The following is a 57671-nucleotide window of genomic DNA, read 5'->3' on the forward strand; positions in this document are numbered from 1 at the left end:
CTATTATACCTATATTTAAATGCAACAATTATAGCTATTAGTATAGGCATACCAAATATATCCACCCCATTTTTCTGTAAAATTACTTTATAACATGAAAGATTAACTTGGGTGATAAGTTATTGTGAATGTTTTTTTACAAAACAGATAAGTAATAGTGTTTGGTATTATGTAAATTATTGTAATAACATAAGAGTAAAGAAAAACATTTACATTGATTATTGATTCATTACTTATTGAAAAAGAGCAAAATGCACCTTTGTATGGAAAAGGATTATATGCATTGGGAGGTTTAAACAAATGACGAGGAAGAATACAACGACAAACCCTTGGGCCAAGTTCCACGGTCCGAACCTTGGTTATGTTATTGAGCAGTATGATCTTTACGTAACTGGAGCAGGTTCTGTTGATCCGGAATTACAAGAGCTTTTTGAAATTTTTGGAGCTCCTTCGTTTCAAGATGATGTCGTAACAGGGGACAACACAGCAACACATTTTTCTCCTCAAAACACAGGTAATATTGAAAAAATTCTTAAAGTCGTTCAACTTGTTGAGCAGATTCGTTCTTTCGGGCACACGTTGGCTCACATCAACCCGATGGAAGATGCTGCAAATGGACAATCTCTTCTTGAGAAAGCAATGAACGAACTGAGCGATGCTGACTTGAAGGCGATTCCAGCGAAAACAGTATGGCCAGATGCACCAGAAGGTATTCACACTGCACTTGATGTAATTCATAGATTAAAAGACGTTTATACAAAATCTTTAGCTTATGAATTTTCTCATATACAAGATAGTGAAGAACGCGCGTGGTTGCATCAAATGGTGGAATCAAATTCATTGCGTCAACCACTATCAAATAAAAAACGAACTGCTCTTTTAAAACGTTTAACAGCTGTTGAAGGTTTCGAGCAATTCTTGCATAAAACATTCGTTGGGCAAAAACGTTTCTCTATCGAGGGCGTTGATATGCTTGTACCTGTTTTAGATGAAATTGTTCTAGAAGGTGCTAAGAATGGCGTAGAGGATGTCATGATTGGTATGGCTCACCGCGGTCGCCTAAGCGTACTTGCTCACGTATTAGAAAAACCATATAGCCACATGTTTGCTGAGTTCAAACATGCAAAAATAGAAGGCGCAGTGGCTAATTCTGGCTGGACTGGCGACGTGAAATACCACCTAGGTAGAGAACAAGTCGTTAGTAACGAAGAAGTTAGTACTCGCGTTACATTAGCAAATAACCCGAGTCATCTTGAGTTCGTGAATCCTGTAGTAGAAGGTTTCGCACGTGCGGCTCAAGAGAATCGTAAAAAATCTGGTCTTCCAGATCAAGATACTTCAAAATCATTCGTAATTTTAGTTCATGGTGATGCTGCATTCCCTGGTCAAGGTATTGTATCTGAGACACTCAACTTAAGCAGATTGAACGCGTACCAAACAGGCGGAACGATTCATGTTATCGCAAACAATGCAGTTGGTTTTACGACTGATAGCTATGATTCTCGTTCTACGAAATATTCAAGTGACCTTGCAAAAGGTTTCGATATTCCGATTGTTCACGTGAATGCTGATGATCCGGAAGCTTGTCTTGCAGCTGCTAACCTTGCGATTCAATATCGCATGTTGTTCAAAAAAGACTTCTTAATCGATTTAATTGGTTACCGCCGCTACGGTCATAACGAAATGGATGACCCGGCAGTTACGCAACCACAAGTGTACAAAAAAATTAAAAACCATCCAACTGTAAGAGCAATTTATGCAGATCAATTACAAGCTGCTGGTGTTCTAAATGCAGATGAGGTTGAAACGATTACACAGTTTATACAAGAACAATTAAAGTCTGACTATGCACAAGTACCACCAGCTGATACGAGTGATGCAACAATTCACGTTAAAGTACCAGATGTTGTTGCAAAAGGTATTCAGTCAATTGATACTGGCGTTGAGATTGACTCACTTCGTGCAATTAATGAAGGTCTACTATCTTGGCCAGAAGGCTTTAACGTATATCCGAAAGTGAAGAAAATTCTTGAGCGCCGTAAAGATGCTCTTGAAGAGAACGGCAAAATTGAATGGGCACTTGCTGAATCATTAGCATTCGCTTCTATTTTACAAGAAGGTACGCCAATTCGTTTAACTGGTCAAGATTCACAGCGTGGTACATTCGCACACCGTCATATCGTATTACACGATACTGATACAAATGAAACATATTCACCATTACATCGCTTACCAAACATTAATGCTTCATTCTCTGTTCATAACAGTCCGTTATCAGAGGCTGCTGTTGTTGGTTACGAGTATGGTTATAACGTATTCGCTCCAGAAACTCTTGTTATGTGGGAAGCGCAATATGGTGACTTCTCAAATACTGCGCAAGCATTATTTGATCAATATGTTTCAGCAGGAAGAGCAAAATGGGGTCAAAAATCTGGCTTAGTTCTTCTATTACCACACGGTTATGAAGGTCAAGGACCAGAGCACTCTAGTGCACGTCCAGAGCGTTTCTTACAGTTAGCTGCTGAGAATAACTGGACAGTTGCAAACTTAACGAGTGCAGCTCAATACTTCCATATCCTGCGTCGTCAAGCATCTATCTTAGGAACGGAAGCTGTTCGACCATTAGTATTGATGACGCCGAAGAGTTTATTACGTCACCCACTTACGCTTTCAACTGCTAGTCAGTTAAGCGAAGGACGTTTCCAACCTGCTTTAGAACAAGAAAACCTTGGCATGAAACCAAATAAAGTAAAACGTCTTGTTTTAAGCACAGGTAAAATGGCGATTGACTTAGCAGCAGAAATCGAGTCTGGTAAACATGAGTACAACTTAGACGAAGTTCATGTCGTTCGTATTGAGCAATTGTACCCATTCCCTGCTGAGAAAGTTCAATCTATTATTAAACGCTTTAAAAACTTAGAAGAAATCATTTGGGTTCAAGAAGAACCTCGTAATATGGGCGCATGGCATTACATGGCTCCAATTCTGTTCGAACTTGCTGGAGATAAAGTGAAAACAGGCTACATTGGACGTCCTGATCGCTCTAGTCCATCTGGCGGCGATCCATTCGCTCACAAAGCTGAGCAAGAACTAATCGTTGCACATGCTTTAGATGTAAAGTATAACTTCCGTCAAGATAAACAAGAAATTGAAGTTTACAGCAACTAAAAAGTAACAATGAAGCTTTCTTGCTTGTTCCTTGGGCAGATATTCTGCCCAAGGCCAGGCTAACAAATGGAGATTACCGAAGACAAAAGAAGAAAAAACACACCGTTAGGCAAATAAGGGGAGGACATTTAAAATGATCGAAATTAAAGTACCTGAGCTTGCAGAATCTATTACTGAAGGAACTATTTCACAATGGCTTATCAACGTAGGCGACAAAGTTGAGAAAGGTGGCAGCGTTGTTGAGCTTGAAACTGATAAAGTCAATGTAGAAATCATTGCAGAAGATTCAGGTATTGTATCGAAGTTACTAGGCGAACCTGGGGATACAGTTGAAGTTGGCGCAACTATCGCAATTTTAGATGCTAATGGAGCACCAGTTGCAGTAAGTACACCTGCACCAGTGGCTGAGCAACCAAAACAAGAAACGACTGAAGCACCGAAAGCTGCGGCACCAAATGCTGAGCAAACTGCAACACTACAAGGTTTACCAAATACAAACCGTCCTATCGCATCACCAGCTGCTAGAAAAATGGCTCGTGAATTAGGAATCGACTTAAACGACGTACGTAGCACAGATCCACTTGGACGCGTGAGACCACATGATGTACAAGCTCATGCTGCAGCACCAAAAGAAGCACCAGCTGCTCCAAAGAGTCCAGCTCCTGCTCCAGTTGCAAAAACTGAATTCGAAAAACCAGTTGAGCGCGTGAAAATGTCCCGCCGCCGTCAAACAATTGCAAAACGCCTTGTAGAAGTTCAACAAACATCTGCAATGTTAACAACATTTAACGAAGTTGATATGAGTGCGATCATGGAATTACGTAAAGAACGCAAAGATGCTTTCGAGAAAAAACATGATGTACGTCTTGGCTTCATGTCATTCTTCACAAAAGCAGTTGTTGCAGCATTAAAACAATTCCCATTATTAAATGCTGAAATTCAAGGTGACGAGCTTATCATTAAAAAATTCTATGATATCGGTATTGCAGTAGCAGCTCCAGATGGATTAGTTGTTCCAGTTGTACGCGATGCTAACCAATTAAACTTCGCTGAAATTGAAAGTGAAATTCGTGAATTAGGTAAAAAAGCACGTGACAACAAACTTTCATTAAAAGAACTACAAGGTGGTACATTTACAATTACAAACGGTGGTGTGTTCGGTTCTCTAATGTCAACACCGATCCTAAATAGCCCACAAGTTGGTATTTTAGGAATGCATAAAATCCAAGTACGCCCAGTTGCAATTGATAACGAGCGTATGGAAAACCGCCCAATGATGTACATTGCTTTATCTTACGATCACCGTATTGTTGATGGTAAAGAAGCAGTTAGCTTCCTTGTTGCTGTTAAAGATATGCTTGAAGATCCAAAGTCATTATTATTAGAAGGTTGATAGATTAAAAATCTATTAAAGGCTGTAGAATGAATCATTCTACAGCCTTTTTTTATTGTGTTCATACGGGACAAATTTCATGACATAAGGTAATAATGTATGCCTAAACGTAAGGAGGATTAAAATGAATAACCTTCCAATTCATGCAAAACTTAAAGTAAATAAGGATACTTTCTTCCTCCCCGATTCAAACGGGGGTGTCTATTTTCGAAATAACGCCAGTTCATTTCGTATGGACGGTGATGGAATTTATGACTGGATTGAAAAATTAATGCCAATGTTTAACGGGAATTATTCTTTAGCCGAAATAACCGATGGCCTCCCTCTCCCCTATCAAAACCGTGTATTTGAAATTGGAGAGATTTTATATGAAAATGGTTTCGTTCGTGATGCAAATCAAGATGCACCTCATGAATTAAACAGTACATTACTCGACAGATATGCTTCACAAATTGAATTTTTAGAAGCTGATTCTCATTCAGGTGCTTTAAAATTCGAAACGTACCGCGGAGCAAATGTCCTTGTACTTGGTTCTGGGGATATGCTCACTTCCTTAGTTTCTTCTTTATTAGAATCTGGTTTACCTACATTTCATTACCTCGTTACAGATCGGGATGAAACAAACTATGACAGAATACATGAGCTAATAGAACGTGCATATGAAGTTGATAACAGTGTACTCCTTCAAGAAATCGATACTACAATTGACCGTCCCTTGCGTGAAGTATTCGAACCTTTTGATTGGATTTTATATGTTTCTCAAAACGGAGACATTGACGGTTTAAAAACAGTTCACACTATTTGTAGAGAAACGAAAAAGAATTTCATACCAGCTATTTGTTTATCAACACTCGGTATAGCTGGACCTGTCGTAACAGAAAATCGTGATGAATGCTGGGAATCCGCATGGCATCGGCTACATGAAACGACTTTACAAAATGAAAATTCATCGGATTCCTTCTCACCAATTACATCTGCCATGTTAGCAAATGTAATCGTTTTTGAATTGTTTAAACATGTCGCGGATGATTCATATCGTGAAAAAGAATCACAATTCTTTTTATTAAACTATGAAACACTTGAAGGAACGTGGCATCCTTTTATAAAACACCCTCTTGCAACTGATGAAAGTTTTACAATTGATACGATAGAAAATATTTCTGAAAAACTTGAGCATCGGTATGGCCAACATACTTCAACTGATGTATTCCGCTTTTTCGATTCATTAACTTCTAAAGAAGCCGGTATATTCCATGTATGGGATGAACAAGATTCATATCAATTACCATTATCACAATGCTATATTCAAGTAGCTACTCCACTATCAGATGGCCCAGCTCCCCTTCTGCCTCTTATGACTCGTAGTGGATTGACTCATAATGAAGCACGCCGAGAAGCTGGTTTAACAGGAATTGAAACATATGTAGCAGAAATCATTCACCGCCTTATTCCTGAACATAACAATATCGGTATCGGTGCTGGAGAAACGATGACAGAAGGATTTTACCGGGCACTACAACAACATTTAAACAATAAACTGTATGAGCGGCAGTCACATATTCTAGAGGAACTTACAACTGTTGATTTAATTGATATTCAAGATAAACATTGTAGATTTTATTACGATGCTCTCTCTACAATCCATGAAACACCTAAAATCGCAATGAGTGAAGAGATTCTCAGTTTTCCAGTCGTTTGGGTTGGTATAAATGATAGATGGTACGGTGCATCTAATATTAATATGACGTTAGCGTTACGAAACGCACTACAACTATCACTCTTTCACGTTCAAAATGAAGAAATTCCTTACAGAGCTAATATCTTGCCTGAATCCTCTATTATTTTATATGACACGGATTCTTTTAGAGTGGAAATACAAGCGGAAGAAGAAATTCCAAGTGTGCAATCTTTACAGCTTGCCTTACAGCATTTAGAAGAACATAATTTTTATCCCTTCGTGTTCGATTTAGCAATCGAACCATTTTTGAAAGAAAACCTAGACGGTGTGTATGGGGTATTAATTGCAAAGGAGGACGGTTTATGATTCAAAATATATTGCTTATAGGAGATGGCCTTCTTGCAGACTATGTACATGATCAATTATGCGAACAATATTCCATCATTCGTCAACATACCCTCACAGAAGAACTTCCTGAAAATATTCATCTCGCTCTCGTATTACATGATGGATCTCCTTCTACTATTCATCATGATGCCGAACTTATTTTTCGCTCAAATCATATTCCATGGCTTCGTGGTTTTACTTCATTTGGCGAAGGTATTATCGGTCCTTACATTCATCCTCTTACGCCTGGATGTTCCCATTGTTCTGATGGACGCCGTTTTATCGCTGGCTTTGATCAAAAAGAAATGTGGGAACTACAGCGGAAATATGCCTTTAAAGCAGATAATGTAACGAGACGTGACGTACGTGCCACCCAAAATGGAATGTTGCAAATGTGCCATCTTATTTGCGCAGAAACAGGAAAAATATTAACTCATAACCATTCTTCTTTAGAAAATGAACTTATTTTACTAAACTTACAAACATTACAATGTACGCGGCATTCTTTTCTTCCAGATCCTCTCTGTCCTGTATGTAGTAATTTACCTGATGATACTGCGGATGCGGCGGAAGTTTCTTTACAACCGAGTTTAAAAGTAAGCACCGAAACGTATCGCTGCCGTTCCATTCATGAGCTAAACACATTTTTAACGAGAGACTATTTAGATTATCGGGTCGGTATGTTGAACGGAAAAATGCAGCATTCTGTATTACCATTCGCTGACGTCATTATAAACATGCCATTAATGTTCGGAAATGAAGGTGTTGCGGGACGAACTCATTCATTTGCAGTGAGTGAAGCAACTGCTATTTTAGAAGGTTTAGAACGATATTGCGGTATGTCTCCTCGTGGGAAAAAGACAAATGTGCATGGTAATTTTCATGATTTAGAGGAACATGCACTAAATCCCCTCACACTCGGTGTCCATACAAATGAACATTACAATCGTGATAACTTTCCATTCAAGCCGTTTGATCCTGATTATGAGCAAAACTGGGTATGGGGATATTCTTTATCACAAAACAGACCGCTTTTAGTTCCTGAATCAATTGCTTATTATAGCCTTGGTCATCGAGATGCTTTCGTGTATGAAACATCAAATGGATGTGCAATTGGCGGTAGTTTAGAAGAAGCGATTTTTCACGGCATTTTAGAAATAGTAGAGCGTGATGCCTTCTTACTCACTTGGTATGCCGAATTACCTCTTCCCCGCCTTGATCTTAGTTCAGCAAATGATACAGAATTACAATTAATGATTCAGCGGTTACGTACGATTACCGGATATGAATTACACGCTTTTAACGCGACGATGGAACACGGCATTCCTAGCTTATGGGTAATTGCAAAAAATACGCGTGAAAATGGAATGAACGTTGTTTGTGCAGGAGGCGCTCATTTAGATCCTATTCGAGCCTTAAAAAGCGCCATTCAAGAAATAGCAGGCATGTTACTTATAACAGACGATGAGCTCGAGCACAAAAGAGAATACTACGAAAAATGCTTACAAGATCCTTATTTCGTTAATAAAATGGAAGACCATAGTATGCTGTATGGATTGAAAGAAACAGAAGAACGTCTTCACTTCCTTTTACGGGAAGATGCACCGGTGCAAACGTTCCAAGAAATGAATGTATCACAATCGTTTGATATGGATTTAACATCCGATCTCCACCAACTTTTAAATCGTTTGCATCAATCTAATCTTGAAATAATCGTTGTAGATCAAACCGTTCCCCTCATAGAAAAGAATGGATTACATTGTGTAAAAGTTATTATTCCAGGCATGCTACCGATGACGTTTGGTCACCATCTTACTCGAGTTACAGGACTGGACCGGGTATATACCGTACCGATGACACTTGGATATACAGACGAACCTTTAACGAATGAAAGATTAAATCCACATCCACATCCGTTTCCATAGTAAAGGAGGGATTTCATGCAGCTAGATACTTTTTTACATCATCTCCATTTCTCTATCGATGAAATTATGCCGAATCATGAGGTGGACTGGAAAGACGCACCGCTTCCTTATAAATTATATCGAAATGTACCTACCATCCCGCTCTCCTTAGAAATCCCGTTATCTTTATCGAACTCTTCTACTACACCTACTCTAAATGAAATTGGTCACTACCTTTGGTATTCATTTGGTGTAACACAATTATGTCAGCTAAATAGCGAGAGAAATGTATTACGAAGATCTATTCCTTCGGGTGGTGCTTTATATCCGAATGAATTGTATATCTATTTAAAGATTGACGATTACCCAGACGGCATTTACCATTATGACGCCGCGCATCACCGAGTTATTTTACTTCGCGAAGGAAATTTCGATTCTTATTTGGCAGACGCACTCGGTAATCGCTGTAATATACATGATTGTTTCGGTGCTGCATTCGTATCCACTATGTTTTGGAAAAATTTCTTTAAATACAATAATTTTTCATATCGTCTTCAAGGATTAGATAGCGGGGTCCTCATTGGACAATTGCTAGAATGTGCAAAGCAATTCGGTTATACAAACGGCGTATACTTTCAATTTCTAGACCGTGCACTGAACCATTTACTCGGATTGTCAGAAGGTGAAGAAAGTGTGTATGCCGTTATTCCTTTAAGTACAGAGCCAGAAACTAATTGGTTTCACAATAATTACCGTGAAAATAAAACAGTTACTTCTCATGAGTTGTTGCAACAAATTCCGCCGCTCGCACATGAACATTTCGTTCGCTCAAAACATGTAGGTGAATATCCGATGATAACAAAAATAAATGAAGCTTCTATGATCGAATCGACAGCACACTTCCAAACGCTACATCATGAAGAGCACTATCAACATAATACGTACGCTGTACAGCTACCGAAAGTAGAACGGTTATCGTATGATTTCCTACAACTTTGTAAAAAACGATATTCTCCTGATGCGGACTTTATTTTAACGAAATGGGATGCAGCTGAGCTCGCTACTTTACTACAAGAAGCGAGTCTCTCCTTCCCCTATTACAACGACCTTGACGGTAAGTATACAAATGAAAATACACGCGTCTCCTTATACGGATGTTTTTATAGCGTGAAAAATATTGAAAACGGGGCTTACGCTTATAACAGTAAAACACATTCCATACAACCAATTCGATATGGAGACCTTCGCTACCCACTTCAGTCTAGTATGACGATGGATAACGTAAACCTTTTTCAAGTACCACTTTGCTTACATGTAGTCGGACAGAAAGATTACTATACACGTGCATTAGGCTATAGAGGATATCGCATTCACCAAATGGAAGCTGGTATCCTCGTTCATAAACTCGTTTTTGCAGCGACCGCTATGGGGATGGGCGGGCATCCTTTACTTAGTTTTGATACAAATGCATGTGATCAATTGTACGGAATAGATGCTGGGAATGAAACATCTCTTATTCAAGTTCCAGTTGGGGCATATCGGGCGCGGAATTGGTTAAAAGGGGCTTTGCATAGTTAAAAGCACGCCGATGGACGGCGTGCTTTTTTACTAGATTAACTTAAAAATACTCTTAATTTGTCTAGCAAATAACCAATTTTTCGTACCGTAGTTATCATTTAAACTATCTAAATTGATAGATTGTCCGTTAGCAAACTTTAATTCTAACGTAGTATTTTTGTCATTTGTTTTTAAATTACTATTTGTAATGGCATCATACTTTAATTTTTCAATCTCAACATATTCGTCTTTTTCTTGTCCGATCACGACATGGTCTTGAAAGAAGAAAAATACTTCTACTTTTTTACCGAAACAAAATACATTTTTCGTATAAATTAATGTCGCGTTATCAAGTCCGACACATACTTCTTTCATTTCTTCCACAACGTGTCCAAAGTCTTCTTCATGTCTTGTATTTGATTCAACAATCCATTCTTCGATTGTTTTCATATTAATTGCCATACTGCGCCCCCTGGTTCGTTCATTGCTTCGTTTAAAAAATAAATACTATATGAAAATATAAGCGATACGTACTATGTTTTCAAGGGGGAACGGTATATTCAAAATAAAGTGAAACTTTATTTACTCCCTCATTGTAAAAAAATAGCACTTTAAAAAGTGCTATTCTGCTCTCCTTGCCGCTTGCTGAATTGGATCCCACACGCTGTTATATGGTGGTGCATAACTTAAATCGACATCTTCTAAATCATGAATGCTCATTTTATTGAAAAGTGCCATCGCGATCACATCAATACGTTTATCTACGCCTTCTTCTCCAATTACTTGCCCGCCCAATAATTGTTTCGTATCGGAGCGATATAGTAATTTCAAATAAAGTGGTTTTGCATTTGGATAATAGCCCGCCATATTTGTAGAATCTACTTTGACTGTTTTATACGGAATGTGTAGCCCTTTTGCTTCTTTTTCATTTAACCCTGTTCTTGCGAGTGTCAAATCCATAAATTTAATAATGCCTGTGCCTAACGTACCTTTAAAAGCTCTTCGTTTATCAAGCATATTCAGTCCAGCAAGTCGCCCTTGTTTATTGGCAGTCGTTCCGAGTGGGATATGATCATGAATTTCCTTTATAACGTGGTAATGTGTTGCGCAATCACCAGCTGCATATACGTCTTGGACATTCGTTTGCATATATGCATTTACTTCGATTGCTCCTTTATGATTCTTACGTATATTTGTCCCTTCAAGAAAATCAGTATTTGGTTTCACTCCAACCGACACTAAAACAAGATCTGCTTTATACGTACCTTTATCCGTTTCGACTGCTTCTACTCGTTCATTCCCTTTAAACGCTTTTACATTTTCATTCGTTAAAATTTCAATATGATGCTTATCTGCTTCTTTATGTATGTACTCTGCCATATCTGCATCGTAAATCGTACCGATATGATCATTTCGCTCAATCATTCTTACTTTCTTACCAAGTTCGACGAATGTTTCTGCCATTTCCAGTCCGATTGCACCACCACCAATAATGGTTACATCTTCAACTTTATTCGTTTCTAACGTTTTTAATATGCGCTCAGCATCCGGAATTGTTTTTAAAAGATGAACGCCTTGTAATTCCCGTCCTTCCCATTCCGGCATAACAGGACGTACCCCGGTCGCAATTAATAATCGATCGTACGAAAATACAAAGACATCTTTCGTCTTTGTATGCTCTGCGTACACCATTTTCTTTTCCGTATCTACTTTCGTTACTTCATGACGCACTTTCGCATCAATTCCATATTTCTCACGAAACGTCTTCACGTTGCGCGCGATTAACTTTTCAGTTGAAGCGATAGCACCACTAATGACATACGGTAATCCACACTGAGCATACGAATAAATCTCACCTTTTTCTAAAGTTACAACATTTGCATTTTCATCGTTTCTAACAATTTGCATCGCTGCACTCATACCAGCTGCATCTCCGCCAATAATGACATAGTTCACTTTACCACTCCTTCTTTTTTACATACTCTTTACGTTTTCCATATTTTATAGAAATAACACCTACTTCCATTGTAAAGAAAGAGAATTTCATCTTCAAATTTGGTGCACAAACTTATGTATGAATAGGTAACTGTCGTGTCTTATAAACAACATGTTTAATATGCTATAACAGTAACTATTGAAAGTAGGTGAAACATACATGTGCGCTGGTCTTCTCGCTCAGTTTCCAGAGGAACCGAAAGAACCGAAAGCCGCCCTCCCGCTTGAACAAGAATTTACCATTAATGCAACATTATACAGTGCTCGCGCTTGGTTATCAGACAATGACACTTTCTCTCAAACTATTTGGAAAGCTACCCGCTTCGCTTCTGCATCACACGCTCGCAAGGCCATCTTTCCAGTCGGTACTGTTAAAATTGTAAATGTTTCTGATGATACAATAACGGTTACGATATCATCAGAATCAAAAGATGCTCTTAAAATAATCGTCCCTCCACATTCTGAAGCTGCTTTAACGTCTAGTTCTTTATCTGATGTGCAAGCCAGTACATCAGGAGGGGCAAGTAAAGTCACATTTCTCTTTCATATCTTTTTCTCTAGGGAACCTGCTCCAGCCAAATAACGATAGAAAAGGTACAGCAATATACACTGTACCTTTTTCAAGCGCTCTATTCTCTTGATTTGATTAGTTCAATATTATAAGTTTCGATATCTGTTAACGTTCCTTTAAAATAAGGATTTTCTCTATACCAAGGCTGTTTTGCAAAATATGCTTGCATATCTTTCGTTTGAAAAATATGTCCATGCCTTGCATATATTTCATTTCTAGCAATTTTCAACTGCTCTTTCGATAAATATGTTAAATCTGCGCTCGTTAATTTTCGAATATCACTATCAGGAAAGATGAAACCATTATATACATACCCAGTCGCGGGCGTTGGAGTAACATTATAAACAACTGTTTTTTCTGTACTTTTCTTTTGAAATGGAAGATTATAAGACGAAAGTGCCGTTACCGTCTCTACTTTTGTCGTTTCTCGTCCACTTTCTCCATTTCGTTCTAAATAAACCGTCGCACTTCCATCAGTCGCTACAGGCCCCCATGTAATTTCTTCTCCTGCCAGCGCTGTAACCGGTTTTTGATTTACATACAATGTTGCACCAAGCGCGTTCGTTTGAACTGTAATATATTGACCTTGCAACGTTAAATCTATCGTTACGTTATTTTGGCTTTGTTTCATAAGTACAACCTTTTCCTCACGAGATAATTTTACGTAGTCATTTTTATACTCTGATTGAAACACTTGATTTCCCGGAAGAAATGGCCCATATTGCTTCTCAAACTTTTTGTCATCTGTCTTATCAATTTCTTTTCCGTTCATTTTTAACGATACGTCTTTTTCATTTGTAAGCAAAGTTGTATAGTACGTCTTTGCTTTCAATTTATATCGATCAAATATAAAGAAATACTTTCCGTCTTTCGTTAATGAAAAATCAGCTTTTTCTATTCCGTCCCGTTGTTTTTCACCTTGTCTCAAATATTGTTTTAATTCATTTACGTAAGATGGATTTTCTTTTATATATGAAAATAGAGGCGTTACACTCTCTCTCGTTATCATAACCGATGGATCATCTGCCGTAACGATCTCAGCTAATTTCTCTCCGTCCCTCTCTTGTAAAATCGTAATTATCCGGTCTACTTGTGCCACCTGCGTATAATACGACGATCCGTACAAATACAATCCAATAATTGCTATAACAAATAGCGCTAACAGTGTAATGCCAACTTTTGCACCACCGCTAATGTTCTTCTTTACTACAGAACGTCTCCTCTTCGTCCCGCAGTTTTGACAAAATTGCACACCATCTTCAAACTGAATTCCGCACTTTGTACATACATTCATCCAGTCAACCACCTTTTCATTAGAAGCCAGTTATTCCCTGTGTTAAGGCTTGAATTATCGTGCTAATGTAAGACCAAAGTACAATGAATGTTGCAATTCCAATTAAAACATTTGCAATAATAAGTGTGTAAACGAGATCTAATCCGTCATTGTCTAGCTTTAATACGGCTACAGTTATACTAATCCCTATATAAGTTGCAGCTACCGATAATAATATCGGTAAGAAAAAAATTAATAAGAAACTAAAAAGAAAAGAAAGGACTAATATGACAATAGCCGGCGTCGCTATCGTTCCCCACATACCGAATACTTCAAGAAACGAAAAAGATGATTTCATCATCTTACCACTTACAAAAATAATAAATCCGACAAATAAAGTTAAAATTAATAAAAAGAAAAAGACCGTTATAGATTCTCCAAAAAACGTGGGAGTAGATATATCTGGTGCAAATGTTCTCGTAACTGCTGATGCTGCACTCATCATTCTATAAAAAATACATGCTCCTAAAAAACAAATAAGAACAAGACTTACAATTCCATTTCGTACTTCAATAGCGCCGCTTTGCATAATCGCTGTCGGTGCTTGTAATGCATGTTTAAAAAATTGAAAATAGCCGCTCGCAAACCGCTTCACTTGCTCTACCGTTTCATTTTGCCGAGCTTCCTTTGCTTGTGCCGCACGTGCTTGTTCCGGCCCTTCTTCTTGGCCACTACTTGCCACTACTTCTTCCGTTAACGAATGTCCACAATTCCCGCAAAATTTTGCCTCCGCTGCATTTTCTGTATGACATGACGGACATTTCATTCTCTTATCCCTCCTTAAGGATATACCGTATAGGGTGTTACAAATTCAATATATGAATTTGTACATAAAACATGACTACAAGAAAAAGATTCTGAAATCCTTCTTCCGAAAGAAAATATATGTGCTAGTAATCTTGAAAAAAAATGCTATTATGAAACAGAACAAATAACATTTTTAGCAGATTGGATGAAAGACAATGGAATTGGTAAACTCAATTTTTCAAATACTCCTTACAAGCGTAATCCAATTATTTTCTTTAATTGGCGTTATCATTGTAATTGGATTTTTATTAGGATATTTAGAATCTCTCACACGCATGTATTGGTCGAGAGCTTTTGGAAGAAAAGGATTCCTATTAACGGCTTGGATTGGTGTTCCTATTCACGAACTTGGACATGCCATTATGTGCGTGCTGTTCCGTCATAAGATTGTAGCAACGCAGTTCTTCCCGACAGATACAAGCCAAGGGGCTTTAGGTTACGTACAACATCAATACAATCAAAAAAGTGTGTATCAACGGATTGGGAATTTCTTCATCGGCATTGGGCCTATTATTTCTGGTATTACTGCACTAATCCTTTTAATGCGCTATTTCGTACCAGAATCATATTTTTTATTTAATACAACTCTCGAAAAAACGATTGCTTCTACTTCTATTAATGTAGAAATGATCCAAAACATGCTCTTGTCGACGTTTGTATTATTGAAAAGCTTATTTACAATCGGCAATTTATTGAATCCTTCCTTTTGGTTATTTTTATTTATCGCCATTTGCATTTCCGCACATATCGCTTTAAGTAAACCAGACATTAAAGGATCAATAGACGGTGTTATCGTCATGTTTATCGTTTTATTTTTATTCAACATCATCGCGGGACTGTTTCAATACGACAGTAACCAGCTAATTGGACAGGTTATGAAATATAATATGTATCTCATTGCGTTTTCTAGTGTAGCACTGCTTTTCTCTTGTATTTCTACACTTGTTAGTTTTTCGTTTTATAAAATAAGAAGAGGGCGTTCTTTTTAAACGCCCTCTTCTTATTAATTATTCCCCTTATAATCACAATGCTCAACCGGAACACGAGCATGCCCCTCTTCATCGGTACACCATGACTGTGATTGGAATGCAAGAAAGATACCAATCCATTCTTCTTCCTTTTCAAAGTGAATGAGTATTCCTCCGTCTTGCCATATGCCATCATCACCTTGCCATTTTTCTACATTCCCTTGATTCATATGAATATCATGTATACCGTTTCCTGGTTTGAAATGAAAATAGGAATCTGGTGTATTTTCTTCTGGTCCCCATCTTTCGCCAAACGCGTAAATAATTGCTTTTTCTTCTATCGCTCGTTTTATATAACGTTCTATTTTTTCATTTAAATCATTATCTGCTCCTGCTTTTTCGGGAGGTAAAGGAATCATTTGATTTGAGTCAAATAGATTTCCTCTTATATAATCTAAAGCTACTTTCGGTTCATTGTTTTTTATTTCTGTAAAACCGAATGGTAATGTCGGTAAAATATGAATCGCCTCTGACTTAATATTGTTACTCGCAAAATATAAAACTTCTGATGGATAACTTTGTGACTTTACGTTAATTGCAATACGATAATCTACTCCTGTCTCGCCCTGTAAATGAACTTGATAATGAGGTGTTTTCCCTTTTCCAATCTTTGATTGTATAACTGTACCTTTTAACACACCGTAGTTTTTTAGGGGCATACATTTCATCTCCTATTCATCTAGTAGAAGCTATTCATATTTAAATCATTATCCACTCATAAAAAAAATCCTCCTATGTTAGGAGGATTTTTAATTTCTCAACATATACCAAACAATAACTTCTACCACTACAAGCAAAACCGCACCAAAGATCATTAACGTCGTCTTCTTTAATAGTTCATTTTCACGGTAAGGGATATTACATAAGTAAGCACCTAGTGTAATCCGTGATGGACAAGCGATTGTCGCTACTGATGATGCGGTGTTTTGAAGTGTTGTGACATATTGCCACGGGAGTGTTACGTTTTGTGCGGTTTGCATTTGTAGTTTTATAAACATTGCATTTGATCCTGCGTTACTACCTGTTAAAAATCCACCAATAGCGCCAATAAACGGAGCAACGAAAACGAAAAAGGTTCCAAATGTTTCACCAGCTGTCTTTGCGAGTAATGAATGCATGCCTGATGCACCCATTAGTTCTGAAATGGCGATAAACATTGTCGTCGTAATAGCAAATGGAATCCATTGTTTAATCGTTTGTGAGAGTGATTGTTTAATAATATTAGACGGGATGCGGAAGAAAATAATAGTAAATAAGCAAGTCATACCGAGCCAAAATCCTGGTGAATATAGTAACTCTAGTTTGTAAGAGTATGATTTCAAATCAAGAACCGCATATGATTTGAACAAATCATGTAATGCTGGAACGAGGCGAGAAAGTAAAATACAAACTGTTAGAAATATATAAGGGCTAATAATTTTTATAATGGATACTTCTCTCTCCGTTGCAGCCGCATGTTCTGTTATAAGATTTTGCCCACTTTTTCCTTTTAATTTAATGATAAAAAAGCCAAAGGTAATCGTAACGATAGAACTTAATATCCCGGCTAGTTCAACACTTACGTACGCATTAGAAAGATAGATTCCGAGAGAAAATAATAGAAAGAACCCTACTCCTTCTTTCCACTTTTCTATAACCGCTTGCCAGCCGTCAACAACGTGTAAAGAAAGAATAACGAAGTAAGCAAACATCGGAATACTTAATAGCGCTGTATTTGTGCCAAGTGTTGTAAGAGGCATATTTATTAGCTGCGAACCGATAATCGTACCAGTTGCCATTGCGCCCCATGAACTAGCTAGTAAGCCGATGAATGAGAGTAGTACAGCTTGAAATGGTTTATATCCTAGTGAAAGAAAAATAGGTGCTGCAACCATAAAGCCAATACCGAATCCACTTACTGATTCAATAAGCGGGCAAATGCCAAAACACATAAGCAGCATTTGTAATAAGCGATCCTGAGTAACTGCTTCTAGAAAACGTGCTACTTGATCGATGTACCCCATTTTGTTCATGAGGTGAAATAAAAAAATACCGAAAAATAAAACGTACCCGACAATAAAACAAATTAACCATCCTTTAATCGTTGCGTGCACAGTTTCACTTATCCCTAATTGAAACATTGGCGAGAGTAAAACAATTCCAACAGACACAGCATAAGAAATTAACGAGGACCTTAATGACGTTTGTTTAAATAAAAATAAACAAATGAAAATCATCATAATTGGGATAAGTGCCAACAATATGGCCATGTTATCATCTCTTTTCATTAAAAATACAATTTTTAACTATTATATAACAGATGACATAATTTTCAATTGTTTTTACAACAGATTCAAAAAAGGAACCAAACGGCTCCTTTTTATTCACTCCCATTTTCTATTATCCTGAAAAACTGTCTGCTTTCCGACTATTTCTTTCAACACAACAAACACAATGTAAGTACATATTGCTTGCAATATAATATTCCAAAATTTCATTAATGCAAATGAATGAATCCGTAGAAATAATTCGTTTAATAATACAATCGAAACGATACTAAATAATTCTATACTAATCGAAAATAGACATATTTCTAAAATAGACTGTTCTTGAATGCGATTTAAATTGGAAAAGATGAATACATACCCTAAAAATAGAGCCATTAACTCTATTTTCGTCATGCTAATGAGCCAAGCGTATAGCGGTACAGTTAAAAATAGATATAGTAGTTTACGTCTTAGCATGCCTTCTCACCCTCTGAATTATATGTATTTTCTGTATATTTTAACATTTATTACGCAAAACAAAAAGAAGAGACTACGCCTCTTCTTTTTGTTTTGTTGCATATATTAATTCACATATTTCTTCTTGCTTTTCATTTTCTAAAAGCTCAATGATCTTACTTCCAACGACAACTCCGTCGCATATTGTAATTATTTCTTCTACATGTTCCTTTGTTGAAATACCAAATCCTGCGACTACTGGTAAGTTGACGTGTGATTTTACTTTTTCTAAGTAACTATGAATCTCCTCTTTAAAGTTTTGACGTACTCCCGTTACGCCCGCTACTGTAACAGCATAAACGAACCCTTCTGATTCACTCGTGATTTTTTCAATTCTTTCAATAGGACTCGTTACGGTAACGAGTGGAATGAGCGCAATGTTTGCCTCTCGAAGTAACGGCGCAATAATATTTTGTTCTTCATACGGTAAGTCCGGAACGATGATGCCGTCTACACCTGCTTCTATACAGTTCTCGATGAATCTCTCTTTTCCGAATGCAAGTACCGGATTTAAATATGTCATAAGAACAAAGGGCATTTGTACTTCTTTCCTTACCTCTGCTAACGCTTGAAAAATGCCTTTTAATGTTACGCCGCTCTCTAGCGCTCGCTTTCCTGCTCTTTGAATCGTTGGGCCATCTGCGACTGGATCTGAAAACGGAATACCAATTTCAACGATGCTTGCTCCAGCCTCATCTAGAAAACGAATTCTTTCTTTTAATTTTTCAAGGCCACCATCTCCGCCCATTACGTACGGAATAAATGCTTTCTTGCCATTTTCAAACGCTGCTTTAATTTTTTCTACTCCCATTTTTTACACCTCTTCCATATAACGTTTTATACTCTCTACATCTTTATCCCCGCGGCCTGATAAACAAATAACAAGTCCTTCATCTTCCTTCATTTTCGGAGCTAATTTTAATGCGTATGCGACAGCATGCGAGCTTTCTAACGCCGGGATAATGCCTTCTTTTTTCGTTAATAATTGAAATGCTTCTAATGCTTCTTCGTCTGTTATCGAATGATAAGAAACGCGGCCGATATCTTTTAGCAAACTATGTTCTGGACCAACACCTGGATAATCAAGTCCTGCTGAAATAGAGTGTGCTTCTTGAATTTGCCCTTCTTCATTTTGCAGAAGATACATCATTGATCCGTGCAGGACACCGACGCTTCCTTTCGTTAAAGTTGCTGCATGCTTTTCTGTATGAACGCCTTTTCCAGCTGCTTCTACGCCGTAAAGAGCAACTTCTTCATCGTGTACGAACGGATAAAACATCCCCATTGCATTACTACCACCTCCAATACAAGCAACGACTGCTTCTGGTAACTTTCCTTCTAACGCCTCATATTGTTTTTTCGTTTCATTTCCAATTACACTTTGGAAATCACGTACAATTTGCGGGAATGGATGTGGTCCGAGAACAGATCCCATAATGTAGTGCGTATCATGCACATGTGAAACCCAGTAACGAAGCGCCTCGTTTACCGCATCTTTTAATGTACCGCTACCTGCCGCTACACTTTCTACTTTCGCTCCGAGTAATTCCATTCGGAACACATTTAATTTTTGACGTCTCACATCTTCTTCTCCCATAAAGATGACGCATTCTAATCCGAGTAGAGCACATACAGTAGCTGTTGCCACTCCGTGTTGCCCAGCTCCTGTTTCAGCGACAACTTTTTTCTTGCCCATTCGTACTGCAAGTAGTGCCTGACCGATTGTATTGTTAATTTTATGAGCTCCTGTATGGTTCAAATCTTCACGTTTTAAATAAATTTTTGCACCGCCGCAATACTTCGTCATATTATCAGCATAATATAGCGGTGTTTCTCTTCCGACGTACGTTTTTAAATAATGATTTAATTCCTTTTGAAACGCCTCATCTTGCATCGCTTCTTTATATGCTTCTTCTAGTTCTAGTACAGATTGCATTAACGTTTCTGGAACGTATCGTCCTCCGTATATACCGTAATGTCCTTTTTCATCTGGATATGCGTAGTTCATTTGGAACACTCCTTCGCTTTTATAATAAATTGTTTTATTTTCTCTACATCTTTCTTTCCTTCTGTCTCTACTCCGCTGCTCACATCGACCATATATGGCCGAACAGTTCGAATTGCTTCTTCTATATTAAGAGCGTTTAATCCACCAGCTAATATCGTTTTCTCTCGCAACTCTTTTGGCATATGTGTGAGTAGTTCCCATGAAAAATTCTTTCCATTTCCACCGTGAAACTTTTCTTTTGGGCTATCAAACAATATATAATCCGTTTCATATGCTTGAGCGTTTTTCATATCGGCCTCTGAAGTTACTCCGAGAGCTTTTATAGACCGAATATTCAATCTCTTAATTTGATGATTATCTTCATCCCCATGTAGTTGCACATGCGTTAACCCGCATTCATCTGCAATTTTCTGGATTACCTCTACTGATTCATTTACGAAAACACCAACCTTTAACACGTGTGCCGGAAGTTCCGTAATAATTTCTTTCGCCTGCTCCAGAGTAATTTTCCGTTTACTTTCTGCAAAAACAAATCCGAGTGCATCTGCTCCGTATTCGCAAGCACGTTTTGCTGTTTCCATATCAGTGATGCCGCAAATTTTCACTTTCATATGTTCACCTTACAATCTTCAAAAAAGGTACGAATAGAAGATGATGTCATAAGCGCTTCCCCAACTAATACACCTTTTGCTCCTGCTTTTTTAACACGAATAATATCCTCTTTTGAATGAATCCCGCTTTCGCTAATCCAAAGTAATTTCTCCTCATTTAATCGTTTCCCGAGCTTTTCCGTTTGGTTTAAATCCACTTCAAACGTTTTTAAATTACGGTTGTTAATACCGATAACGTGCGGATTTAATACAATCGCAATTTCTAATTCCTGCTCATCATGAACTTCAACAATTGCTTCTAATCCTTTTTCTAGTACGTAACTATACAGCTCTTTTAACTTCTCTTCCGTTAACGCCGCTACGATTAGTAAAATAATATCTGCGCCAGCTTCATACGCTCTATCAATTTGAATTTTATCAATTATGAAATCTTTGCATAAAAGCGGAATGTTACTTTCTTCTCTCGCTGTTTGTAAATCATGAAACGATCCTTTAAAAAATTGACCATCTGTTAAAACAGAGACTGCTCCTGCACCACATTTCTCATATGTTTCCACTTGTTTTCGTACGTCAACGTGTAAATTGATATCTCCTTTTGATGGTGATGCTCGCTTTACTTCTGCAATGACAGTAAACTGCTGTAACGCTTCTACAAGTGAATGTGTCTTTCTTTTTGCTTTTACTGGTGTATATATTTCATATAACTCCGTAACTTCCTTTTTCTTCTGTTCTACAATTTTATCTAAAATCGTCCCCACTTTAGTTCACCCTTTCTAATTTTTCGTTGCTTGCTGCAATTAATAAGTTTAATTTGGTTAATGCTTTTCCAGAATCGATGCTATGTGCCGCGAGTTTAATTCCTTCTTCAATCGTTTCCGTTTTTCCATTTGCGAAAAGAGCTAGACCTGCATTTAATAAAACGGTATCGCGGTAAACACTCTTTTCTCCGCTCAATACGCCGACTGTAATCTTTGCATTTTCTTTCGAATCCCCGCCTCTAATCTCTTCATTGTTCACTATTGAGAAACCGTATTTCTCAGGTTCAATACTCGTTTCAACTATTTCATTATCTTTTAAAATGACAACGTGATTTTCCCCTTGTAATGATGCTTCATCTAAAAAACCACTTCCATTTACGACAAGCGCTTGTTTCCGGCCTAACTTTTGTAATACTTGTGCAACTGGTAATAACATATCTCGTTTATAAATACCGACAAATTGTGTTTCTAAATTCACTGGATTTGTTAAAGGGCCAATTAAGTTAAAGATCGTCGGCACGTTTAACTCTTTTCTTATTTTCATAATGCGCCTTAGTGCTGGATGCATCGCTGGTGCAAATAAAAATGCAATACCTACATGCTCTAGTAAATAATCAATTTCGTTTGGCGTACTACTAATATTTACACCTAGTTCTTCTAATAAGTCTGCACTTCCTGTTTTACTAGAAACAGCACGATTACCATGTTTTGCAACCTTTACACCTGCTCCTGCCAGTACGAATGCTGATGTTGTGCTAATATTAAACGTTTGAGCACCATCGCCACCCGTCCCGCAATTATCCATTGCTCCTTGTATATGGTTCGAAAACGGCAATGCCTTTTCGCGAAGAGCTCGAACGAGACCGTATATTTCTTCTGCAGTTTCACCTTTCGCTTTCAGTAAGACTAAGAAAGCTGCAATTTCACTTTCTAATATGTTTTCACTTAATAAAAGTAATCCTGCTTTATACATTTCCTCTTCTGTTAAATGTTGACCCTCAACTAATTTACGAAGATAGTTATTCATACTCTTTCCTCCTCTTTTACTTCTGTTAAAAAGGCACGTATTAACTTTCCGCCTTCTTCTGTTGCGATTGATTCCGGATGAAACTGTAATCCGAAGAGCGGATAATAATTGTGACGGACTGCCATTATTTCTCCGTCGTCCATCGCTGTCGCTAATATGTCAAAGCACTTTGGCAAGCTCGTTTGCTCTGCAACAAGGGAATGATAGCGCATCGCCGTTAACGGCTGTGTAGCGTATGAAAAGATTGACATTCCGTTATGTTTCACACGCGATGTTTTTCCATGTTTAATACGTTCTGCTCTAACAATGTCTCCTCCAAATGCAGCTATGATCGCTTGGTGGCCAAGACAAATCCCTAATATGGGAACGTTCTTATAAAAATGACGGATGACGTCGATACAAACGCCAGCATCCTCTGGTTTTCCTGGTCCTGGTGAAAGTACAATTCCTCTTGGATTCATCTCTTCTAACTGTTCTATCGTTATTTCATCATTTCTTACAACTACAATTTCTTCTTCATGTTCGCCTAACAGTTGATACAAGTTATATGTGAACGAATCGTAATTATCGATAAGTACAATCATTTCATTACCTCCAAAAGCGCTCTCGCTTTATTTAATGTTTCTTCATATTCAGCTACTGGATCTGAATCGTAAACGACTCCTGCTCCTGCCTGAACGTATGCTTTTTCATCCTTTACGACCATCGTTCGAATAGCGAGCGCCATATCAAGATTTCCTGAAAAACTAACGTATCCAACTGCACCAGCGTATACATTTCTTTTTTCATTCTCTAGTTCATTTATAATTTCCATCGCTCTAATTTTCGGAGCTCCAGAAACCGTCCCTGCTGGTAAGCAATACGCTAACGCATCAAATCCGCCCATTTGTTTTCGCAATGTTCCGTAAACTTCAGATACAATGTGCATAACGTGAGAATATTTTTCTACTTTCATATATTTATCTATCGTAACCGAGCCGATTTCGCTCACTCTACCAATATCGTTTCGCCCAAGATCTACAAGCATCATATGCTCTGCTCGCTCTTTCTCATTGCCTAACAGTTCTTTTGCGATTTCCTCGTCTTCCCTCTTCGTTTTCCCCCTCGGCCTTGTACCAGCAATTGGATTCGTCATCACTTTATCCTCCCTTACTGATAGTAAACTTTCCGGCGAAGAACCGAGTACAACATAATCTTGAAAATCGATATAGAACATATATGGTGATGGATTTGCAATTCGAAGTTTTCGGTATAACCCGAATGGATCCCCAATACATTCACTTTGTAAACGCTGTGATAGTACGACTTGGAATATGTCTCCCGCTCTTATATATTCTTTCGCCATTTCTACCATCTCACAAAACTCTTTTTCCGTTATAGAAGAAGTGAATGATAATGTGGATTGTATTGTATTTACTTCAGCTTCTTCTCCTTGTAGCACTTCCTCTTTGTATACTCGTAGCCTTTCGTATACTTCTTCATAATCTGCTGAATCATCTTGCCTGCATACATATACAAACGACAACTTTTGGCGTAAATGATCGTAAACGATAAACTCACGATATAGTAAAAGGTGTACTTCCGGAATATTTAATGGGTCGTGTAAATCCGCTCCAATGTTTTCATACTGCCGAATGACATCATATCCAATATAACCAACTGCTCCTCCGCAAAATGGAAATGGACTGTCTACTTGTGATGGTGCGATTACTTCTTCTAACACTTGCAGTACGTTACCTTGTAACTTTTCTGCCCGGCCGTAAATCGTTCGTTCCACTTCCGTACCAACGCTTTTCACTTCTCCATAAGGATTACATCCTAAGTAAGAATAACGCCCTTTATCTTGATGAAGCTGTGAACTTTCTAATAAGAATTTCTTCTTCCCTTTCATACGTCTATATAAAGAAATTGGCGTAATGCTATCTCCTTCTTCTTCAGTGATTACTAAAAATGTCTTTCTCTCTCTTTTTTGTTTTATAAATTCTTCTTTCGTCATCATGTCCTTCACCTCGCCCTGAAAAATAAAAAAGTCCTCTACATATCGAAAATATGTAGAGGACGATAAATATACCGCGGTACCACCTCGTGTTGGATGCAAAAGCATCCCGCTTTGTTCAGGTACAAAATTTATACCTTATCCTTGTAACGGCGGAACCCGGGTTGCCTACTGAAAATAATTGTTCAGCATACCTCTCGTAAGCCCATTCCGTATATGGCACCGTACCGGGCTCCCACCTATTCCCGGCTCTCTGTAACGTCTCCAATATACGTACTCTTCTTACTTAAACGATTTCATTTATTTAATTTTTTATACACAAAAAGGGAGTACTCATCCTATAGAAAGGACGGGTACTCCCGTGGTGCCACCTTAATTCGTTACAAATGTAACGCACTTTACCGTATCAAAAACAATACGTGTCTCTTGTATCGATGAGATCATGTCGCCAAAGCCTACTTCTTTCGTTTCGGTTTGGAAGCTCCGAAGCCCATTCCACATCAATTCCATACTGATTCGCACCAACCATCAGCTCTCTGACATGTTCATCATGTGTACTCTTCTTCATCAACGCTTGCATTTTTTTAAGTTGCACTCATTATAGACCTGACTTTTTTCACAAGTCAATACTTTTTCAAAAATTTAATTTTTCTTTCCTTTCAATATTATATTGACAAAACAACCTCTTTTTATGTAAATATAATAAATACTCTATTAAAAATAAGGTTTTTTGTATGAATATTATATATTAAAAAAGTAAAATGACATCAAAAAACGCTTACATTTCTGAAAATTCGTATTTCTATATGGATTTTTCAGAATAATCATGATAGATTATAAAGTGAAACTTTAATCAGTAGGGGTTTGTTCATCCCACTGATTATTAGTTAAATCAATCGGGCATTTACGGGCAGTTGCTCTCCCACCTAACTTCCTTGCCCAGCCAATTTTAAGGTGGGAGTTTTACTGCCCGTTTATGCGGGATAAATATGCATAACGCATCAAAAGACATGACAAAAGGAAGGGGAACTTCATGAGTACGCAGATGTTAACTTTAACTTCAATCTCTATTTACATGCTCGGGATGTTAGTAATCGGCTATTTCGCCTATAAACGAACGTCCAACTTAACAGATTATATGCTTGGCGGGCGTACACTAGGCCCCGCAGTAACGGCATTAAGTGCTGGAGCATCCGATATGAGTGGTTGGCTTTTAATGGGATTACCAGGTGCAATGTTTAGCGTTGGATTAAGTAGTAGTTGGATTGCGATCGGCCTAACACTAGGCGCATACGCAAACTGGCTTTATGTTGCTCCTCGCTTACGTACCTACTCAGAAATTGCAAATAACTCTATTACTATTCCAGAATTTTTGGAACACCGTTTCCACGACAAATCTCATATGCTACGTTTAGTATCTGGACTTGTTATTATGATTTTCTTTACTTTCTATGTAGCTTCAGGATTAGTTTCAGGCGCTGTATTATTTGAAAATTCATTTGGTATGAACTACCACGTTGGATTATTCATTGTAGCTGGTGTTGTTGTCGCTTACACATTATTTGGTGGTTTCTTAGCAGTGAGTTGGACAGACTTCGTGCAAGGAATCATTATGGTAGTTGCTCTTATTCTTGTTCCTATCGTAACAATTATGAATTCGAACGGACTGGGACCTGCATTTGATACAATTCGTTCTGTAGATCCAACACGTTTAGATATTTTTAAAGGTGCCTCTACTTTAGGGATTATTTCTTTATTTGCATGGGGCCTTGGTTATGTTGGACAACCTCATATTATCGTACGCTTTATGGCGATTTCCTCTGTAAAAGAAATTAAAAGCGCACGAAGAATTGGTATGAGCTGGATGATTTTCTCTGTTGTCGGAGCTATGTTTACTGGCCTTATCGGTATTGCTTACTACTCACAACAAGAGTTAACATTATCTAACCCAGAAACAATTTTCCTTGAACTCGGAAAAATTTTATTCCATCCACTTATTACTGGATTTTTATTAGCAGCTATTTTAGCAGCGATTATGAGTACAATTTCATCTCAATTACTCGTTACTTCTAGCGCTATAACAGAAGATTTATATCGTACATTCTTTAAACGTTCTGCTTCTGATAAAGAACTTGTATTTGTCGGTCGTATGGCTGTACTTGTTATTGCCTTAGTTGGGTGCGCATTAGCGTTTAAACAAAATGATACGATTTTAGCTCTTGTTGGGTACGCTTGGGCTGGATTTGGTTCTTCATTCGGACCTGCTATTTTATTAAGCTTATATTGGAAACGCATGACGAAGTGGGGCGCACTTGCTGGTATGATTTCTGGTGCCGCTACAGTCATTATTTGGACTCAATTCAAATTCTTAAAAGAATTCTTATATGAAATGATTCCTGGTTTTACTATTAGTTTACTAGTAATCGTAATTGTTAGTTTACTAACACAACCTTCAAAAGAAGTTAAAGAGCAATTTGAGGATTTCGAAAAACAACATCGTCATAATTTATAAAAAAATCTCTGCTGTTACGATAACAGCAGAGATTTTTTACAGTTCGACAATCTTCTTATCAAATTTAACAAATTCTTTATGTTTCGTTAAATTTAACATAACACTACTCCTTTATAGTATAAGTATCAGCACTTATACAGAAAGGGGACTCCAACATGTTAGCAGCTTTCCAGCAACAACAAACACGAAAATTTTCACCTATCACAAATACTTCTGCGTCTTGTTTAAACATGCAACCTAACCCGCCTAAAATTTCAATTGCTCCTTCTGTTATTTCAGTCATCGGTGTTCATATGGAAAAACATAAATTAAAAATAAAAACGGGACAAAACATTGTGTTATCAGCTTCCATTTTACCAATACAAGCAACGAATAAAGAGCTTATTTGGTCAAATATGAATTCTGATATCATCACCATATATCCAAAAGGTGACACCGTAACGATTACTGGAAAAAGTGCAGGTAAAGCAGTCGTAATTGTCACAACTGCTGAAGGCAAATTTCGTGACCTATGTGTCATTCATGTACAACCTTATATGACAAATCCAAAGTAAAAGAGTGGCTTCGTAGCCACTCTTTTACTTGATTTCAATATTTTAGTTTTTACTTTTTACAAGGTTAATAAAAAAAGATGAAGATTTATCTTGTTTATGATGGTTGAAATTCGAAATTGCCTGTTCTTCTGTATAAAAATTTGATGTAACTTCTTTCCCTGCTTCATCTATACTATGTTGCCTAACGCATCCTTTTAATACAAAATAACATTTTAACGGAACATTTCCTTGTCTTAGGAGCACTGTTCCTTTTTTATATTCTTCAATTTGTAATTCACTGAGGATCATTTGCTGCTCTTCTTCACTTAGTGTTGTAAATCTATTCATATACTTCTTTAATATCTCTTCCATTTTCCTCCCCCTTCTACGCCCGCATTTCTATAAAACAAAAAGAGAAGTATCATAACTTCTCTTTTCTCCCCTAACACTATAATTCCTGTGTATACACCGGCTCGTTTACGACATTTTTTGCTGTTCGCTTTTGTTGCTGCATTAAGAAAACAGATACACCAAACAATACGAGCATGCTACCGATCATTTGCATTGCATTTAATTTTTCTCCAAGTAAGAAGAACGCAAGTATAGATGCTCCAACAGGTTCTCCTAAAATACTCATTGAAATTGTCGTTGCATTTACATAATTTAATAGCCAGTTATTAATTACATGTGACACTGTCGGCACAACCGCAAGTAAAAGAAAAACAGTCCAATCCCACTTCGTATAACCTGTAAAGGGTACTTGTAATATAACATTATAAATCCCCATAAAAAGACCTGCGAACGCAAAGACTGTAAAGCTATAAATCCAGTGCGATACTTTCTTCACTGTCGTTTGCCCGATAAATAAATAACCGACAACCGCTATTACACTTAGAAAGGATAATATGTCACCATAAATTGCTTGCTTACTTAAACCTAAATCTCCCCAACCAATGCACATTACTCCTAAAATAGCGATTCCCATCGTTGCAATGGCTGAATATGTTGTTCTTTCTTTAAATAGAAAAAAACCTCCAACTAAAGATACGATTGGTTGAAGTGCCAAAATAATTGTTGAACTAGCAACTGTTGTATGCTTTAAAGATTCAAACCATAAAAGAAAATGAAGTGCTAAAAAGAAACCAGATCCAATTAAAAAGCCCCAATCTTTCATTTGAATCCTATTAAATTCCTCTCTTTTTTTCCATACGATAGGCAGCATAATAAGTACGATAATCCATAAGCGGTACATACTTAATATTGAAGATGGTGCTGAGGACATCTTTACAAAAACTGCTGCAAACGAAATGGCAATTATAGAAATTGCTAATGGTAGTGCGATTGATTTTTCTTGTTTCAAATCCTGTCTCCCCTCTCACCTGTCAAAAATCCCACTTCATTATATCCGTTTTCTTTCGCAACTTAAATACTAATTTTTTAGATTCTTCGTACCATTATGGTAAAATAGAAATTAAGGCACCGATTAGTGAATATTTCTTTCCTTTTCACTACAAGCGTCGCTCTTACAATCGTTACAGTAAATTTTTATTTAGGGGGATCTACATGAGTCAAACAATAGGGAGAATTGAAGAAATTTCATTTTATAGCGCATCACTCCAAGAAGACGTTACACTTCTCGTTTATTTACCAGTAAATTACACGCCACTGCACAAACATACAGTTGTAATTGCACAAGATGGTAGAGATTATTTTCAGCTCGGTAAAGCGCACCGTGTAATTGAGCGCCTTCGTGAAACCGAAGAAATTGACCGTACAATTATTGTCGGTATTCCATATAAAAATGTACATGATCGTAAAGAAAAATATTTCCCAAATGAAGTAAAAAATGCTGCATATATTCGTTTCCTTGCTCATGAACTTGCACCATATATTGATGAAAATTATCCAACGTACCAAATGGGAAAAGGTCGTGTTTTAATTGGTGATTCTCTTGGCGGAACAGTTTCCTTTATGACTGCACTTATGTATCCGCATACATTCGGTAAAGTCGTTATGCAATCACCATTTGTGGATGAGACAGTGATGAACTTAGCAAAAGAATTCAAAGATCCACAGGCGTTAGAACTGTATCACGTCATCGGTACAGAAGAAACGGCTGTAAAGCGTACTGATGGACAAGTATCTGATTTCGTAGGGCCGAACCGTGAGTTAAATACGCTTCTTACAGATAGAAAGTTCATCACGCATTATGAGGAATTTGAAGGCAATCATACTTGGAAATATTGGCAGACTGATTTACCGAAAGCCTTCTCTCATATTCTATCAATGAAATAATAGAGAGCAGTATTCAGAATAATTTGATATAATAGATAAAGAGATTTATTTATCTCAAAATCTAACTAGACTTACAAAGGGAGGAATTGGAACATGAAATTAGGCATTGTAATTTTTCCATCTAAAATGATTCAAGATAAAGCGAACGGATTGCGTAAACGTTATGACCCGCACTACGCATTAGTTCCGCCACATATTACATTGAAAACACCCTTTGAGGCGCAAGATGAACAATTAGAGTCGATTGTAAACGAGTTACATACAATCGCAAGTAAAACAAACCCTTTCACCCTTCATGTTGGGAAAGTTGGTTCATTCGCACCTGTTAATAACGTCCTTTACTTTAAAGTAGAAAAAACACCTGAACTTACTTTCTTAAATGAAGAAATGCATAGCGGGTTATTCACGCAAGAACGCGAATATGCTTTCGTACCTCATTTAACAATCGGACAAGGCTTATCAGATGCAGAGCATGCTGATGTGTTGGGCCGATTACGTATGAAAGATTTCTATTACGAACAACCAATTGATCGTTTCCATCTTCTATATCAATTAGAAAATGGAACATGGACTGTACACGAAACATTCCGTCTTGGAAAGGGGAACAACTAATTTGCACGCACAGATTGTACAAACAGACGAACAACTAAGAGATGCATTCTCTGTACGTAAACAAGTGTTTGTAAATGAACAACGTGTCTCTGCTGAAGAAGAGTACGATGAGTTTGAAGAAACTTCAACACACGTTGTTATATATGACAATGATGTTCCAGTTGGTGCTGGACGTTTCCGCATCCTTGATGGTATAGGAAAAATGGAACGCATTTGCGTGCTAAATTCCCATCGCAAAAAAGGGATTGGAAAAATTGTTATGGATTCTCTTGAAGCGTATGCAAAAGAAAATTCGCTACCAAAATTGAAACTTCACGCTCAAACACATGCTGAAGATTTCTATAAAAAACTTGGATATGTAACAAGTTCTGATGTATTTATGGAAGCAAATATCCCGCACGTTGTAATGATAAAAGAATTGTAATTTGAAAACAGGAGGTGACCCCTCCTGTTTTTTTACATTGCTATTTTCTTTTTCTTCCGCTAAAGTTAAATGTTGATGCTATAGTTTTGAAGGTGAACATATGACACAAGAAAAATTTTCACAAAAATCGTTAACACACGCTGATATTCCGCGTGCGACATATCATATTCCGAAAACATCTACCCATTTAATTATGGAAGAAGATGTAGATGCGGCTTATTTCCGCGCTCTCGAACAACAAAATGTTTTTTTAAACGAAAAACAATTAGAAGCCGTGCGTACAACAGAAGGTCCTGTTCTTACACTAGCTGGTGCCGGAAGCGGAAAAACATCTGTTTTAACAACTCGCGTAGGTTATTTAGTAAATGTAAAACAAGTTCATCCACGAAATATTTTATTACTTACATTTACACAAAAAGCAGCTGAAGAAATCCGAAGTCGTGTTGCGAAGTTACCGGGTATGAATCATGCAGCAAGTAGTTACGTTGTTGCTGGTACATTCCACTCTGTTTTCTTAAAATTGCTTCGTAGCCAAGGGTATAATCAGCAAATTTTAGCAAATGAAAAACATAAACAAATTATGATAAAAAAAATTTTAAAAGAATTGCGTTTAAAAGACGATTACGATGCGGAAACGATGCTCGCGATGATTTCACTTGAGAAAAACAAATTAAATCGTCCGAAAGATGTAAAAGCGAAAACACCAGTCGAACAAGAATTTAAAGAAGTATACGAACGTTTTGAAGAGGTAAAACAAAGATACAATTATATTGATTTCGATGACATCTTATTGGAAACATATTATATGTTAGAAAATAATGCTCCTTTACTAACTCAATTACAACAACGTTTTCACTACATTGAAGTAGATGAGTTTCAAGATACATCCTATGCACAATATGAAATTGTAAAATTGTTAGCCACGCCAAGAAATAATTTATTTATCGCAGGTGATGACGACCAGGCGATATACGGCTGGCGAGGAGCAAGTCACCAAATTATTTTATCTTTTCCAAAAGAATTTGATAACACAACAATCATTGCACTAAATACGAATTATCGATCCAATCCCTTTATCGTCGGGCTTGGAAATGAAGTTATAAAATTAAATCAAGAACGTTTTGATAAAGAGCTATACTCTGTTCGTGAGGAAGGTGTACAACCTTTTTATGCAAGACCTGCTACGACTCTTGATGAAGCAAATCAAATTTTGCAGCTTATTCAAGAAAAAGTAGAGAGTGGTGAACGTAACTTTAAAGATTTTTGTTTACTGTATCGCACACATTCTGTAAGTCGTTCGTTACTTGATCAGCTTACCATCCATAAAATCCCGTTTATTAAACACGGAGCGAGCCAATCATTTTATGAACATTCTTTAATTAAGCCTGTATTAGATCATCTACGACTTGTGATTGAGCCGTTTCGACTAGAATCACTTTCAAACATATTGCCGACGATGTATATCGGACGTGATGATTGTATTTCATTTATTGAACGTGAACAATGGAAATATGGTGAGGGGCGCTTCCCTTCTCTTCTTCATTTCTTACTATTAAATCCAAGCTTAAAACCTTTTCAAGTGAAAAAGGTAAATGAGCGCATCGATTTTATTAAATTTATAAAAGAATTAGAACCGAAAAAAGCATTAAAAGAAATCATTCATGGTAAAGGAAAATATTTAGAGTACTTGCAAAGTAACGATCGTTCTTCCTTTACAATGCATAAAGACATACAAGAAGAAATGTTGGAAGAATTAATGGAGTCTGCCACTCGTTTCACCGATATTCCAGCTTATTTACAATTTATCGACGAGGCGATTCAAGGTCAAAAAGAAATGGAAGCATTAAAAACAATGCCGCAAAAAGATGCCGTTTCACTTATGTCAATTCATAACGCAAAAGGCCTTGAATTTCCATGTGTCTTTTTACTTGGAGCGAGTGATGGAATCCTGCCCCATACTTCTTCTTTAAAAGATGCAAATGATCGTGTTACGGAAACTTCTGAAGCGTTAGAAGAAGAACGCCGGTTACTGTATGTCGCCATTACACGTGCGAAAGAAGAACTTTACATTTCTTCTCCGCAATTTTTCAGAGGAAAGAAATTAGATATATCTCGTTTTTTATATACTGTGCGAAAAGATTTACCTGAAAAGACATCCACTAAATAAGGATGTCTTTTTTTTATATCACGCTATGTACATCCCTCCTATATAAATTCCTTGTTTTTATCGTAAGAATTAACGTAATATCAGCCATATCCCACTCATATTGTAATAGTGTATGTCAGAACTCACGAGAAGGAGTGAACATAATGAGCTGCAATTGTAATGAAGATCATCAACATGAGTGTGATTTCAACTGTGTATCGAATGTCGTTCGTTTTATACATGAACTACAAGAATGTGCAACGACAACATGTGGATCTGGTTGCGAAGTTCCATTTTTAGGTGCACATAACAATGCATCAGTAGCGAATACACGTCCTTTTATTTTATACACAAAAACTGGAGAACCTTTTGAAGCATTTGCACCATCTTCAAGCCTTACTAGTTGCCGTTCTCCCATTTTCCGCGTAGAAAGTATAGATGATGATGACTGTGCTGTATTGCGTGTATTAACTGTAGTTTTAGGTGATGGTACCGCTGTACCACCTGGTGACGACCCAATCTGTACGTTTTTAGCTGTACCAAATGCAAGACTAATATCAACCTCCACTTGCATTACTGTTGATTTAAGTTGCTTCTGCGCTATTCAATGCTTACGTGATGTTTCTATTTAAAACTAAATAATGAGTTAAGCATGGATTGGGTGGCAGATAATTCTGCCACCCAATCCATGCTTAAAGAGTATTCTTATGTAAATTTCTTAAAATTGGGAACTTGTCTAGAACATAGAACCTGTCCTTTTCATTAACTGAAAGTAGAAACAGATAAAGGAGTGAAAAACATGTTCTCTTCTGATTGCGAATTTACTAAAATCGATTGCGAGGCAAAACCAGCTAGTACACTACCTGCCTTTGGTTTTGCTTTCAATGCTTCTGCACCTCAGTTCGCTTCACTATTTACACCACTACTATTACCTAGTGTAAGTCCAAACCCAAATATTACTGTTCCTGTAATCAACGATACAGTAAGTGTCGGAGATGGCATTCGAATTCTGCGAGCTGGTATTTATCAAATTAGTTATACATTAACAATTAGTCTTGATAACGTACCTACTGCACCAGAAGCTGGTCGTTTCTTCTTATCATTAAATACACCAGCTAACATTATTCCTGGATCAGGTACAGCAGTTCGTTCTAACGTTATTGGTACTGGCGAAGTAGATGTATCCAGTGGTGTTATTCTTATTAACTTAAATCCTGGTGACTTAATTCAAATTGTGCCAGTTGAGTTAATTGGAACTGTAGACATCCGTGCGGCAGCATTAACAGTTGCACAAATTAGCTAGTAAAAAGCGGTATTTCTAATACAGAAATACCGCTTTTTATACATAATAAAAAACACTCACAGTAGCATGAGTGTTTCATTCTTCATATTGTTTTATTGTGTTCTTCTTTTTCCCGCAATTGCATCCCTTTTTCTTCACAAATCCTTGTTGTTGTAATTGTTCTTGATATGCCTGTTGTTGTGCTTGGTGTTGTTGCTGTATATGATACCACTGCTGCAGGTCATATGAATTCTGCCTTGGATTATTGCTCACAGCAAACATCTCCTCTACTGTCAATTCTGTCTATTTACTATATGAACAACTCTTTATTTCCGTTCCCTCATTCTTTTAAACTCCGCTTTTTCTCGTATTATGAAAATATATTATTCTCCCATAAAATATCCTGTAATTGTTTCAATGATGGCTGCTGCTCCTGCAATAGCTAATAATGCAAGTAACGGTTCCGCAACGATAGGGATCCAATTATATAAGACTAATAAAAAAGCACTAACCCATACACCTGTACACCAATAACAGCTTAATAATTCGCCAATCCACTTTCTTAATCCATTACCTTTCACTTTTGTAAACGTTGATACACTTCCATCCGGCTCCGTAATCTCTAATTCATCAATAAATGGTCTTCGCAAAAAGGCTGTAATTTTATCATAAACAATTAAACGAGTGAGCCTAAAGGCAGCTAACGCAAAAATAAAAAATAAAAGCCAGCTTGTAAACAGCATAATTCCACCTTCCCTTATCCTCTTTCGCCTATTTAAAAAAAAAGGTCTTGAGATTGTGACCAAATCTCCTCGACTCCAATATCTTATTAATGTAAATACAAACAAGAAGATAAGGAGTGACATTAATGAGTTGTAACGAAAATAAACACCATGGCTCTTCTCATTGTGTAGTTGACGTTGTTAAATTCATCAATGAATTACAAGATTGTTCTACAACAACATGTGGATCTGGTTGTGAAATCCCATTTTTAGGTGCACATAATACTGCATCAGTAGCAAATACACGCCCTTTTATTTTATACACAAAAACTGGAGAACCTTTTGAAGCATTCGCACCATCAGCAAGCCTTACTAGCTGCCGTTCTCCAATTTTCCGTGTGGAAAGTGTAGATGACGATAGCTGTGCTGTATTACGTGTATTAACTGTAGTATTAGGTGACAGTTCTCCGGTACCACCTGGTGACGATCCAATTTGTACGTTTTTAGCTGTACCAAATGCAAGATTAATATCTACAACTACTTGCATTACTGTTGATTTAAGCTGTTTCTGTGCAATTCAATGCTTACGCGACGTTTCTATCGTAAAGTAAACTAAAAAACTATTGGGGTGGTAGAAGCTTTCTACCACCTTTACATATTTAAAAACCGGCCATACTAATCGATTGGATATCATCTATAGACAACCTAATATCTCTCATACTATTTTGCGGCATAATAGATACAATGCCATTACGATACGATATGATCGATCCAACATATGAGACTGTAGCTGTTTTTATTCTGCATCTTACTTTCGGAATGTAATGAGGGCGGTTTAGTAAAAAATGAATTTTTTCATCATTATTCATATCCTTAAATGATTTATTATACGGGACAGTTCTTACTGATTCTGGTTCTTGCTCTTCTTGTTCTATGTGTTCTTCTTTTTCTTCTTCTATTTTTTCTTCCACTTGCTGCTCTTCTTGTTGTTCTTGTTCTATTACCTCTTCCACAACACTGCTTACAGCATTTTCGTTTCTATTACTGCTCTCTTTTCGATCCTCATTTTCAAAGTTTGTTAAGATAATCCTTTTTATTTTCGGTGCAGCAAGTTCCAAATTTACTTGCGCAATATATAACAACGGTTTTCCAACTGTTGAACTTTTATTTTTATTCTTCACACTCGTCCCTCCCACTTCCATACGTAGCTGAATAAATCGTGTACTATTATAGTTATATTCATTACGTAGTAAGAACTTTCGTTAAAAATCGTTCTTTCTCAGAACAAATAAAAAGGACAATCTCAGCATTTAGAGATTGTCCTTTAAAAATTAATATTATATTTATCCTAGGATATGATACCCTGAATCAACGTGAATGTTTTCTCCTGTTACACCGCGTGCTAAATCACTGAATAGGAATACTGCTGTATCGCCAACTTCTTCTTGCGTTGTTGTACGACGAAGTGGTGCGCGCTCCTCAATTTCTCTTAAGATTGAGTTAAAATCGCCTACACCTTTTGCAGATAACGTACGAATTGGTCCTGCAGAAATAGCGTTAACACGAATACCGTGTTGACCTAAATCGTTCGCTAAATATTTCACGCTCGCTTCTAATGAAGCTTTCGCAACACCCATAACGTTATAATTTTTCACAACACGCTCGCCGCCAAGGTATGTTAACGTTAAAATATTTCCGCCTTCTGTCATTACTTTTTTTGCTTCTCTTGCTACAGCTGTTAAAGAGAATGCGCTAATATTTTGTGCAAGTAAAAATCCATCGCGAGAAGTATCTACAAACTCACCTTTTAAGTCATCGCGATTTGCAAAAGCAATACAATGTGCTACACCGTGAATAGTACCTACTTCTTGTTTAATTGTTTCAAAGCAAGCTGTAAGTTCCTCATCATTCGTTACATCACAAGGTAATACAAGTGATTCTTGTCCTTCTAATGTGTCCGCTAATTCACGAACGTTTCTTTCTAAACGTTCTCCTGCATATGTGAATATTAATTTTGCACCTGCATTATGCAAAGAGCGAGCAATTCCCCATGCAATACTTCTTTGGTTCGCAACGCCCATAACAACAAATGTTTTCCCTTGTAATAGTTCCATGATATATCCTCCCAGAAATACTTATACTTGTTATTAGTACCTGATACTATAATTATAGTACCATAAAACCGCTTAAAGGCAAACAAAAAAGTCATTAACAGAAATTTGTTAATGACTTTTGGTTTCTATAAAAAACCGCTCTAATCCTTCTTCCCAAGACGGCATTTGTGAAAAACCATTTAATCGTAGCATGTTATGTTGAAAAACAGAATATTTGGGTCTCGCAGCTGCAGCCCCGAATTCTTCCGTTGAAACAGGTAATACATTCACTTTCATATTGGCGTACGAAAATATCTTTTGTGCAAATTCAAACCAAGAGCATGAACCACTGTTTGATACGTGGTATGTACCGTATAAAGAAGTATGAATGAGCTTATTAATAACCATATTTAAATCCGCCACATACGTAGGAGAGCCAACTTGATCCGCTACAACGGATATTTCATCTCTTTCTTTTCCTAATCGCATCATCGTTTTCACGAAATTATTTCCATATTTACCATATAGCCACGATGTGCGAACGATAAAATATTTATTATGTAACTCTTTGACGAACTGCTCCCCCGCATACTTAGAGGCCCCATATATATTTATCGGCGCTGGACTATGAAATTCGTCGTATCCATCTGGTCTGGCACCTTGAAATACATAATCAGTACTAATATAAACTAGCTTTGCCCCTACTAATTGTGAAGCAACCGCTACATTTCGAGCTCCGATTGCATTTATTCTATACGCAAAATCCTGTTCTTTCTCCGCATGATCTACTTTCGTATAGGCAGCACAATGAATAATTATATGTGGTTTTATTTCTTGTACCACTTGTTGTATTCGAGATATATTTGTCACATCTAATAACTTTTTATCAAATGGATATATATCATATTCTTCAGAGTCTAACTCTTCAAATAGTTGCTTTCCTAATTGACCGTTTGCTCCTGTTATGATAACCCTCTCTTTCATTTAACATGCCCCTTACTGGTCTTTTAGTGGTTTCCACCATTCCTTATTCTTTTCATACCATTTCACCGTCTCTTGTAATCCTTGTTCAAACGTGTATTTCGGTTCCCAATCAAATTCATTCTTCATTTTCTCTGCATCAATCGCATAACGACGATCGTGCCCTAAACGATCTGTAACATATTCAATGTCTTTTTTTGTTTTTCCTAAAAGAGTAATAATTTGTTCCACAACTTCTACATTTGTTTTTTCATTATTTCCACCTATATTATATACTTCTCCTACACGTCCCTTATGCAGAACAACATCAATCGCACTGCAATGATCCGTTACATGTAACCAATCTCTTACATTTAAACCATCACCATATAGCGGTAGTTTTTTTCCTTCTAGTGCATTCGTAACCATTAATGGAATTAATTTTTCAGGATACTGGTACGGTCCATAATTGTTAGAACAACGCGTTACTATAACCGGTAATTGATATGTTTTATAGTAAGATAGAGCTATCATGTCCGCGCTCGCCTTACTTGAAGAATATGGACTATTTGGAGCTAACGGTGTTTTCTCTGTAAACTTCCCTGTTTTTCCTAAAGAGCCATACACTTCATCCGTTGACACTTGCACAAGTTTTATATGCGAATATTTTTTAACTAGTTCTAATAAAGTAACTGTTCCAATTACATTTGTATCATAAAAAGGAATCGGATTTTCAATACTACGGTCCACATGTGATTCAGCTGCAAAATTTACAATCACTTGTACGTCTCGCTCTTTTATAACGTGTTCTAATAGCTCTCCATTTTGAATTTCTCCTTTTACAAAAGAGTAATTCGGGTGATCCTGAAGAGATTTTACGTTATTTAAATTCCCACTATATGTTAATGCATCGTAATTAATAATTTTATATGTTTCATAACTTTGTAGCATGTAATGAACGAAATTACTTCCAATAAATCCAGCCCCACCTGTTACTAATATATTCATAAACAACTCTCCTACTTAAAAACTATCTTCATATTCCTCTAGTAATGGTAATATCTGATCCTTATCGGACAATATAGGATCGGTTACTGGCCAAGGAATTGCTAAATCTTTATCTTCCCAAAGTAATCCTGAGTCATGCTCTGCGCTATAATATTCATCTACTTTATACATAACGATAGTATGCGGGACAAGCGTGCAAAATCCATGTGCAAACCCTTTTGGCACTAGTAATTGCCGATGGTTATCTGCACTTAAAATATATCCTTTCCATTGTTTAAATGTCGGTGATTTTTTTCGTAAATCAACGATAACATCATAAATTGCCCCTTGCATAACTTGAATGAGTTTCGTTTGTGCTTTCGGATTTTTTTGAAAGTGTAGTCCCCGAATCGTTCCTGCCTTAGCCGAATAAGATACGTTATCCTGTACAAATGAATACGTTATCCCTAATGTTTCTAGCACCTGCTTATTATAGCTCTCTGAAAAAAAGCCACGATCGTCTCCAAACAACCTCGGTTCTAACAATTTTGCATCGGTAAAATTTGTTTCTACAACTTTCATATTCTCACCTATTCTCCGTTAAACTGTTTCCCAAAATTAATATCCCGTGCTAACGTATTCGCCTTTTGAAGCGAAGCATGAGTTCCCGCATCAGTCCACCAGCCGCTCATTTCATTATAAGTAAGTACCCCTCGCTTTAAATACCAATTATTTATATCTGTAATTTCAAGTTCTCCCCGTGCAGAAGGTTTTAATTCTTTAATATAAGAAAAGACTTTCGAATCATACAAATAAATTCCCGTAACCGCATAAGAACTTTTCGGCTCTTTCGGCTTTTCTTCAATTTCAACTATTTTTCGGTTTTGAATATGTGCTACGCCAAATCTTTCGGGATCTTCTACAGATTGCAATAGCACTTTCGCACCTTCTTTTTGGTTTGCAAACTCTTCAACATACGGAAGAATATCATCTGAAAAAATATTATCCCCTAATATAACTACCATACGATCATTCCCGACGAAATCTTCACAAAGTCCTAACGCCTGTGCGATCCCGCCCGCTTTATCTTGCACACGATACGTAAAGGACACTCCAAATTCATGACCACTCCCTAAAAAGCTAACAACATCCCCCATATGCTCTTTACCTGTAATAATCATAATATCTGTAATATCGCATTGTTTTAGCTTATATACCGCATGATAAATCATCGGATACCGACCAACAGGAAGTAAATGTTTATTCGTTACTTTCGTTATTGGATATAATCTCGATCCAGTACCACCTGCTAAAATAATTCCTTTCACTTTGCATCTCTCCTTTATGATGGAGATAATATATCTTTGTAATGTTCTACAAACACTTTCCGGTACTTCTCATATGTATCCGCATCAAACTCATCCCCGTTGTAATGAATACACCATAAATTTGCTTGATTTGGGATACCAATTAAATAACCAGCCCTTTGAAACTCTAAAGACTGTGACACATCATAAAAGTGAAACCCTTGAAACAAATCTTCTCGCCACGGAATATCATACTGCGTTGCCATGAATAAACCATCAATTGCCTGAACTGACAAAAATGGTTGATTACCATAAAAAACCTGATCTAAATTTAATAATTGATAATTCCGTCTTCTATACTCAATCACTTTCCCTACTAAATTTTTCCCTTCCCACCATATCCCGTTATTCGGTAAAAACTGAGCCCCAGCGACTCCTATTAAACCAAGCTTTTCATTTTCTTTAAACAGAGATATAAGTGTAGAAAACATGTCTCGATTAATAAGATATGTATCTTGATGTATATACACTTTGTATTTCGCTGGATATGAAAGGGCTCGGTTGTAAGCACTTGCCATACTTTGTGCATCTCGTATCGGAAAAATTTGTACTGTGTAACCTGGGGGAACAAAAATGTTTCTTATTTGGCTCTCACATTGTTTGAAAAGCTCCTCATTATTTACACAAACAACGACTAATATTGTATGATCTTTCATTTTTGTCCCCCCTTTTATTCTTCCTTATTTACATCTGACATATAGTGTTCCACAAATATTTTCCGATACTTTTCATAGTTCGTCATATTCACATCAAAATGATAATGGATACACCAAGCATCGCGCTGTACAGGTACACCGACTGTATATCCTGCTTTTTTAAATTCAAATGATTGAGATACATCATAAAAATCAAATCCGTCAAATAAATCTTCTCGCCACGGAACATCATATTGTGTCGCCATTAATAAACCATCAATACATTCTACAGGAATAAATGTTTTTGATTCATGATATGGTTGTTCTAAACTTGCCATATAAAACAAATCATTCATATAACCAATGACCTTTCCTACAATTCCACGCCCTTCGTTCCATACGCCAGTCGGAGGAACATATTGCGCTCCAACCATCCCAATCATCCCAAGGTGTTCATGTTCCTCAAATAATTGAAGTAATCCGTATAAAAAAGCCCTATTTATAATAAAAACATCTTGATGTAAATAAACTTTATACTTCGCTGGATGCGAAATGGCTTGATTGTATCCACTCGTCATACTTTTCGCATTTCGAATCGGCATAAATTGTACAATATACCCTGGCGGTACTAACAATTGCAATATATGACGCACGCAGTTTGCATACAATTTCCGATCATTTATACATGTAACAAATAATATTGTTTTGTCTGCAGCACTCATAATTGTGATTTTTCAGCTTCAATAATATACTGAAATACAACTGTCTCAGCCATGAAGCCACTTCCAAGACGATATTTTTTACAAATTCCATATAACTCCTCAATAAGCGGTTCATACATTTTATGATCAACATATACACGATCTACTTTACTAATAACATATCCTGCTTTTAAAAACATTCTTAGCATTTCATTAAATGTAAAGAAACGAATATGTGTTTTATCTAATAAACCATATTCTGTATACGTCCAGTTTCCAGCAAGTAAGGGAGCTAATACTGAAATATGAGCAACGTTTGGTATACTTGCTAGAATCACACCATTTTGCTTTATATATGGCTTTACTTTTTCTATTACAGCCCACGGATCAAATAAATGCTCTAATACATCCCCAAATATGACGCAATCAAATTGCCCCTCCTCATAAGGAAGATCTATTTTTTCTATATCCCCTAAAATAACATGATCTAGTCTTTCTTTCGCTTTTTCTGCCGCCTCTGGAAACGCCTCAATTCCTGATACACGTGTACCATTTTCTTTAATAGCCGCTCCCAATGCACCGCTCGAGCAACCAATATCAAGAACTTCTTTCCATTCCTTTTTTATATGCTTTAATAAATTCGGATTCGCTGCATTATAATAATGTTCGGATTTTTCTTCATATAAAGAACTTTTTTCGCGATTCATTTCACACACTCCTTATGCAAATTGAATTAGAAATATAAATCTCATATGAATTCTATAAAGTGCAGTTTTTGTTCCTCCCCATTGATTATTAGTCCGCAAATAGCAGTATAAAATTTTTTATCTATATTGGTTACGTTACTGATACTTTAATATATAACCAATCTATTAGAGTTAGAATAACGATAAATCATTTCTACAAAAAACGAAACCTATTACGCTTTATATGGTTTATCAAAAACTCCACGAAAATATTTACGGTTATATTCAATTGCAGCATTATTCGGAACATAAGAAGCTGCTAATTCATTGTAATAATATGCTTTATCCTGCTCTCCTAACCTGCTATAACAAATACACATTTGTAAATAGGGTAGCCATGTGTAGCTAGCTGGACTATGGAAAGGACTTTCCGTTGCCATTGGTACTTCCGTAGCAAGTTTAAACCAAAATATCGCTTCATTATATTTTTCTTGTTCCATATATATATATCCTATTCTTGTACAATTCTCTCCTCTAGGGACGTCATACCGAAACGACTTCACACAAGATTCGATTGCCTTCTCCCACATTCCGAGCTTTGCATAGCAATCTCCTAACTTACCACATGCATAAATTTTCTCTTCATACCATCCTTCGTCTTGATTAAGAAATGTTTCATATAGAAGAACTGCATCATCATATTTTTGGTTATCCGTAGATTCATTTGCGTAATAAAATAAATCTCTCGGACTTAATTCTTCACCTGCCGCTACAGTATTTTGAAAAATTTTCAAATTACGATTTGTTACTTTTTTTTCTTTTTTATGTGTAATAGCAACATTACTACTAAAAACCTCACCAGAAATAGCTAAATACTCATGAACCTTTCCAAACCATTGAAATTGTTTTTCACGCTTTACAAGTCGATTTCTTTTTGTACAATATAAAGGTTTCCCGTTAGAATCCATTGCAAGGTGATAAGGCATCGAAACAGCATCAATTTTAGGATCTAATTCTCTTTTTAAAAGTTTCAATGCTTCTTGAGCATCTTCTAATAAGACGTCATCTGCATCTAGCCACAATATATACTCTTGCGTCGCTTTTGAAAAAGAAAAATTTCTTGCTGCTGCAAAATCATCAATCCACTGGAAATCATATATGTTAGAAGTGTATTTCTCTACGATTTCTTTCGTTCGATCGACGGAGCCTGTATCAACCACTATAATTTCATCCACAATTTTTTCAACTGTGTCTAAACAACGGGCTATTGTCTCCTCCTCATCTCGAACAATCATACATAAACTAATTGTAATTCCTTGCTTGTTCAACATAATCACCCTCTTCCAAATCAATCATATGTTATACATATACTAAACTTTCCATTTTTTTAAATTGTTCAAGTAGTTTAAGATTTCTTTTCAATAATTCAAATGTCCGTGTCATTTTCTTTCGGTTTTGCATCTACTATATAATGAACGCTTTATGGAGGTGAATTTATGTCAAATAATAATTATTCAAATGGATTAAATCCCGATGAATCTTTATCAGCTAGTGCATTTGACCCTAATCTTGTAGGACCTACATTACCACCGATACCACCGTTTACCCTTCCGACTGGGCCGACCGGGCCTACTGGACCGACCGGACCTACGGGGCCGACTGTACCTACGGGACCGACTGGGCCGACTGGGCCGACTGGGCCAACTGGACCTACGGGGCCGACTGGTGACACTGGGGCTACTGGACCTACGGGGCCGACTGGTGACACTGGGGCTACTGGACCTACGGGGCCGACTGGTGACACTGGGGCTACTGGACCTACTGGAGCTACTGGAGCTACTGGACCAACTGGGGCTACTGGACCTACTGGACCTACTGGACCATCAGGACTAGGACTTCCAGCAGGACTATATGCATTTAACTCCGCTGGGATTTCTTTGGATCTTGGACTTAATGCTCCAGTACCATTTAATACTGTTGGATCTCAGTTTGGTACAGCAATTTCTCAATTAGATGCTGATACTTTCGTAATTAGTGAAACTGGATTCTATAAAATTACTGTTATCGTATACACTGCAGCAGTAAGTCTATTAGGAGGTCTTACAATCCAAGTGAACGGAGTACCTGTACCAGGTACTGGAACGAGTTTAATTTCAGTTGGATCACCTATCGTTGTTCAAGCCATTACGCAAATTACGACAACTCCATCATTAGTTGAAGTAATTGTTACAGGACTTGGGTTATCATTAGCTCTTGGCACGAGTGCATCCATTATTATTGAAAAAATTGCTTAATTTTTTACTTAGCAGTAAAACTGATATCAGTTTTACTGCTTTTTCAATTTCAAATTCAATCATGAAACGTCCATTATGTACATAATCATATTGTTGTATGACATTTTGCAGGAGGCACAAATATGGAAAGTAAATCTGCTGTTCAGCTTTATCTCGAATTGCTAAAGAAGACCATTTTATTTGAAATATGGTTAGAATATGAGGCATACTTACCCGCATCTCTACATATTTCAAAAGAACTAGAATTCGAGCCAGTTACAGTCCCCCTCCCTTTATTCATTAAGCAATATGCTGAAAACCATAACTTAAAAATTGTAAAACCAAATGTTTCAAAAAGTGAACGCCATGATGGAATGGATTGGCCAAGAGCAGCACATAGCATGATCGGTCGAGAACGTATGAACCAATTACAAGAGGCAATGGAAACTGTTGTTCGTGAAAATATAGAGGGAGATTTTATTGAAACAGGTGTATGGCGCGGAGGATCGTGCATTTTTATGAATGGTTTTTTACAAGCAAACAACATTACGAATCGTAATGTGTGGGTCGCTGATTCATTTGAAGGTTTGCCAGCACCGAATCTAGAACAATATCCAAAAGATTACGGTGATTATTTGCACACATTCGATTACTTACGCGTCTCTTTAGAACAAGTACAAGAGAATTTCAAAAAATATGATTTACTAAATGATCAAGTGAAATTTTTAAAAGGCTGGTTTAAAGATACTTTACCAACAGCACCAATTGAAAAAATAGCAATTGCACGGCTTGATGGTGATATGTACGAATCCACAATGGATGGTCTCGTGAACTTATATGATAAAGTTTCTAAAGGTGGCTATATAATTATCGATGACTACGGGCTACCGCCATGCGCTGAGGCTGTGACAGACTTTAGAAACCAACGAAATTTAAAAGCCCCTATTACTAAAATTGATGTATTTGGCGTTTATTGGAGAAAAGAATAAAAAAGATTTAATCTATAGGAGATTTCATTTTCACTCATCCTTCTCTCACTTCTAATCCAATTAAGTATTCTTTTTCGGAATCTCCTTACATATAACAATTGTTTTCCTGTGTTCTCTCACTACAAATTAAAAATTTTATTAATAGATTTACTGCATCTTCTCATACAAGAAAGGGGTATACTCATGAGTGAACTTAACAAAGAAATGACTTTACTCCCCCCTCCTGAACTCGTCCAATATGTAGGTGGCGACTTCAAAAAAGTTGGAAAAGAGTTCCTAAAGCATTTTATTCAAATTGGCGCTTTAAAACCAAATGAAAAAGTATTAGATGTAGGCTGCGGCGTCGGCCGAATGGCTGTACCATTATTGAATTACTTACATGATGATGGAGCGTATTATGGATTTGATTTGTTTAAAGATGGAATTACTTGGTGTCAAAATAACATTTCAACTATGCGTAATAATTTTCACTTTGAACATGTTGACATATACAATCAATTCTATAATCCAGAAGGAAAAGAAGATGCCTCTCAATATCGTTTTCCCTATGAAGACGGGACATTCGATTTTATCTTTTTAACTTCTGTATTTACGCATCTTCTACCAGAAGAATTAGAACATTACGTATCTGAAATTGTACGTGTATTAAAAAAAGACGGGAGATGTTTCATTACATTCTTTCTTATAAATCCTGAATCGGCCTATTATTTAAATGCAGGACAAAGTACATTAGGTTTTTATCATCGAATCGAAAATTGCTACGTTGTAAATAAAGATATTCCGAATTTCGCAGTTGCTTATCCTGAGACAGATATTTGCAATCTATTGAATAAGTACGGCCTAGAAATAATCAATAAGCCGCATTACGGTTTATGGTGCGGCAGACATGAATATACAAGTTACCAAGATATTGTTCTTACAAAAAAAAGCTTCTGAAAGGAAGTTATGTATGATGAATGAAAAAAATCCACCTCTCGTTTCCATCCTTATTCCCACTTATAATCGGCCTCATTATTTCAAAATTGCTCTAGAAAGTGCATTGGCACAAACTTATTCTAATATTGAAATCATCATCGGAGATGATAGTACAAATGATGAAACAGCAACTTTAATACGTGAACAATACTTACCAAATTATAAAAATATAACATACATTCGAAATATCCCTACTCTAGGACAATTTCACAATGACCTTATGCTCATAGAAAAATCAAATGGTGAGTATATAAATTTTTTAATGGACGATGACGTGTTTTATAAGCATAAAATACAAAAAATGATGGCCTATTTTGAGCAAGATCCCAATAAAAACCTTGCTCTTGTTACTTCTTATCGAGTACGTATTGATGATCATGGAAATCTAATAGGTGATTCCCATCCAACACAAAGGTTATATAGTGAAGATACCCCATTAAACGGGATATTTTTAGGTAATTGGATGTTAAAGGGCGGACACAACATTATCGGTGAGCCTACAACTACTTTGTTCCGAAAGGAATTGCTCACTGAACCTTTTGGCACCCTTAAAGAGCGACAATATTCTTGTAGTGTTGATATGGCCTCATGGATTTCTTTACTTTCTAAAGGAAATGCAATATACATTTCTGAGCCTTTAAGTCAATTTCGCTACCATGCTGGACAACAAATACACAATAAGCTCCTTCAAGGTTGTGAAGATTTCACACACCTTGTTATAACAGCAAAAGAATATGGCTTTTTACAAAATACTACGGACTATAGAGCAGCTCTACTTAGTGCTTACCAATGGTGTAAAAGTTCCTTAAAATACTATCTTCATCAACTAGATATTTTTCCTGACGCACATGTACGTCTTTCCCATTGTTTGGATATAATTATTAAAGAGTTAAACAATTAAACTACTCTGCAAAATCAAAAGTGTATGGACTATATGTGAATTATTTGTATAGTTCATACATTCTTTCTCATACTATAAAGTGAAACTTTAATCAGCTCTCACCAATCGGGCTTTTACGGGCAGTTGATCCCCCACCGAACTTCCTCGCTTTCGCTGAATTTTGAGGTGGGGGTCTTACTGCCCATTAATGCGGGATAAAATCCATTACTATAAAGAGCAGTAGAAAGGAATACCTACATTGAAAGATCCAAATTCTCAATATCAAATAGACTACGTATTACTATTTATTTTATTTGCCATTGGGATTGTTAGTTGTTGTGCTATTGCAAGTGCGCAAGCCTCTTTACCGCCATTTTTACAAAACGTCAATTTTGTACTAAAACAAATCCAATGGTATTTCATTGGATTTATAGCCATTGGTGTTATTATGATTATCGATTTCGACCGTTATCAAAAAATCGCTTGGTATTTGTACAGCTTTGCAATGGTACTACTTATTGGACTAGAACTTCAAGTACCAGGTGCCGTTACAATTAAAGGCGCTACAGCTTGGTACAGGCTCCCAGGCATCGGAAATTTTCAGCCTTCTGAAATTATGAAATTATTTTTAATTATCGTCATTGGACGAATTATAGCAAACCATAATGAGAAATATTTTCTCCAAACAATACATGACGATTTTTTACTACTTGGAAAAATATTTGCAACAAGTTTGCCACCACTACTACTGATCGCAAAGGAACCAGATTTAGGAAATACAATGGTCATTTCAGCGATGCTTGCAGCAATGATACTAGTTTCTGGCATACGATGGCGTTTTATTTTCGGATTAGTTTCAGCTACTTTCGTGGCTGGATCTACATTAATATATATTTTTTTTACTCACACAGATTTCTTTAAAGCACATATTTTAAAAGAATATCAATTAAATCGCTTCTACGGATGGTTAGCACCTTACAAATATGATGCACAAGGATATCAATTAAGACAAGCATTCTTAGCGACTGGATCCGGAGAAATGCAAGGAAAAGGGTGGGAAAATGGACAAGTATATTTTCCAGAACCACATACAGATTTTATTTTCACTAATGTCGCTGAACAATTTGGATTTCTAGGCGCAAGTGTCATTATTTCTCTTTTTTTCTTACTCATTTTTCGAATGATTCATATTGCTTTAGAAAGTAATGACCCTTTTGGTAGTTACATTTGCGCTGGTACAATCGGAATGTTTACTTTCCAAGTATTCCAAAATATCGGGATGACAATCGGATTACTTCCCATTACAGGGATAACATTACCTCTTATGAGCTACGGAGGAAGTTCACTGCTTACATACATGATTGCGATTGGGTTCATTTTAAATGTTCGCTCAAGAACGAAAATCTTTATGTTTAAATGAACAACACAAAAACGCTATATTTTTATCTCTATCCTTTTTTAGATATACTAATGAAAAATACGATGGAGGTTTAAATATGAAATATGACATTATAGGAGATATTCATGGATGTTTCCAAGAGTTTCAAAATTTAACAGAGAAGCTAGGATATAACTGGAGTAGCGGTCTACCGGTTCACCCTGACCAACGCAAACTTGCATTCGTTGGCGATATTACAGACCGTGGTCCTCATTCATTACGTATGATTGAAATTGTATGGGAACTTGTCATACATAAAAAAGAAGCTTATTACGCTCCTGGAAATCACTGTAATAAACTATATCGATTTTTCCTTGGGCGTAATGTAACAGTCGCTCACGGACTTGAAACAACTGTTGCTGAATATGAGGCACTTCCTTCTCATAAGCAAAACATTATAAAAGAAAAGTTTATCACTCTTTATGAACAATCACCACTCTACCACATACTAGACGAAAAAAGAGTAATCATATGTCACGCTGGGATTCGGCAAGATTACATAGGAAGACGAGATAAAAAAGTACAAACCTTTGTATTATATGGCGATATTACAGGAGAAAAGCATGCCGATGGCTCACCGGTCCGTCGCGATTGGGCGCAAGAATACAAGGGACAAGCTTGGATTGTATATGGACATACACCAGTAAAAGAACCTCGATTCGTCAATCAGACAGTCAATATTGATACTGGTGCTGTATTTGGTGGCAAATTAACCGGATTACGTTATCCTGAAATGGAGACTATCTCTGTCCCTTCTTCTTTACCTTTTGTCGCTGAGAAATTCCGTCCAATTTCATAACTACCTTACTTAGCATTATTTAGGCAGATTTCATATGAAACTAGGTAAAGTAATTAAAAAAAGATGCAATAAAGTGCATCTTTTTTTAATTACACTACATATAATGTCGCAGGAGGTGACAGAATGAAGAAAAAATCTTCTAAACAAAAAAGAAAATTTCCCCCTTTATATCTGCCCATGTACGGAATTAACAACTGGTGTAGTATTCGGGCTGCAGCGATAGAAGAACTGGAAGAACAAGAGTCATCAAAAAAAAGCAAAGTAAAACCAACATATGTCTCTTTAGAAAATGCTGTGATGAGCCGCATAATCGATCGCAGAAAAATAAAGATGCAACAAAAAAATAAACAGCTTTCAAATCAAGATGAACAGATACTACATTCTAACCAAACAGAAGAAAAGACGGAAGAAAATATTTCTGTAGCAATGAATAAAAAAGTGGAACCAGAAATTCCAGCTGCTATTATAAACAAAGTAAAAAAAATAAAAGAAGCATTAGCTTCATCGAATGATATACAAATTGAAAAACCACTCATAATTGAGACACCTACACCTGAAAATACAAAAGTTAAAAGGGGCGGCCGATATGCATATGCAGAGGGGCTTCACTCTCATGCGGAGGGCATGGCAGCACATGCGGAAGGCTTATTAACACACGCAAAAGGTTCTTTCTCTCATGCAGAAGGATCAAACTCAAAAGCAACTGGACATAGTTCGCATAGTGAGGGAAGTGAAACGACAGCAGGCGGGGCTTATTCTCATGCGGAGGGTAAACAGACAATTGCTTTAGGCGAAGCAGCACACGCAGAAGGAAACGCAACTATTGCTAACGGATCCTCTTCTCATGCGGAAGGTCATCATACATCAACAGCTCATTTTGCAGGTAGCCATATTATGGGGCGCTTCGGCACTGCAGAAGAAGCTTATTCTTGGTTTATTGCAAATGGTGTAAGCGACACCGACCATAATATCGGGGCTAAATGGCTTGCTCATAATGGAGAAATGTACATTGAGGGCGCGTCTTACAATGCAAGCGGAACGGATTTTGCACAAATGTTTGAAACCGAAGGTTATAAACCTATTGATGTCGGTTATTTCGTTACATTTAGTAACGAAGAAAAAATTCGGATAGCTACTTCACGCGATTCGTTCATTTTAGGAATATCTAGTGCAACCCCTGCCCTTATAGGAAATAGCGGGGCTTTAAGTTGGCAAAAACGTTATAAAACAGATAACTTTGGAAAACGCCAATATGTATGGACGGAAGCCGAAGAAATACAACCTCTTTTAAATACAGAATGGGATCCAACTTGCAAATATGTAGCAAGAAAAGATCGCGCCGAGTGGCTTCCTGTCGGATTAATTGGACAAATGTTAGTACATGATGACGGCACTTGCGAAGCACATGGATATTGTCGTCCAAATGACAATGGCATTGCTACAAAAGCCGAAAGTGGATTTTTCGTTATAAAGCGTACGGGTGAAAACCAAATTTTAATATTATTCCGCTAAGAAAAAAGGGAACAAAATTCTTTATAATATAAGAATTTTGTTCCCTTTTTAAGTATGCCGCAACACTTCTTGCATATCGCTTGGAAGCTTTATAGTGAAAGACATCTCTTTCTCTAAAATAGGATGATAAAACGTCAAAGATTTACTATGAAGTGCTTGCCGTTTCATTTCATCCCTTCTCCCTCCATATAAGCTATCACCAAGTAACGGATGTCCTATATGAGCCATATGCACACGAATTTGATGCGTTCTTCCTGTCTCAAGCTCAAGCGCTACATGTGTCTTATGATATGTACTATCAATTACCTTAAAATGAGTAACTGCCCTTTGTCCATCCTCACAAACCGTTCGCTCAATAATGCTATCAGATTTTCGACCAATTGGTGCATCAATCATTCCTTCTCGTTCTACAATCCTTCCGTGAACAATTGCTTCATACGTTCGTTTCACAGCTTTTTGTTGATGCTGCTTCGATAAAAGATGATGCACGAAACGATTTTTTGCAATAAGCATAAGCCCCGAAGTATCACGATCTAAACGTGTTACGATGTGCACTGTACTTGCAAGGTGCTGCTTATCATAATGAGATAAAAGCGCATTTGCAACACTCCTTGTCGGATGTTCTCTAGACGGAATCGTTGACATGTTCGCCTCTTTATTAATGATAAGAACCGCGTCATCTTCATATACAATGCTTAAAGGGATATCTTCTGCCATCATCCCTTCACTTCTTTCCTCAACTGGAAAAAAGACACGTAATTCTTCACCAGCACGCAACTGATGACGAACACTCGCATGTTGACCATTTACTTCAATTGCCCCGCCGTGAAACTTTATATCCGTTAAAGCGGCTTTAGAAACGCCTTTCGTTTTCAAAAATTCCCTAACTAAAGTTCCCTCTTCAGCCGGCCCTATATCCCATTTCAATGTAAATCTGTTCAAATATATAACCCTTTCTATTTATCTGCAACAAACGAGTCACGAACTCGTTTCCAGAACGGGAATGGACGGAAACGAACAAATCGTACTTTCTCGTTTGCGACGCGATACTGGATTGATTTCACATCTTGATGAACCATCGTTAAATGATCCACTGTAATTTGTAAGTTCATTCCTGCAGCTGGCTTTAACACACATGTATGATGCTTCGGCAATACGAGCGGCGATCCTACAGTACGAAATACACGATTGTTAATGGACGCCATTTCTGCAATTTGTATCGCTTCAATAGATGGGTGAATAATCGCTCCGCCAAGCGCTTTATTATACGCGGTACTTCCTGAAGGAGTAGAGATACAAAGGCCGTCTCCGCGGAATGTTTCAAAATATTCTCCGCGTATTTCTACTTCTGTTACTAATGTACCTTCTGCACTTTTTACAGTCGCCTCATTCATCGCTAAATACTGTGACTCTTTACTTCCATTCACATAGCGAATAATAACTTCTAAAAGCGGATATTCCACCACTTGGAATGGTGTTTTTGCAATTGCAATTACTAATTTCTCTACTTCTGTCGGTAACCAATCTGCATAGAAACCTAGATGTCCTGTATGTACACCAACAAATGCCGTTTCAGCCAATCGATCATAATAACGATGAAATGCATATAAAAGCGTTCCATCTCCCCCAACAGAAATTACAATATCGGGTTCCTTTTCATCCATTATAAATCCGAAATCTAGCAAGTATTCTTTCATCGTGCTTGCCAGTGCATCTGATGATTGATCTCCCTTTGACATAATTGTAAATTTCATCGCACAACACCCTTTAGTTTATGATTCGGAATCTTTCGTTTCTTGCTTTCTTGAAAAAGCTTTCTGCGCTTCTTGAATTTCAAGACGGATAGAAGACATTTCTTCATCTAATAAAAATGCTGCTTCTGCTGCGCGTTGCAAGCGTATTTTAATATCTTCAGGAAAACGTCCACTATATTTATAATTTAAAGAATGCTCAATTGTTGCCCAAAAATTCATTGCTAGCGTGCGTATTTGGATTTCTACCAATACTTTTTGTTCACCCTGAATCGTTTGGACTGGGTAACTAATGACAACGTGATAAGAACGATAACCGCTATCTTTCTTCTGCGTGACATAATCACGTTCTTCCACGATTTCAAAGTCATTTCGTTTTCGAAGATATTCTACAACAGGCTTAATCTCATCAACAAATTGACACATCATTCGAAGGCCCGCGATATCTTGCATATCTTCTCTCAGCCGGTTCAGCGGTACATTTCTCTTCTCCGCTTTATCAATAATACTTGGAACCGACTTTACCCTTCCTGTTACAAACTCAATTGGAGAATGCTCTGTTAACATTGTAAATTGAGTACGCATTCCTTTTAGTTTCACTTTCAGCTCTGCCACCGCTTGGTGGTAAGGTGCTAAAAACTCTTCCCAATTTCGATTCATTTCAACCACCACCAAAATCAATCCATTTGCTTATAGAAATACTTTTTCTACAGCAGTTACTAGTTCTTCTCCGTAATTTGCATTACCTTCAATATTTTCAACTAAATATTCTACTTCTTCTTTTAATCCTTCTAATTCCATTTCAATTTCATTCACACGAACGAACATAACCACATCGTTATTCATCGCTTCATGCATTGCTTCCCAGCATGTGTGCGGAATACTTACATAAATGAAAGATGATTCGTTTTCTAAGATATATAAAAATGATAAATTGTCTGAGTCTACAAGTACATGATTACGTGCACTTAACTCCTTTACCTCTATTTCACTATTTTCCGCACAAAAAATAAGAGCATTCTCTCTCTTTTCTACGCTCTTAACTTGGATTTTATTTTGCATGCTCTAACTCCTCCATCTCAACTTCCTGTCTTACTTAACAGTATTATTGTATCATAACATGGACGCAAACAAATAAAACATTGAACCAAATTTATGAAAAAGCGATAATGTGTAAAGAATTATTTTTCAAAAGGAGATTATACAATGACACAAGAAATTGAAATTGAATTCAAAAATATCGTTACAAAAGAAGAATTCGATACATTATGTAAATCGTTTTCTATTGAAGCATTTACAAAACAAGTGAATCACTACTTTGAAACACCTGACTTCTCGTTAAAAGAAGCTGGCTCTGCACTTCGTATTCGTCATAAAGGAGAAACTTATACGTTAACGTTGAAACAACCTGCAGAAATCGGTTTATTAGAAACGCATCAAGTCGTAACAGAAGACGAAGCAAAAATGATGATGGAAACAAACACAATCATTCAAGGAGCAGTAGTAGATCAATTACACAAATTACAAATTCCTGTTTCTGCTTTAACATATATGGGTAGTTTAACAACAGAAAGAGCAGAAACATTATTTAAAGGCGGAACGCTTGTCTTTGATCATAGTTTCTATTACAATCACGATGATTATGAAATTGAATTTGAAGTGCAAGATGAAGAAACAGGAAAAGCTGCATTTATTGATTTATTAACGCAACATAACATACCTGTTCGCCATACAAATAACAAAGTAAAACGCTTTTTCCTTGCCAAACAAAACAAAGCACGCTAAAGTGAAAATTCCACTAGTGAATATGTTTCACTAGTGGATACATCTCACTAAAAAAGGTTACACCCGTAGAATAAGCAAAGAATCTTTGAGAAGTCTGTTTATTTGCCCTCTCGAACATTCCATTGCTACAATAGATATACATTTCATGGAAAAAGGAGTTTATAAAGGATGAGCAAGCAACCGATGACACCATTTGAAGCAATTGGCGGTGAACAATGCATTGCAATATTAGTAGATACATTTTATTCCTATGTCAGTAAACACCCTGACTTATCTCCCATCTTCCCGGAAGATTTAACAGAAACCGCTAGGAAGCAGAAGCAATTTTTAACACAATATTTAGGTGGTCCTAATTTGTACACTGAAGAACATGGGCATCCTATGTTAAGAGCACGCCATCTCCCGTTTGAGATTACCCCAAAACGAGCAGAGGCTTGGCTATCATGTATGGAGCAAGCAATGGATGATACTGGAGTGCATGGTCATATAAGAGAGTTTGTTTTTGAACGTTTAGCATTAACCGCTCAGCATATGGTTAATACTCCAAACGAAACAGGTGAAGTGTAATGGATAAGCAGGAAGCAAAGCATATAAATATGCCATCTCCTTCCGCATGCGAGCATAAGTCTGTAGAAGCATATTTATTTATTGATCCACTTTGTAAAGATTGCTGGGAAATTGAGCCTTTTATTATTAAACTATGGCTTGAATACGGGAAATACTTCTCTATTCGTCATATCGTAACAGGAAAAGTGGATGGAACGAACGCTTCCTCACACAAATGGAATAAACCTGCTAATATTCGATTTGTGTGGGAAAAGACAACCAGTTTACAAGGTTTTTCATGTGATGGAAAGGTACATATGCAAGAAGCATCGTCAACACCATATTTAGTTTCGATGGCAATTAAGGCAGCGGAGTTGCAAGGCCGAAAAGCAGGTTCGAAGTTTTTGCGAAAACTCCAAGAATACATTTTCCTTGAAAATGTATCAAACCCTGATTGCGAACTATTACTTGCATGTGCGAGAGATAGCAATATTGATGTAGAAGAATTTAAAAAAGATCTACATTCTGCTAGTGCAAAAAAAGCTTTCCAATGTGACTTGAAATTCACGAATGAAATGCATATTACAGAAATACCTTCCCTCGTCTTTTTTCATGCGAACTCAGATGAAGAAGGTATTAAAATCGCTGGAAATTATTCCTACGATGTATACGTACAATTATTGAAAGAACTTGTAAAATGTGAAATTGAGCCAGAACCATTACCACCTTTAGAAGTGCTACTAGAAGCAACACAATTTATATCTTCAAAAGAAGTAGCATTTATTTATGACTGTCCGCAACAAGAAATTGAACGCGAACTAAAAAAATTACAACTGAAACGAAAAGTACAAATGATAGAAGTAAAATGCGAACGTTATTGGAAATGGATAGCAAAAGAAAAAGACCTGGTGTAAACACCAGGTCTTCTTCTTTACGGCTTATAAAAATATTAAAGGGGATGGGAGAAATTTTCACGTTCAAACAAAGGGGTATATGTTTGTATGTGAATTCGTTCACGCTTATTATATTACAAGATTCGACGTCAGATGACAACCCCTTTTGTCGAATTTCACACTTTTGTCACATTCTAAACGTTTTCATTTTTGAATAAGCTATAAAAAAGGTCATTTAGGGGGTTTATTTATGAAAAAATCTTATATTGCTCTTCTCTTTCTAGCTGTCATCGTTTCTTTTTTCTTGTACATCCTCTCTCTACTACAAGCTTTTCCTAAAATTATTGCCTTACCTCTTTTATTCGGAATCATCGTTATCACACTCTCTTATTTCAATTATAAAAAACGATTCAAAGGGTTTTAATTTCAAAAATCAGCCGTAAAGCTATCCTTTCAGTTAGAAAAAACAAAGGAATCCACCTTTCTCTTCAACAAATATCGACATTAAATCTATTCAACAAAAAAGACGAGGATACAATCCCTCGTCTTTTTTCATTACTTTTCTTCAAATAATAATGCTTCTAATTCATTTAATTTCTCTTCAAATACTTGTAGCGCCTCTTTTACTGGTTCAGGAGATGCCATATCTACTCCTGCTTTTTTCAGCACTTCAATTGGATAATCAGAGCTTCCTGCTTTTAAGAACTCGTTAATATAACGTTCTACTGCTGGTTGTCCTTCTTCTAAAATCTGTTTAGATAGAGCTGTCGCTGCACTAAATCCTGTTGCGTATTGATATACGTAATAGTTGTAGTAGAAGTGTGGAATACGAGACCATTCTAAACCAATCTCTTCGTCGATTACTAAAGCGTCACCGAAATATTTCTTATTT

At 36.9% G+C, this 57671-nt stretch carries 59 protein-coding genes, 1 pseudogene and 2 other annotated features (1 of these 62 running past the window's edge); of the genes and pseudogenes, 27 read left to right on the forward strand and 33 right to left on the reverse strand.

All coding sequences use genetic code 11. The features are described from left to right. Nucleotides 1-300 precede the first annotated feature (300 nt). From odhA to GBN78_RS03590, 5 genes are all read left to right on the forward strand, one after another. Nucleotides 301-3168 carry a 2-oxoglutarate dehydrogenase E1 component gene (odhA, locus tag GBN78_RS03570; protein WP_000197124.1) on the forward strand — a complete coding sequence of 956 codons (2868 nt, stop codon included), beginning with the start codon at nucleotides 301-303 and terminating at the stop codon, nucleotides 3166-3168. A 133-nt stretch (nucleotides 3169-3301) separates the two neighbouring features. Then, on the forward strand, nucleotides 3302-4561 hold the full coding sequence (odhB, locus tag GBN78_RS03575; RefSeq protein WP_000569926.1) for a 2-oxoglutarate dehydrogenase complex dihydrolipoyllysine-residue succinyltransferase: 1260 nt from the start codon (nucleotides 3302-3304) through the stop codon (nucleotides 4559-4561). A 124-nt stretch (nucleotides 4562-4685) separates the two neighbouring features. Continuing rightward, a complete protein-coding gene (locus GBN78_RS03580) occupies nucleotides 4686-6605 on the forward strand; it encodes a putative thiazole-containing bacteriocin maturation protein (protein WP_001061563.1) in 1920 nt (639 codons plus the stop codon). Further along, a complete protein-coding gene (locus GBN78_RS03585; protein WP_152126953.1) occupies nucleotides 6602-8551 on the forward strand; it encodes a TOMM precursor leader peptide-binding protein in 1950 nt (649 codons plus the stop codon). Before GBN78_RS03580 ends, GBN78_RS03585 begins: the two co-directional genes overlap by 4 nt. Nucleotides 8552-8566: 15 nt before the next feature. After that, nucleotides 8567-10108, forward strand: a complete 1542-nt coding sequence (locus tag GBN78_RS03590; RefSeq protein ID WP_152126955.1) for a SagB family peptide dehydrogenase — start codon at nucleotides 8567-8569, stop codon at nucleotides 10106-10108. 30 nt (nucleotides 10109-10138) lie between these two features. Here the strand turns inward: GBN78_RS03590 and GBN78_RS03595 are convergent, their stop codons facing one another. Together GBN78_RS03595 and GBN78_RS03600 are read right to left on the reverse strand one after the other, a co-directional pair. Then, complete coding sequence (locus tag GBN78_RS03595; RefSeq protein ID WP_025967025.1) at nucleotides 10139-10549, reverse strand: DUF3908 family protein; 411 nt, start codon at nucleotides 10547-10549, stop codon at nucleotides 10139-10141. A gap of 159 nt (nucleotides 10550-10708) precedes the next feature. Next, complete coding sequence (locus GBN78_RS03600; protein WP_025967024.1) at nucleotides 10709-12043, reverse strand: FAD-dependent oxidoreductase; 1335 nt, start codon at nucleotides 12041-12043, stop codon at nucleotides 10709-10711. 199 nt (nucleotides 12044-12242) lie between these two features. On the opposite strand from GBN78_RS03600, the gene GBN78_RS03605 reads away from it, so the two are divergent. Beyond that, nucleotides 12243-12665: a hypothetical protein gene (locus GBN78_RS03605; protein WP_000332393.1), complete on the forward strand. Its 423-nt coding sequence runs from the start codon at nucleotides 12243-12245 to the stop codon at nucleotides 12663-12665. A gap of 46 nt (nucleotides 12666-12711) precedes the next feature. Here the strand turns inward: GBN78_RS03605 and GBN78_RS03610 are convergent, their stop codons facing one another. Together GBN78_RS03610 and GBN78_RS03615 are read right to left on the reverse strand one after the other, a co-directional pair. Continuing rightward, nucleotides 12712-13947, reverse strand: coding sequence for a TcaA 3rd/4th domain-containing protein (locus tag GBN78_RS03610; protein WP_152126957.1), 1236 nt, complete (start codon nucleotides 13945-13947; stop codon nucleotides 12712-12714). Between the two features lie 19 nt (nucleotides 13948-13966). Beyond that, entirely contained in the window at nucleotides 13967-14752 is a 786-nt protein-coding gene (locus GBN78_RS03615) for a zinc ribbon domain-containing protein (RefSeq protein ID WP_152126959.1), read from the reverse strand. Nucleotides 14753-14948: 196 nt separating this feature from the next. Here GBN78_RS03615 and GBN78_RS03620 point away from each other — a divergent pair, with 196 nt between their 5' ends. Beyond that, nucleotides 14949-15782, forward strand: a complete 834-nt coding sequence (locus GBN78_RS03620) for a hypothetical protein (RefSeq protein ID WP_047385758.1) — start codon at nucleotides 14949-14951, stop codon at nucleotides 15780-15782. Between the two features lie 14 nt (nucleotides 15783-15796). On the opposite strand, the gene GBN78_RS03625 is transcribed toward GBN78_RS03620, so the two are convergent. From GBN78_RS03625 to trpE, 10 genes are all read right to left on the reverse strand, one after another. Next, complete coding sequence (locus GBN78_RS03625) at nucleotides 15797-16480, reverse strand: DUF2278 family protein (RefSeq protein ID WP_001128603.1); 684 nt, start codon at nucleotides 16478-16480, stop codon at nucleotides 15797-15799. Nucleotides 16481-16570: 90 nt separating this feature from the next. Further along, nucleotides 16571-18070, reverse strand: coding sequence for an L-lactate permease (locus GBN78_RS03630; RefSeq protein ID WP_152126960.1), 1500 nt, complete (start codon nucleotides 18068-18070; stop codon nucleotides 16571-16573). Nucleotides 18071-18184: 114 nt separating this feature from the next. Further along, nucleotides 18185-18544, reverse strand: coding sequence for a DUF4029 domain-containing protein (locus GBN78_RS03635; RefSeq protein WP_000946130.1), 360 nt, complete (start codon nucleotides 18542-18544; stop codon nucleotides 18185-18187). A 73-nt stretch (nucleotides 18545-18617) separates the two neighbouring features. Then, nucleotides 18618-19394: a tryptophan synthase subunit alpha gene (gene trpA, locus GBN78_RS03640; protein WP_000537834.1), complete on the reverse strand. Its 777-nt coding sequence runs from the start codon at nucleotides 19392-19394 to the stop codon at nucleotides 18618-18620. Nucleotides 19395-19397: 3 nt separating this feature from the next. After that, on the reverse strand, nucleotides 19398-20591 hold the full coding sequence (gene trpB, locus GBN78_RS03645) for a tryptophan synthase subunit beta (protein ID WP_098601386.1): 1194 nt from the start codon (nucleotides 20589-20591) through the stop codon (nucleotides 19398-19400). Further along, the gene (locus GBN78_RS03650) at nucleotides 20588-21202 is read right to left on the reverse strand and encodes a phosphoribosylanthranilate isomerase (protein WP_074626144.1); all 615 of its coding nucleotides are present in this window, start codon (nucleotides 21200-21202) and stop codon (nucleotides 20588-20590) included. Before GBN78_RS03650 ends, trpB begins: the two co-directional genes overlap by 4 nt. Then, a complete protein-coding gene (gene trpC / locus GBN78_RS03655) occupies nucleotides 21199-21960 on the reverse strand; it encodes an indole-3-glycerol phosphate synthase TrpC (protein ID WP_030024039.1) in 762 nt (253 codons plus the stop codon). Before trpC ends, GBN78_RS03650 begins: the two co-directional genes overlap by 4 nt. 1 nt (nucleotide 21961) lies before the next feature. Continuing rightward, nucleotides 21962-22987: an anthranilate phosphoribosyltransferase gene (gene trpD, locus GBN78_RS03660; protein ID WP_001067359.1), complete on the reverse strand. Its 1026-nt coding sequence runs from the start codon at nucleotides 22985-22987 to the stop codon at nucleotides 21962-21964. Continuing rightward, on the reverse strand, nucleotides 22984-23571 hold the full coding sequence (locus GBN78_RS03665; protein WP_152126962.1) for an aminodeoxychorismate/anthranilate synthase component II: 588 nt from the start codon (nucleotides 23569-23571) through the stop codon (nucleotides 22984-22986). Before GBN78_RS03665 ends, trpD begins: the two co-directional genes overlap by 4 nt. Continuing rightward, nucleotides 23568-24986 carry an anthranilate synthase component I gene (gene trpE / locus GBN78_RS03670; RefSeq protein ID WP_025967016.1) on the reverse strand — a complete coding sequence of 473 codons (1419 nt, stop codon included), beginning with the start codon at nucleotides 24984-24986 and terminating at the stop codon, nucleotides 23568-23570. Before trpE ends, GBN78_RS03665 begins: the two co-directional genes overlap by 4 nt. 52 nt (nucleotides 24987-25038) lie before the next feature. Beyond that, nucleotides 25039-25283: a binding site (T-box leader), on the reverse strand. Nucleotides 25284-25325: 42 nt separating this feature from the next. Further along, nucleotides 25326-25563, reverse strand: a binding site (T-box leader). 453 nt (nucleotides 25564-26016) lie between these two features. On the opposite strand from trpE, the gene putP reads away from it, so the two are divergent. Together putP and GBN78_RS03680 are read left to right on the forward strand one after the other, a co-directional pair. After that, entirely contained in the window at nucleotides 26017-27495 is a 1479-nt protein-coding gene (putP, locus tag GBN78_RS03675) for a sodium/proline symporter PutP (RefSeq protein ID WP_000107205.1), read from the forward strand. 155 nt (nucleotides 27496-27650) lie between these two features. Further along, on the forward strand, nucleotides 27651-28049 hold the full coding sequence (locus tag GBN78_RS03680; protein ID WP_000878734.1) for an Ig-like domain-containing protein: 399 nt from the start codon (nucleotides 27651-27653) through the stop codon (nucleotides 28047-28049). A 78-nt stretch (nucleotides 28050-28127) separates the two neighbouring features. On the opposite strand, the pseudogene GBN78_RS03685 reads toward GBN78_RS03680, so the two are convergent. Both GBN78_RS03685 and GBN78_RS03690 read right to left on the reverse strand, forming a co-directional pair. Then, a pseudogene (locus tag GBN78_RS03685) lies at nucleotides 28128-28400 on the reverse strand (Crp/Fnr family transcriptional regulator); the annotation flags it as partial. 76 nt (nucleotides 28401-28476) lie between these two features. Then, nucleotides 28477-29388 carry a DMT family transporter gene (locus GBN78_RS03690; protein ID WP_000806941.1) on the reverse strand — a complete coding sequence of 304 codons (912 nt, stop codon included), beginning with the start codon at nucleotides 29386-29388 and terminating at the stop codon, nucleotides 28477-28479. 203 nt (nucleotides 29389-29591) lie between these two features. Here GBN78_RS03690 and GBN78_RS03695 point away from each other — a divergent pair, with 203 nt between their 5' ends. From GBN78_RS03695 to exsF, 6 genes are all read left to right on the forward strand, one after another. After that, nucleotides 29592-30323, forward strand: a complete 732-nt coding sequence (locus GBN78_RS03695) for an alpha/beta hydrolase (protein WP_152126964.1) — start codon at nucleotides 29592-29594, stop codon at nucleotides 30321-30323. 93 nt (nucleotides 30324-30416) lie between these two features. Then, nucleotides 30417-30935, forward strand: coding sequence for a YjcG family protein (locus GBN78_RS03700; protein WP_000765863.1), 519 nt, complete (start codon nucleotides 30417-30419; stop codon nucleotides 30933-30935). A 1-nt stretch (nucleotide 30936) separates the two neighbouring features. Beyond that, nucleotides 30937-31359, forward strand: a complete 423-nt coding sequence (locus tag GBN78_RS03705) for a GNAT family N-acetyltransferase (protein ID WP_000543295.1) — start codon at nucleotides 30937-30939, stop codon at nucleotides 31357-31359. A 100-nt stretch (nucleotides 31360-31459) separates the two neighbouring features. After that, on the forward strand, nucleotides 31460-33526 hold the full coding sequence (locus GBN78_RS03710) for an ATP-dependent helicase (protein ID WP_000191204.1): 2067 nt from the start codon (nucleotides 31460-31462) through the stop codon (nucleotides 33524-33526). Nucleotides 33527-33669: 143 nt separating this feature from the next. Continuing rightward, complete coding sequence (gene cotY, locus GBN78_RS03715; protein ID WP_001277719.1) at nucleotides 33670-34137, forward strand: spore coat protein CotY; 468 nt, start codon at nucleotides 33670-33672, stop codon at nucleotides 34135-34137. Between the two features lie 167 nt (nucleotides 34138-34304). Next, complete coding sequence (gene exsF, locus GBN78_RS03720; RefSeq protein WP_000492942.1) at nucleotides 34305-34808, forward strand: exosporium protein ExsF; 504 nt, start codon at nucleotides 34305-34307, stop codon at nucleotides 34806-34808. Between the two features lie 75 nt (nucleotides 34809-34883). Here the strand turns inward: exsF and GBN78_RS03725 are convergent, their stop codons facing one another. Both GBN78_RS03725 and GBN78_RS03730 read right to left on the reverse strand, forming a co-directional pair. Then, entirely contained in the window at nucleotides 34884-35069 is a 186-nt protein-coding gene (locus GBN78_RS03725; RefSeq protein ID WP_029948404.1) for a hypothetical protein, read from the reverse strand. A gap of 101 nt (nucleotides 35070-35170) precedes the next feature. Beyond that, complete coding sequence (locus GBN78_RS03730) at nucleotides 35171-35530, reverse strand: DUF1360 domain-containing protein (RefSeq protein ID WP_000899664.1); 360 nt, start codon at nucleotides 35528-35530, stop codon at nucleotides 35171-35173. Between the two features lie 125 nt (nucleotides 35531-35655). On the opposite strand from GBN78_RS03730, the gene exsY reads away from it, so the two are divergent. After that, complete coding sequence (gene exsY, locus GBN78_RS03735; RefSeq protein WP_001277740.1) at nucleotides 35656-36120, forward strand: exosporium assembly protein ExsY; 465 nt, start codon at nucleotides 35656-35658, stop codon at nucleotides 36118-36120. Between the two features lie 48 nt (nucleotides 36121-36168). Here exsY and GBN78_RS03740 read toward each other — a convergent pair whose 3' ends face one another. The 10 genes from GBN78_RS03740 to GBN78_RS03785 all read right to left on the reverse strand — a co-directional run bounded on the left by GBN78_RS03740 (nucleotide 36169) and on the right by GBN78_RS03785 (nucleotide 44269). Then, a complete protein-coding gene (locus GBN78_RS03740; RefSeq protein WP_152126966.1) occupies nucleotides 36169-36711 on the reverse strand; it encodes a spore coat CotO family protein in 543 nt (180 codons plus the stop codon). A gap of 141 nt (nucleotides 36712-36852) precedes the next feature. Then, complete coding sequence (fabI, locus tag GBN78_RS03745; RefSeq protein WP_000421886.1) at nucleotides 36853-37623, reverse strand: enoyl-ACP reductase FabI; 771 nt, start codon at nucleotides 37621-37623, stop codon at nucleotides 36853-36855. A 108-nt stretch (nucleotides 37624-37731) separates the two neighbouring features. Beyond that, on the reverse strand, nucleotides 37732-38586 hold the full coding sequence (rfbD, locus tag GBN78_RS03750) for a dTDP-4-dehydrorhamnose reductase (RefSeq protein ID WP_000664648.1): 855 nt from the start codon (nucleotides 38584-38586) through the stop codon (nucleotides 37732-37734). Between the two features lie 12 nt (nucleotides 38587-38598). Further along, entirely contained in the window at nucleotides 38599-39570 is a 972-nt protein-coding gene (rfbB, locus tag GBN78_RS03755) for a dTDP-glucose 4,6-dehydratase (RefSeq protein ID WP_001024171.1), read from the reverse strand. Between the two features lie 15 nt (nucleotides 39571-39585). Continuing rightward, nucleotides 39586-40131 carry a dTDP-4-dehydrorhamnose 3,5-epimerase gene (gene rfbC, locus GBN78_RS03760; RefSeq protein WP_000869413.1) on the reverse strand — a complete coding sequence of 182 codons (546 nt, stop codon included), beginning with the start codon at nucleotides 40129-40131 and terminating at the stop codon, nucleotides 39586-39588. Nucleotides 40132-40139: 8 nt separating this feature from the next. Then, complete coding sequence (locus GBN78_RS03765) at nucleotides 40140-40877, reverse strand: sugar phosphate nucleotidyltransferase (RefSeq protein WP_000676160.1); 738 nt, start codon at nucleotides 40875-40877, stop codon at nucleotides 40140-40142. 14 nt (nucleotides 40878-40891) lie between these two features. After that, nucleotides 40892-41572, reverse strand: coding sequence for a glycosyltransferase family protein (locus GBN78_RS03770; RefSeq protein ID WP_000651520.1), 681 nt, complete (start codon nucleotides 41570-41572; stop codon nucleotides 40892-40894). 14 nt (nucleotides 41573-41586) lie between these two features. Then, a complete protein-coding gene (locus GBN78_RS03775; protein ID WP_001271183.1) occupies nucleotides 41587-42273 on the reverse strand; it encodes a glycosyltransferase family protein in 687 nt (228 codons plus the stop codon). Then, on the reverse strand, nucleotides 42270-42959 hold the full coding sequence (locus GBN78_RS03780) for a class I SAM-dependent methyltransferase (protein ID WP_001078431.1): 690 nt from the start codon (nucleotides 42957-42959) through the stop codon (nucleotides 42270-42272). Before GBN78_RS03780 ends, GBN78_RS03775 begins: the two co-directional genes overlap by 4 nt. Before the next feature lie 212 nt (nucleotides 42960-43171). Further along, entirely contained in the window at nucleotides 43172-44269 is a 1098-nt protein-coding gene (locus tag GBN78_RS03785; protein WP_000932907.1) for a glycosyltransferase, read from the reverse strand. A gap of 165 nt (nucleotides 44270-44434) precedes the next feature. Here GBN78_RS03785 and GBN78_RS03790 point away from each other — a divergent pair, with 165 nt between their 5' ends. From GBN78_RS03790 to GBN78_RS03820, 7 genes are all read left to right on the forward strand, one after another. Beyond that, the gene (locus tag GBN78_RS03790; RefSeq protein ID WP_152126969.1) at nucleotides 44435-45232 is read left to right on the forward strand and encodes a BclA C-terminal domain-containing protein; all 798 of its coding nucleotides are present in this window, start codon (nucleotides 44435-44437) and stop codon (nucleotides 45230-45232) included. Nucleotides 45233-45354: 122 nt separating this feature from the next. Beyond that, entirely contained in the window at nucleotides 45355-46200 is an 846-nt protein-coding gene (locus tag GBN78_RS03795; protein ID WP_000444386.1) for a TylF/MycF family methyltransferase, read from the forward strand. 183 nt (nucleotides 46201-46383) lie between these two features. Next, nucleotides 46384-47136, forward strand: coding sequence for a class I SAM-dependent methyltransferase (locus GBN78_RS03800; RefSeq protein WP_001292834.1), 753 nt, complete (start codon nucleotides 46384-46386; stop codon nucleotides 47134-47136). A gap of 13 nt (nucleotides 47137-47149) precedes the next feature. Beyond that, nucleotides 47150-48076, forward strand: coding sequence for a glycosyltransferase family 2 protein (locus GBN78_RS03805; protein WP_009327247.1), 927 nt, complete (start codon nucleotides 47150-47152; stop codon nucleotides 48074-48076). 238 nt (nucleotides 48077-48314) lie between these two features. Then, nucleotides 48315-49475 carry an FtsW/RodA/SpoVE family cell cycle protein gene (locus GBN78_RS03810; RefSeq protein WP_000654697.1) on the forward strand — a complete coding sequence of 387 codons (1161 nt, stop codon included), beginning with the start codon at nucleotides 48315-48317 and terminating at the stop codon, nucleotides 49473-49475. A gap of 76 nt (nucleotides 49476-49551) precedes the next feature. After that, nucleotides 49552-50292 carry a bis(5'-nucleosyl)-tetraphosphatase PrpE gene (gene prpE / locus GBN78_RS03815; RefSeq protein ID WP_152126971.1) on the forward strand — a complete coding sequence of 247 codons (741 nt, stop codon included), beginning with the start codon at nucleotides 49552-49554 and terminating at the stop codon, nucleotides 50290-50292. 123 nt (nucleotides 50293-50415) lie between these two features. Then, on the forward strand, nucleotides 50416-51804 hold the full coding sequence (locus GBN78_RS03820) for a peptidase G2 autoproteolytic cleavage domain-containing protein (protein WP_000730514.1): 1389 nt from the start codon (nucleotides 50416-50418) through the stop codon (nucleotides 51802-51804). A gap of 48 nt (nucleotides 51805-51852) precedes the next feature. Here GBN78_RS03820 and GBN78_RS03825 read toward each other — a convergent pair whose 3' ends face one another. The 4 genes from GBN78_RS03825 to GBN78_RS03840 are packed head-to-tail and all read right to left on the reverse strand — an operon-like array spanning nucleotide 51853 to nucleotide 54617. Beyond that, the gene (locus GBN78_RS03825; protein WP_001079141.1) at nucleotides 51853-52746 is read right to left on the reverse strand and encodes an RluA family pseudouridine synthase; all 894 of its coding nucleotides are present in this window, start codon (nucleotides 52744-52746) and stop codon (nucleotides 51853-51855) included. Nucleotides 52747-52760: 14 nt separating this feature from the next. Next, nucleotides 52761-53558, reverse strand: a complete 798-nt coding sequence (locus GBN78_RS03830) for an NAD kinase (RefSeq protein WP_000673182.1) — start codon at nucleotides 53556-53558, stop codon at nucleotides 52761-52763. Nucleotides 53559-53576: 18 nt separating this feature from the next. Continuing rightward, a complete protein-coding gene (gene yjbM, locus GBN78_RS03835) occupies nucleotides 53577-54215 on the reverse strand; it encodes a GTP diphosphokinase (RefSeq protein ID WP_001081489.1) in 639 nt (212 codons plus the stop codon). A 30-nt stretch (nucleotides 54216-54245) separates the two neighbouring features. Further along, nucleotides 54246-54617, reverse strand: coding sequence for a UPF0738 family protein (locus GBN78_RS03840; protein WP_001180004.1), 372 nt, complete (start codon nucleotides 54615-54617; stop codon nucleotides 54246-54248). Between the two features lie 144 nt (nucleotides 54618-54761). Between GBN78_RS03840 and GBN78_RS03845 the strand changes: the two genes are divergently transcribed. The 4 genes from GBN78_RS03845 to GBN78_RS30080 all read left to right on the forward strand — a co-directional run bounded on the left by GBN78_RS03845 (nucleotide 54762) and on the right by GBN78_RS30080 (nucleotide 57203). Continuing rightward, the gene (locus tag GBN78_RS03845) at nucleotides 54762-55340 is read left to right on the forward strand and encodes a CYTH domain-containing protein (protein WP_000191120.1); all 579 of its coding nucleotides are present in this window, start codon (nucleotides 54762-54764) and stop codon (nucleotides 55338-55340) included. Between the two features lie 168 nt (nucleotides 55341-55508). After that, complete coding sequence (locus GBN78_RS03850) at nucleotides 55509-55907, forward strand: globin domain-containing protein (RefSeq protein ID WP_000043386.1); 399 nt, start codon at nucleotides 55509-55511, stop codon at nucleotides 55905-55907. Next, a complete protein-coding gene (locus GBN78_RS03855) occupies nucleotides 55907-56800 on the forward strand; it encodes a ClpXP adapter SpxH family protein (protein ID WP_000360656.1) in 894 nt (297 codons plus the stop codon). Before GBN78_RS03850 ends, GBN78_RS03855 begins: the two co-directional genes overlap by 1 nt. Before the next feature lie 229 nt (nucleotides 56801-57029). Further along, the gene (locus tag GBN78_RS30080) at nucleotides 57030-57203 is read left to right on the forward strand and encodes a hypothetical protein (protein WP_000750355.1); all 174 of its coding nucleotides are present in this window, start codon (nucleotides 57030-57032) and stop codon (nucleotides 57201-57203) included. A 131-nt stretch (nucleotides 57204-57334) separates the two neighbouring features. Here the strand turns inward: GBN78_RS30080 and pepF are convergent, their stop codons facing one another. Then, nucleotides 57335-57671, reverse strand: partial view of an oligoendopeptidase F gene (gene pepF, locus GBN78_RS03860; RefSeq protein WP_000003348.1) — the final stretch only. The gene runs 1490 nt beyond the window's last position; 337 of the gene's 1827 nt are visible here — the last part of the coding sequence; the start codon falls outside the window, past its right edge; the stop codon is at nucleotides 57335-57337.

Origin of the sequence: Bacillus sp. B2-WWTP-C-10-Post-4, from assembly GCF_009183805.1 — a bacterium.
Taxonomy (GTDB): Bacteria; Bacillota; Bacilli; order Bacillales; family Bacillaceae_G; genus Bacillus_A; species Bacillus_A cereus.

What these genes read in the sequence shown, in the direction of transcription:
- GBN78_RS03650 (WP_074626144.1), bottom strand. Translation starts at nt 21,202, where the DNA reads ATGAAAGTGAAAATTTGCGGCATCACTGATATGGAAACAGCAAAACGT.
- GBN78_RS03610 (WP_152126957.1), bottom strand. Translation starts at nt 13,947, where the DNA reads ATGAATGTATGTACAAAGTGCGGAATTCAGTTTGAAGATGGTGTGCAA.
- GBN78_RS03630 (WP_152126960.1), bottom strand. Translation starts at nt 18,070, where the DNA reads ATGGCCATATTGTTGGCACTTATCCCAATTATGATGATTTTCATTTGT.
- GBN78_RS03785 (WP_000932907.1), bottom strand. Translation starts at nt 44,269, where the DNA reads ATGTTGAACAAGCAAGGAATTACAATTAGTTTATGTATGATTGTTCGA.
- GBN78_RS03820 (WP_000730514.1), top strand. Translation starts at nt 50,416, where the DNA reads ATGAAGAAAAAATCTTCTAAACAAAAAAGAAAATTTCCCCCTTTATAT.
- GBN78_RS03770 (WP_000651520.1), bottom strand. Translation starts at nt 41,572, where the DNA reads ATGAAAGATCATACAATATTAGTCGTTGTTTGTGTAAATAATGAGGAG.
- GBN78_RS03730 (WP_000899664.1), bottom strand. Translation starts at nt 35,530, where the DNA reads ATGCTGTTTACAAGCTGGCTTTTATTTTTTATTTTTGCGTTAGCTGCC.
- trpD (WP_001067359.1), bottom strand. Translation starts at nt 22,987, where the DNA reads ATGAATAACTATCTTCGTAAATTAGTTGAGGGTCAACATTTAACAGAA.
- exsY (WP_001277740.1), top strand. Translation starts at nt 35,656, where the DNA reads ATGAGTTGTAACGAAAATAAACACCATGGCTCTTCTCATTGTGTAGTT.
- GBN78_RS03695 (WP_152126964.1), top strand. Translation starts at nt 29,592, where the DNA reads ATGAGTCAAACAATAGGGAGAATTGAAGAAATTTCATTTTATAGCGCA.
- fabI (WP_000421886.1), bottom strand. Translation starts at nt 37,623, where the DNA reads ATGGAACTATTACAAGGGAAAACATTTGTTGTTATGGGCGTTGCGAAC.
- GBN78_RS03845 (WP_000191120.1), top strand. Translation starts at nt 54,762, where the DNA reads ATGACACAAGAAATTGAAATTGAATTCAAAAATATCGTTACAAAAGAA.
- GBN78_RS03585 (WP_152126953.1), top strand. Translation starts at nt 6,602, where the DNA reads ATGATTCAAAATATATTGCTTATAGGAGATGGCCTTCTTGCAGACTAT.
- yjbM (WP_001081489.1), bottom strand. Translation starts at nt 54,215, where the DNA reads ATGAATCGAAATTGGGAAGAGTTTTTAGCACCTTACCACCAAGCGGTG.
- GBN78_RS03790 (WP_152126969.1), top strand. Translation starts at nt 44,435, where the DNA reads ATGTCAAATAATAATTATTCAAATGGATTAAATCCCGATGAATCTTTA.
- GBN78_RS30080 (WP_000750355.1), top strand. Translation starts at nt 57,030, where the DNA reads ATGAAAAAATCTTATATTGCTCTTCTCTTTCTAGCTGTCATCGTTTCT.
- GBN78_RS03780 (WP_001078431.1), bottom strand. Translation starts at nt 42,959, where the DNA reads ATGAATCGCGAAAAAAGTTCTTTATATGAAGAAAAATCCGAACATTAT.
- GBN78_RS03740 (WP_152126966.1), bottom strand. Translation starts at nt 36,711, where the DNA reads ATGGAAGTGGGAGGGACGAGTGTGAAGAATAAAAATAAAAGTTCAACA.
- GBN78_RS03590 (WP_152126955.1), top strand. Translation starts at nt 8,567, where the DNA reads ATGCAGCTAGATACTTTTTTACATCATCTCCATTTCTCTATCGATGAA.
- trpE (WP_025967016.1), bottom strand. Translation starts at nt 24,986, where the DNA reads ATGATGACGAAAGAAGAATTTATAAAACAAAAAAGAGAGAGAAAGACA.
- GBN78_RS03775 (WP_001271183.1), bottom strand. Translation starts at nt 42,273, where the DNA reads ATGAGTGCTGCAGACAAAACAATATTATTTGTTACATGTATAAATGAT.
- cotY (WP_001277719.1), top strand. Translation starts at nt 33,670, where the DNA reads ATGAGCTGCAATTGTAATGAAGATCATCAACATGAGTGTGATTTCAAC.
- trpB (WP_098601386.1), bottom strand. Translation starts at nt 20,591, where the DNA reads ATGAACTACGCATATCCAGATGAAAAAGGACATTACGGTATATACGGA.
- GBN78_RS03665 (WP_152126962.1), bottom strand. Translation starts at nt 23,571, where the DNA reads ATGATTGTACTTATCGATAATTACGATTCGTTCACATATAACTTGTAT.
- odhB (WP_000569926.1), top strand. Translation starts at nt 3,302, where the DNA reads ATGATCGAAATTAAAGTACCTGAGCTTGCAGAATCTATTACTGAAGGA.
- GBN78_RS03725 (WP_029948404.1), bottom strand. Translation starts at nt 35,069, where the DNA reads ATGTTTGCTGTGAGCAATAATCCAAGGCAGAATTCATATGACCTGCAG.
- GBN78_RS03680 (WP_000878734.1), top strand. Translation starts at nt 27,651, where the DNA reads ATGTTAGCAGCTTTCCAGCAACAACAAACACGAAAATTTTCACCTATC.
- prpE (WP_152126971.1), top strand. Translation starts at nt 49,552, where the DNA reads ATGAAATATGACATTATAGGAGATATTCATGGATGTTTCCAAGAGTTT.
- GBN78_RS03700 (WP_000765863.1), top strand. Translation starts at nt 30,417, where the DNA reads ATGAAATTAGGCATTGTAATTTTTCCATCTAAAATGATTCAAGATAAA.
- GBN78_RS03800 (WP_001292834.1), top strand. Translation starts at nt 46,384, where the DNA reads ATGAGTGAACTTAACAAAGAAATGACTTTACTCCCCCCTCCTGAACTC.
- GBN78_RS03580 (WP_001061563.1), top strand. Translation starts at nt 4,686, where the DNA reads ATGAATAACCTTCCAATTCATGCAAAACTTAAAGTAAATAAGGATACT.
- GBN78_RS03805 (WP_009327247.1), top strand. Translation starts at nt 47,150, where the DNA reads ATGATGAATGAAAAAAATCCACCTCTCGTTTCCATCCTTATTCCCACT.
- rfbD (WP_000664648.1), bottom strand. Translation starts at nt 38,586, where the DNA reads ATGAAAGAGAGGGTTATCATAACAGGAGCAAACGGTCAATTAGGAAAG.
- GBN78_RS03850 (WP_000043386.1), top strand. Translation starts at nt 55,509, where the DNA reads ATGAGCAAGCAACCGATGACACCATTTGAAGCAATTGGCGGTGAACAA.
- GBN78_RS03795 (WP_000444386.1), top strand. Translation starts at nt 45,355, where the DNA reads ATGGAAAGTAAATCTGCTGTTCAGCTTTATCTCGAATTGCTAAAGAAG.
- GBN78_RS03830 (WP_000673182.1), bottom strand. Translation starts at nt 53,558, where the DNA reads ATGAAATTTACAATTATGTCAAAGGGAGATCAATCATCAGATGCACTG.
- GBN78_RS03855 (WP_000360656.1), top strand. Translation starts at nt 55,907, where the DNA reads ATGGATAAGCAGGAAGCAAAGCATATAAATATGCCATCTCCTTCCGCA.
- GBN78_RS03635 (WP_000946130.1), bottom strand. Translation starts at nt 18,544, where the DNA reads ATGCTAAGACGTAAACTACTATATCTATTTTTAACTGTACCGCTATAC.
- exsF (WP_000492942.1), top strand. Translation starts at nt 34,305, where the DNA reads ATGTTCTCTTCTGATTGCGAATTTACTAAAATCGATTGCGAGGCAAAA.
- rfbC (WP_000869413.1), bottom strand. Translation starts at nt 40,131, where the DNA reads ATGAAAGTTGTAGAAACAAATTTTACCGATGCAAAATTGTTAGAACCG.
- GBN78_RS03710 (WP_000191204.1), top strand. Translation starts at nt 31,460, where the DNA reads ATGACACAAGAAAAATTTTCACAAAAATCGTTAACACACGCTGATATT.
- rfbB (WP_001024171.1), bottom strand. Translation starts at nt 39,570, where the DNA reads ATGAATATATTAGTAACAGGTGGGGCTGGATTTATTGGAAGTAATTTC.
- GBN78_RS03615 (WP_152126959.1), bottom strand. Translation starts at nt 14,752, where the DNA reads ATGAAATGTCCGTCATGTCATACAGAAAATGCAGCGGAGGCAAAATTT.
- odhA (WP_000197124.1), top strand. Translation starts at nt 301, where the DNA reads ATGACGAGGAAGAATACAACGACAAACCCTTGGGCCAAGTTCCACGGT.
- GBN78_RS03595 (WP_025967025.1), bottom strand. Translation starts at nt 10,549, where the DNA reads ATGGCAATTAATATGAAAACAATCGAAGAATGGATTGTTGAATCAAAT.
- putP (WP_000107205.1), top strand. Translation starts at nt 26,017, where the DNA reads ATGAGTACGCAGATGTTAACTTTAACTTCAATCTCTATTTACATGCTC.
- trpA (WP_000537834.1), bottom strand. Translation starts at nt 19,394, where the DNA reads ATGGGAGTAGAAAAAATTAAAGCAGCGTTTGAAAATGGCAAGAAAGCA.
- GBN78_RS03620 (WP_047385758.1), top strand. Translation starts at nt 14,949, where the DNA reads ATGGAATTGGTAAACTCAATTTTTCAAATACTCCTTACAAGCGTAATC.
- GBN78_RS03840 (WP_001180004.1), bottom strand. Translation starts at nt 54,617, where the DNA reads ATGCAAAATAAAATCCAAGTTAAGAGCGTAGAAAAGAGAGAGAATGCT.
- GBN78_RS03625 (WP_001128603.1), bottom strand. Translation starts at nt 16,480, where the DNA reads ATGCCCCTAAAAAACTACGGTGTGTTAAAAGGTACAGTTATACAATCA.
- GBN78_RS03605 (WP_000332393.1), top strand. Translation starts at nt 12,243, where the DNA reads ATGTGCGCTGGTCTTCTCGCTCAGTTTCCAGAGGAACCGAAAGAACCG.